The organism is Catellatospora sp. NPDC049133 (assembly GCF_040648455.1).
GTDB classification, from domain to species: Bacteria; Actinomycetota; Actinomycetes; order Mycobacteriales; family Micromonosporaceae; genus Catellatospora; species Catellatospora aurea.
Genome location: NZ_JBEZDT010000012.1, coordinates 171,105 through 222,690, shown reverse-complemented (window position 1 = coordinate 222,690; position 51,586 = coordinate 171,105). Strand labels below are relative to the sequence as shown.

Annotated in this window: 45 protein-coding genes and 1 pseudogene (1 of these 46 running past the window's edge); 21 read left to right on the top strand and 25 right to left on the bottom strand. The window is 72.4% G+C overall.

Annotation, left to right across the window (positions count from 1 at the left end; translation table 11 throughout):
- From AB0B35_RS16530 to AB0B35_RS16500, 7 genes and pseudogenes are all read left to right on the top strand, one after another.
- Positions 1-199 (top strand): hypothetical protein (locus AB0B35_RS16530; protein WP_361045845.1); only part of this gene is annotated, 199 nt, incomplete at its 5' end.
- 62 nt (positions 200-261) lie between these two features.
- A pseudogene (locus tag AB0B35_RS16525) lies at positions 262-825 on the top strand (sigma-70 family RNA polymerase sigma factor); the annotation flags it as partial.
- Positions 822-1,283: a hypothetical protein gene (locus AB0B35_RS16520; RefSeq protein ID WP_361045843.1), complete on the top strand. Its 462-nt coding sequence runs from the start codon at positions 822-824 to the stop codon at positions 1,281-1,283. The pseudogene AB0B35_RS16525 and the gene AB0B35_RS16520, both read left to right, overlap by 4 nt.
- Positions 1,283-1,594 (top strand): hypothetical protein, encoded by a 312-nt coding sequence (locus AB0B35_RS16515; protein ID WP_361045840.1) that lies wholly within the window; start codon positions 1,283-1,285, stop codon positions 1,592-1,594. The genes AB0B35_RS16520 and AB0B35_RS16515 overlap by 1 nt, the downstream gene beginning before the upstream one ends.
- Positions 1,587-1,925, top strand: coding sequence for a helix-turn-helix domain-containing protein (locus tag AB0B35_RS16510; protein ID WP_361045838.1), 339 nt, complete (start codon positions 1,587-1,589; stop codon positions 1,923-1,925). The genes AB0B35_RS16515 and AB0B35_RS16510 overlap by 8 nt, the downstream gene beginning before the upstream one ends.
- Before the next feature lie 12 nt (positions 1,926-1,937).
- Complete coding sequence (locus tag AB0B35_RS16505; protein ID WP_361045836.1) at positions 1,938-2,081, top strand: hypothetical protein; 144 nt, start codon at positions 1,938-1,940, stop codon at positions 2,079-2,081.
- A gap of 394 nt (positions 2,082-2,475) precedes the next feature.
- Positions 2,476-3,018 carry a DUF6239 family natural product biosynthesis protein gene (locus AB0B35_RS16500; RefSeq protein ID WP_361045834.1) on the top strand — a complete coding sequence of 181 codons (543 nt, stop codon included), beginning with the start codon at positions 2,476-2,478 and terminating at the stop codon, positions 3,016-3,018.
- A 78-nt stretch (positions 3,019-3,096) separates the two neighbouring features.
- Here AB0B35_RS16500 and AB0B35_RS16495 read toward each other — a convergent pair whose 3' ends face one another.
- Together AB0B35_RS16495 and gltB are read right to left on the bottom strand one after the other, a co-directional pair.
- Entirely contained in the window at positions 3,097-4,590 is a 1,494-nt protein-coding gene (locus AB0B35_RS16495; RefSeq protein ID WP_361045833.1) for a glutamate synthase subunit beta, read from the bottom strand.
- Positions 4,583-9,160 (bottom strand): glutamate synthase large subunit, encoded by a 4,578-nt coding sequence (gltB, locus tag AB0B35_RS16490; RefSeq protein ID WP_361045880.1) that lies wholly within the window; start codon positions 9,158-9,160, stop codon positions 4,583-4,585. The genes AB0B35_RS16495 and gltB overlap by 8 nt, the downstream gene beginning before the upstream one ends.
- Before the next feature lie 750 nt (positions 9,161-9,910).
- Between gltB and AB0B35_RS16485 the strand changes: the two genes are divergently transcribed.
- The gene (locus AB0B35_RS16485) at positions 9,911-10,762 is read left to right on the top strand and encodes a hypothetical protein (RefSeq protein ID WP_361045830.1); all 852 of its coding nucleotides are present in this window, start codon (positions 9,911-9,913) and stop codon (positions 10,760-10,762) included.
- 244 nt (positions 10,763-11,006) lie between these two features.
- Here AB0B35_RS16485 and AB0B35_RS16480 read toward each other — a convergent pair whose 3' ends face one another.
- From AB0B35_RS16480 to hisI, 10 genes are all read right to left on the bottom strand, one after another.
- A complete protein-coding gene (locus AB0B35_RS16480; protein WP_361045827.1) occupies positions 11,007-12,203 on the bottom strand; it encodes an NAD(P)/FAD-dependent oxidoreductase in 1,197 nt (398 codons plus the stop codon).
- Between the two features lie 3 nt (positions 12,204-12,206).
- Complete coding sequence (lgt, locus tag AB0B35_RS16475) at positions 12,207-13,322, bottom strand: prolipoprotein diacylglyceryl transferase (RefSeq protein WP_361045825.1); 1,116 nt, start codon at positions 13,320-13,322, stop codon at positions 12,207-12,209.
- 79 nt (positions 13,323-13,401) lie between these two features.
- Positions 13,402-13,731 carry a hypothetical protein gene (locus AB0B35_RS16470; protein WP_361045823.1) on the bottom strand — a complete coding sequence of 110 codons (330 nt, stop codon included), beginning with the start codon at positions 13,729-13,731 and terminating at the stop codon, positions 13,402-13,404.
- 279 nt (positions 13,732-14,010) lie between these two features.
- The gene (trpA, locus tag AB0B35_RS16465) at positions 14,011-14,790 is read right to left on the bottom strand and encodes a tryptophan synthase subunit alpha (protein ID WP_361045821.1); all 780 of its coding nucleotides are present in this window, start codon (positions 14,788-14,790) and stop codon (positions 14,011-14,013) included.
- Positions 14,791-14,869: 79 nt separating this feature from the next.
- A complete protein-coding gene (trpB, locus tag AB0B35_RS16460; RefSeq protein ID WP_361045819.1) occupies positions 14,870-16,087 on the bottom strand; it encodes a tryptophan synthase subunit beta in 1,218 nt (405 codons plus the stop codon).
- A gap of 55 nt (positions 16,088-16,142) precedes the next feature.
- Positions 16,143-17,000: an indole-3-glycerol phosphate synthase TrpC gene (gene trpC / locus AB0B35_RS16455; RefSeq protein WP_360529629.1), complete on the bottom strand. Its 858-nt coding sequence runs from the start codon at positions 16,998-17,000 to the stop codon at positions 16,143-16,145.
- Positions 17,001-17,232: 232 nt separating this feature from the next.
- Positions 17,233-18,030, bottom strand: coding sequence for a fused MFS/spermidine synthase (locus tag AB0B35_RS16450; protein ID WP_361045817.1), 798 nt, complete (start codon positions 18,028-18,030; stop codon positions 17,233-17,235).
- The gene (locus AB0B35_RS16445) at positions 18,014-18,301 is read right to left on the bottom strand and encodes a hypothetical protein (RefSeq protein WP_360529427.1); all 288 of its coding nucleotides are present in this window, start codon (positions 18,299-18,301) and stop codon (positions 18,014-18,016) included. Before AB0B35_RS16445 ends, AB0B35_RS16450 begins: the two co-directional genes overlap by 17 nt.
- A 50-nt stretch (positions 18,302-18,351) precedes the next feature.
- A complete protein-coding gene (locus tag AB0B35_RS16440; RefSeq protein WP_361045814.1) occupies positions 18,352-19,902 on the bottom strand; it encodes an anthranilate synthase component I in 1,551 nt (516 codons plus the stop codon).
- Positions 19,899-20,279, bottom strand: a complete 381-nt coding sequence (gene hisI / locus AB0B35_RS16435; protein WP_361045812.1) for a phosphoribosyl-AMP cyclohydrolase — start codon at positions 20,277-20,279, stop codon at positions 19,899-19,901. Before hisI ends, AB0B35_RS16440 begins: the two co-directional genes overlap by 4 nt.
- 279 nt (positions 20,280-20,558) lie before the next feature.
- On the opposite strand from hisI, the gene AB0B35_RS16430 reads away from it, so the two are divergent.
- The 4 genes from AB0B35_RS16430 (at position 20,559) to AB0B35_RS16415 (ending at position 24,509) form a co-directional block, all read left to right on the top strand.
- Positions 20,559-22,175: a hypothetical protein gene (locus AB0B35_RS16430; protein ID WP_361045809.1), complete on the top strand. Its 1,617-nt coding sequence runs from the start codon at positions 20,559-20,561 to the stop codon at positions 22,173-22,175.
- A gap of 124 nt (positions 22,176-22,299) precedes the next feature.
- Positions 22,300-23,058, top strand: coding sequence for an ABC transporter ATP-binding protein (locus AB0B35_RS16425; RefSeq protein WP_361045807.1), 759 nt, complete (start codon positions 22,300-22,302; stop codon positions 23,056-23,058).
- Positions 23,055-23,783 carry an ABC transporter permease gene (locus AB0B35_RS16420; RefSeq protein ID WP_361045805.1) on the top strand — a complete coding sequence of 243 codons (729 nt, stop codon included), beginning with the start codon at positions 23,055-23,057 and terminating at the stop codon, positions 23,781-23,783. The genes AB0B35_RS16425 and AB0B35_RS16420 overlap by 4 nt, the downstream gene beginning before the upstream one ends.
- 108 nt (positions 23,784-23,891) lie before the next feature.
- Positions 23,892-24,509, top strand: coding sequence for a TetR family transcriptional regulator (locus AB0B35_RS16415; protein ID WP_360529445.1), 618 nt, complete (start codon positions 23,892-23,894; stop codon positions 24,507-24,509).
- A gap of 70 nt (positions 24,510-24,579) precedes the next feature.
- Here the strand turns inward: AB0B35_RS16415 and AB0B35_RS16410 are convergent, their stop codons facing one another.
- Positions 24,580-25,041: a hypothetical protein gene (locus tag AB0B35_RS16410; protein WP_361045803.1), complete on the bottom strand. Its 462-nt coding sequence runs from the start codon at positions 25,039-25,041 to the stop codon at positions 24,580-24,582.
- 79 nt (positions 25,042-25,120) lie between these two features.
- On the opposite strand from AB0B35_RS16410, the gene rpsD reads away from it, so the two are divergent.
- Positions 25,121-25,729 carry a 30S ribosomal protein S4 gene (gene rpsD / locus AB0B35_RS16405; protein WP_361045801.1) on the top strand — a complete coding sequence of 203 codons (609 nt, stop codon included), beginning with the start codon at positions 25,121-25,123 and terminating at the stop codon, positions 25,727-25,729.
- A gap of 100 nt (positions 25,730-25,829) precedes the next feature.
- Here the strand turns inward: rpsD and AB0B35_RS16400 are convergent, their stop codons facing one another.
- Both AB0B35_RS16400 and AB0B35_RS16395 read right to left on the bottom strand, forming a co-directional pair.
- Positions 25,830-27,632 carry an ABC transporter ATP-binding protein gene (locus AB0B35_RS16400; RefSeq protein WP_361045798.1) on the bottom strand — a complete coding sequence of 601 codons (1,803 nt, stop codon included), beginning with the start codon at positions 27,630-27,632 and terminating at the stop codon, positions 25,830-25,832.
- Positions 27,633-27,770: 138 nt separating this feature from the next.
- Positions 27,771-29,564: an ABC transporter ATP-binding protein gene (locus AB0B35_RS16395; RefSeq protein WP_361045878.1), complete on the bottom strand. Its 1,794-nt coding sequence runs from the start codon at positions 29,562-29,564 to the stop codon at positions 27,771-27,773.
- 213 nt (positions 29,565-29,777) lie between these two features.
- Here AB0B35_RS16395 and AB0B35_RS16390 point away from each other — a divergent pair, with 213 nt between their 5' ends.
- Entirely contained in the window at positions 29,778-30,410 is a 633-nt protein-coding gene (locus AB0B35_RS16390) for a TIGR03085 family metal-binding protein (RefSeq protein WP_361045796.1), read from the top strand.
- A 128-nt stretch (positions 30,411-30,538) separates the two neighbouring features.
- A complete protein-coding gene (locus tag AB0B35_RS16385; RefSeq protein WP_361045794.1) occupies positions 30,539-32,362 on the top strand; it encodes a long-chain fatty acid--CoA ligase in 1,824 nt (607 codons plus the stop codon).
- Between the two features lie 199 nt (positions 32,363-32,561).
- Here AB0B35_RS16385 and AB0B35_RS16380 read toward each other — a convergent pair whose 3' ends face one another.
- Positions 32,562-34,013: a PLP-dependent aminotransferase family protein gene (locus tag AB0B35_RS16380; RefSeq protein WP_361045791.1), complete on the bottom strand. Its 1,452-nt coding sequence runs from the start codon at positions 34,011-34,013 to the stop codon at positions 32,562-32,564.
- Positions 34,014-34,185: 172 nt separating this feature from the next.
- On the opposite strand from AB0B35_RS16380, the gene AB0B35_RS16375 reads away from it, so the two are divergent.
- Entirely contained in the window at positions 34,186-34,848 is a 663-nt protein-coding gene (locus tag AB0B35_RS16375; protein ID WP_361045876.1) for a hypothetical protein, read from the top strand.
- Positions 34,849-35,083: 235 nt separating this feature from the next.
- Positions 35,084-36,235: a ScyD/ScyE family protein gene (locus AB0B35_RS16370; RefSeq protein ID WP_361045789.1), complete on the top strand. Its 1,152-nt coding sequence runs from the start codon at positions 35,084-35,086 to the stop codon at positions 36,233-36,235.
- A 161-nt stretch (positions 36,236-36,396) separates the two neighbouring features.
- Here AB0B35_RS16370 and AB0B35_RS16365 read toward each other — a convergent pair whose 3' ends face one another.
- The 9 genes from AB0B35_RS16365 to AB0B35_RS16325 all read right to left on the bottom strand — a co-directional run bounded on the left by AB0B35_RS16365 (position 36,397) and on the right by AB0B35_RS16325 (position 45,986).
- Entirely contained in the window at positions 36,397-36,858 is a 462-nt protein-coding gene (locus AB0B35_RS16365; RefSeq protein WP_361045787.1) for a nuclear transport factor 2 family protein, read from the bottom strand.
- 25 nt (positions 36,859-36,883) lie between these two features.
- Positions 36,884-37,651 (bottom strand): cyclase family protein, encoded by a 768-nt coding sequence (locus tag AB0B35_RS16360; RefSeq protein WP_203688024.1) that lies wholly within the window; start codon positions 37,649-37,651, stop codon positions 36,884-36,886.
- Between the two features lie 129 nt (positions 37,652-37,780).
- Positions 37,781-39,049 carry an FAD-dependent oxidoreductase gene (locus tag AB0B35_RS16355; RefSeq protein ID WP_361045784.1) on the bottom strand — a complete coding sequence of 423 codons (1,269 nt, stop codon included), beginning with the start codon at positions 39,047-39,049 and terminating at the stop codon, positions 37,781-37,783.
- Positions 39,042-40,427: a biotin carboxylase N-terminal domain-containing protein gene (locus AB0B35_RS16350; RefSeq protein ID WP_361045782.1), complete on the bottom strand. Its 1,386-nt coding sequence runs from the start codon at positions 40,425-40,427 to the stop codon at positions 39,042-39,044. Before AB0B35_RS16350 ends, AB0B35_RS16355 begins: the two co-directional genes overlap by 8 nt.
- Positions 40,428-40,436: 9 nt before the next feature.
- On the bottom strand, positions 40,437-41,033 hold the full coding sequence (locus AB0B35_RS16345) for an acetyl-CoA carboxylase biotin carboxyl carrier protein subunit (protein ID WP_361045780.1): 597 nt from the start codon (positions 41,031-41,033) through the stop codon (positions 40,437-40,439).
- On the bottom strand, positions 41,030-42,739 hold the full coding sequence (locus tag AB0B35_RS16340; RefSeq protein ID WP_361045874.1) for an acetyl-CoA carboxylase carboxyltransferase subunit alpha: 1,710 nt from the start codon (positions 42,737-42,739) through the stop codon (positions 41,030-41,032). The genes AB0B35_RS16345 and AB0B35_RS16340 overlap by 4 nt, the downstream gene beginning before the upstream one ends.
- Positions 42,740-42,836: 97 nt before the next feature.
- Positions 42,837-43,097: an acyl carrier protein gene (locus AB0B35_RS16335; protein ID WP_203688021.1), complete on the bottom strand. Its 261-nt coding sequence runs from the start codon at positions 43,095-43,097 to the stop codon at positions 42,837-42,839.
- Between the two features lie 35 nt (positions 43,098-43,132).
- The gene (locus AB0B35_RS16330; protein ID WP_361045778.1) at positions 43,133-45,064 is read right to left on the bottom strand and encodes an AMP-binding protein; all 1,932 of its coding nucleotides are present in this window, start codon (positions 45,062-45,064) and stop codon (positions 43,133-43,135) included.
- Positions 45,054-45,986, bottom strand: coding sequence for an SRPBCC family protein (locus AB0B35_RS16325; RefSeq protein ID WP_361045775.1), 933 nt, complete (start codon positions 45,984-45,986; stop codon positions 45,054-45,056). The genes AB0B35_RS16330 and AB0B35_RS16325 overlap by 11 nt, the downstream gene beginning before the upstream one ends.
- Positions 45,987-46,280: 294 nt before the next feature.
- Between AB0B35_RS16325 and AB0B35_RS16320 the strand changes: the two genes are divergently transcribed.
- The 4 genes from AB0B35_RS16320 to AB0B35_RS16305 form a co-directional block, all read left to right on the top strand.
- Complete coding sequence (locus AB0B35_RS16320) at positions 46,281-47,138, top strand: AfsR/SARP family transcriptional regulator (RefSeq protein WP_361045773.1); 858 nt, start codon at positions 46,281-46,283, stop codon at positions 47,136-47,138.
- 79 nt (positions 47,139-47,217) lie between these two features.
- Positions 47,218-48,486 (top strand): beta-ketoacyl-[acyl-carrier-protein] synthase family protein, encoded by a 1,269-nt coding sequence (locus AB0B35_RS16315; protein ID WP_361045771.1) that lies wholly within the window; start codon positions 47,218-47,220, stop codon positions 48,484-48,486.
- A complete protein-coding gene (locus AB0B35_RS16310) occupies positions 48,483-49,706 on the top strand; it encodes a ketosynthase chain-length factor (protein ID WP_361045769.1) in 1,224 nt (407 codons plus the stop codon). Before AB0B35_RS16315 ends, AB0B35_RS16310 begins: the two co-directional genes overlap by 4 nt.
- Before the next feature lie 380 nt (positions 49,707-50,086).
- Positions 50,087-51,586, top strand: partial view of a multicopper oxidase domain-containing protein gene (locus AB0B35_RS16305; RefSeq protein WP_361045767.1) — the 5' portion only. The gene runs 444 nt beyond the window's last position; 1,500 of the gene's 1,944 nt are visible here — the first part of the coding sequence; it begins with the start codon at positions 50,087-50,089; its stop codon lies off the right edge, out of view.

Sequence of the window (51,586 nt, the reverse complement as noted above, 5' to 3'; positions counted from 1 at the left end):
CGCGACCGTGGCGCTCAGCGCGCCCTGCACACCGCTCGCGGTGAACGTCAGCGTCGGCTTCGCCGGCTCCCGCCAGTTGTTCACCTGGGTCGGGGCCGTGAACCCCGGTCCGGCGGGCCTCTCGATCGAAGATCCCCCCGCCAGAAGAGGAGCAACCTACGTGCTCATGACATGCAAGGGCCGGGTGTCGCGCGGATGAGCCCGACCGCTGTCACGACGGAAGCCCGCACCACCCTCGCCGGATCGGTGCCCGAGGAGCAGTCGTACGTATGGAACCTGGTCGAACGAGCGCAGCAGGGCGACACCGAGGCGTTCGGGAAGATCTACGCGCAGTACGCCCCCGCGGTCTTCCGCTTCATCTACTTCCGGGTCCGGCACAGCCCCACCGCCGAGGACCTGACGTCCGACACCTTCCTGCGCGCCCTCAAGCGCATCGGCAGCGTGCGCTGGCAGGGCCGTGACTTCGCGGCCTGGCTGATCACCATCGCGCGCCACATCGTGGCCGACTACTACAAGTCCGGCCGCTACCGCTTCGAGGTCAGCGGCGAGGTCCTCGACTTCGACCAGGAGGAGTTCAGCCTCGACGGCGCTCCGGACCGGGTCGCCATGGACCACGTGAACAACCTCGCGCTGCTCGCGGCGGTCAAGAAGCTCAACCCCTCCCAGCAGCGCTGCATCGCGCTGCGTTTCCTGGTGGGACTGTCCACCGCGGAGACCGCGCAGTCGATGGGCAAGAGCGAGGGCGCGGTCAAGGCGCTGCAGTGCCGCGCGGTGCGCATGCTCGGCCGGCTGCTGCCCGACGGCTTCGAGGAGGGCAGGTCATGACCCTGTCCACCACCTTCCTCTCGCTGTACACGGCGGCGGTGGCAGCGGTGAGCTTCTCCGCGACGCTGTTCCTGATGCGCGACCGGCTTTCCCTGGTCGAGGAGGCGAAGCTGATCCTGGACCGGGTGGACGACGCCGAGGAGCAGTGGTGGGGTCCCGAGGACGGTCCGCAGCCCGCGCGGCGGCGCGCGATCGTGGCGTTCTGGGGCCGCGCACTGAACCGGCGCCGGCCGGATGGATCCCGGTGGCGACCCACCGGACCGGCCGGCGACCCCGCCCCGGCGAGCCGGGCGACCGCGGTCGGGCAGGCCGCGCCGGTGCGCCGGCCGGAGGCCGACCCCGAGGTGACCGCCTACCTCGACGCGGTGCCGCCGTACCCGGCCGTGGACTACCGGGGCAGGCACACCGCGACCGGGGCGTACCCGCAGGTCCCGTCGACCCGGCAGGCATTCCCGTGATGCGTAGGGCGTGGCGGCGGTGGCTGGCCCGGCTGTGTGACCGGGAGGCCATGCGGGCCGGGGTGGAGGTGAGCGCGCTGCGCTCGGCACTGGTGGCCGAGGCCGTGCTGGCCCGGCGCGCCGAGGAACTGGCGCGGCGGGCCTGCCGGGAGCGCGACCGCTACCGCGGTGAGGCGGTCGCGCTGCACGCCGAACTGGCCGCGGTGCGCGACCTCATCGACGGCGACGAGTCATGGTGGCCCGTCTGGACGGCCGACTCCCGTGGACTCGCCGGCGAGCAGCCGGGCACGAGGGAGCACGCCGGTGTCTGACTCCCCCACGCCCGTCCCGCGGCTGCCCGCACACGTGCGCGAGGTGGCGGTGCGCGCCTGCGGCGGCGACGAGCTGACCCCGCGGCTGGTGACGGCGCTCGCCGCCGTCTACGCCGCGGGGCTGCGCGACGGGGCCGGTGTGCGCGCCGGTCGCCGCGACATGATGACCCCGGCCGAGGTGCTGGCACTGCTGCCGGTGGACCGCAAGACCGTCAAGCGCTGGGCCGACCGCGGCCTGCTGCGCGTCACCCGCACCGCCGGCGGTCACCGCCGGTACCTGCGCGAGGACGTCGCCGCTCTGCTGGTCAAGCACGGCTGGGTGCCACGCTGAAGGAGTGGTTCGATGGCTTCGGAGCTCTATCGCCGCAGGCACGGCGGCACCAGGCTGCCGTCTCTGCTGCTGCTGTTCGCCGAGGGCGTGATCTTCGGGCTGGGGGTGTTCGTCTCCTTCGGAGTGTTCACGACCATGCTCGCCCTGGTTCATTGATCAGCACAGAGTGATCGAGTACTACTCTGTGTAGCTTATCTTTGAAGGCAACTGCCCCATTCGATGTAACAGCTCGTTAATGTACATCGATGTCCACTCATGCCATCACTCATGGTGACGCACGGGTGATCCACTCAAGAGTCGCTATATCAGCATTTTTAGACGTACCGTGCACGTGCGAATTGCAACATGCGTCTTCTTTGAATCGGTGATGTCCCCAGCGCCCGGAGTCAGTACGTCCGGATGATGGCGCATTGACCTGCAGTCCACAATTCGGCGTCGTCCGTGAATTCGCTCTGTGTTACTAGCGCAGCGACGTCACTGGAGGCACGCTGAGTATTCGTTCATTCGGCGCGTACGCCCGGACGCCCAGTGGTCCCGGAAGGGAAGACAGGTGATTGTCAAAGTCAAGAGCGGGGCGTTCTGGCTCTCCATTGTCGGCCTCGCTCTGGTCCTGGTACTGGCCGCATACCTCGTCGTATGGCCGGCCGGCCAGGGAGTAAGTCAAGAGACGAGCGTGCTGGCCAGGGTGATAGCCGCGACGGCGATCGGCGTGGTGCTCATGCTCGCCGGCGCGGTGGCGCTGTCCAATCAGCACCTCGTCAACCGCCTGCACGAGGCGGAGACCCGACAGCTGGCCCGCGACCACCAGCGCGGCGAGCACATGCGCATCGTGATCACGGCGTTGAGCGACATAGTCCAGCAGCTCGCCCAGTTCAGCAAGACCCTGGAGGAGACGGCCGGGCGGGCAAGCCCCGGGGAGCCTCCGCAACTGCACGTGCGCGAGGACCTCGGCAAGCTCAGCGCCATGGTGGAGCTGCTGCGCGAGGACCAGGAGGAGCTGTTCGAGGTGGTGACCCGGATGCAGGCCGACAACGTGACCGTCCTGCCGGTGCGCCGCGGCGACCCGAAGACCCGAGGCCCGGCGAGCCGCTGAGGTCACTGTCCCGAAGCGGCAGGAAGGGCACCTTCTGCAACGCCCCGCGTTGTAGAAGGTGCCCTTCCTGCCGCTTGGTCAGGCGGGGATGAGGGGGCGGGACGAGGGCGCGACGGGAGCCGGGAGGCTGCCTTCGCCGCCGAGGTAGCGGTGGATGGCGGCGGCGGCGCTGCGGCCCTCGGCGATCGCCCAGACGATCAGGGACGCGCCCTTGTGGGCGTCGCCGGCGACGAAGACGCCGTCGGCGGGGGTCTGCCAGTCCGGGCCGCACTCGACGGTGCCCCGCGGGCTGCGGGCCAGGCCGAGCTGTTCCAGGGCTCCGGTGGCGTCCGTGCCCTCGAAGCCGATGGCCAGCAGCACCAGGTCGGCCGGGATCTCCCGCTCGGTGCCGGCGACCTCGGTGACCACACCGCGGCCGTTCACCCGCTCGACGATCACGTCGACGAGTACGATCGCGCGGACGCGGCCCTGCTCGTCGCCGACGAAGCGCTGCACGGCCACGGAGAACACCCGGTCGCCGCCCTCCTCGTGCGCGGCGTAGTTGCGCAGGATCCACGGCCAGGTCGGCCACGGGTCGCGCTGCTCGTCGCGGGCATCCGGGGGCTGCGGGTACCGGTCGAGCTGGGTCACCGACGCCGCGCCCTGCCGGTGGGCCACGCCCAGGCAGTCCGCGCCGGTGTCGCCGCCGCCGATGATGATCACGTGCTTGCCCGCGGCGGTGACCGCCGGCTGCGGACCGCCCGCCACGGCCACATTGGCCTGGCTCAGGTGGACCATCGCCTGGTGGATCCCGGCCAGCTCCCGGCCCGGGGTGTCGGTCTCCCGCCCGGCGAGGGCGCCGGTGGCCAGCAGCACCGCGTCGTGCTCGGCGCGCAACTGCGCCGCGGACACGTCCACGCCCACGTTCACGCCGGTGCGGAAGGCGACGCCCTCGGCCAGCAGCTGCTCGACGCGGGCGTCGATGTGCTGCTTCTCCAGCTTGAAGTCCGGGATGCCGTAGCGCAGCAGGCCGCCGATCGCGTCGTCGCGCTCGTACACCGTCACCGCGTGACCGGCGCGGGCCAGCTGCTGGGCGGCGGCCAGACCGGCCGGGCCGGAGCCGACCACGGCCACCGTCTTGCCCGACGGGGCGACCGCCGGCTGCGGGCGGACCCGGCCGTTCTCGTACGCCCGGTTGATGATCTCGACCTCGACCTGCTTGATCGTCACAGCGCCGCCGGAGGCGGCCGACGTCGCGGTGTCGCCGATGGCCAGCACGCACGACGCCTCGCAGGGCGCCGGGCACAGCCGCCCGGTGAACTCCGGGAAGTTGTTCGTGCTGTGCAGCGACTGGATCGCCGCGTTCCAGTTGCCGGTCCGGACCAGGTCGTTCCAGTCCGGGATGCGGTTCCCGAGCGGGCAGCCCTCGTGGCAGAACGGGATGCCGCAGTCCATGCAGCGGCCCGCCTGCTCGCGGATCAGCTCGTCGTCGGCGGAGGGGTACACCTCGCGCCAGTCCATGATGCGCACCGGCACCGGCCGGCGGGCCGGCAGCCGCCGGCCGTAGCGCAGGAATCCGTTCGGGTCAGGCACGTGCCACCTCCATGACCGCGGCGTCGATGTCGCGGCCGGCAGCCTCGGCGGCCCGCATGGCTTCGATCACGCGCTTGTAGTCGCGCGGGATCACGGCGGTGAAGCGTTCCACGCTGCCCGCCCAGTCGGCCAGCAGCTTCTCCGCCACCGCCGACCCCGTCTCCTGGAAGTGCCGCTCGACGATCTCCAGCAGGCCCTCGGCCTCCACGTCGCCGACCGGACCGAGGTCCACCAGCTCCCGGTTGACCAGCAGCGGGTCCAGGTCCAGCACGAACGCGGCACCGCCGGACATGCCCGCGGCGAAGTTGCGCCCGGTCGGGCCGAGCACCACCACGGTGCCGCCGGTCATGTACTCGCAGCCGTGGTCGCCCACGCCCTCGACCACCGCGGTCGCACCCGAGTTGCGCACCGCGAAGCGCTGGCCGACCCGGCCGCGCAGGTACACCTCACCCGACGTCGCCCCGTACAGCAGGGTGTTGCCGGCGATGATGTGGTCCTCGGCGGCGAACTGGCTGCGCGCGTCCGGGCGCACGATCAGCCGCCCCCCGGACAGGCCCTTGCCCGCGTAGTCGTTGGCGTCGCCGAGCAGCCGCAGCGTGACGCCGCGTGGCACGAACGCGCCGAACGACTGCCCGGCCGTGCCGTGCAGGGTCACGTCGATGGTGCCGTCGGGCAGGCCCGCCCCTCCCGCGCGCCGCACGACCTCACCGCCCAGCATCGCGCCGACGCTGCGGTGCTCGTTGCGCACCGCCACGTCGAACCGCACCGGCGCGCCGGTCAGCAGCGCCGGCTCGGCGTGCCGCAGCAGCGTGTTGTCCAGCGACTTGTCCAGCCCGTGGTCCTGCTCGCGCACCTTGCGGGGCGCGTCGCCGTACGGCGAGCTCGGCAGGGCCAGCACCGGCGACAGGTCCAGCCCGTGCGCCTTCCAGTGCTCCGTGGCCGGGGCCAGGTCGAGCAGGTCGGCGCGGCCCACGGCCTCGTCGATGCTGCGCAGGCCCAGCGCCGCCAGCTGCTCGCGCACCTGCTCGGCGAGGAACCAGAAGAAGTTCTCCACGAACTCCGGCTTGCCGGTGAACCGCTCGCGCAGCACCGGGTTCTGCGTGGCGATGCCGACCGGACAGGTGTCCAGGTGGCAGACCCGCATCATGATGCAGCCCTCGACGATCAGCGGGGCGGTGGCGAAGCCGAACTCCTCCGCGCCCAGCAGCGCCGCCACGATCACGTCGCGGCCGGTCTTGAGCTGGCCGTCGACCTGCACGGTGACCCGGTCGCGCAGCCCGTTGAGCAGCAGCGTCTGCTGCGTCTCGGCCAGGCCCAGCTCCCACGGGGTGCCCGCGTGCTTGAGCGAGTTCAGCGGGGACGCGCCGGTGCCGCCGTCGTGGCCGGAGATCAGGATGACGTCGGCCTTCAGCTTGGCCACACCCGCCGCGACCGTGCCGACGCCGACCTCGCTGACCAGCTTGACGTGGACCCGCGCGCCGGGGTTGACGCACTTGACGTCGAACACCAGCTGCGCCAGGTCCTCGATCGAGTAGATGTCGTGGTGCGGCGGCGGCGAGATCAGGCCGACGCCCGGGGTGGCGTGCCGGGTCTTGGCGATCCACGGCCACACCTTGTTGCCGGGCAGCTGGCCGCCCTCGCCGGGCTTCGCGCCCTGCGCCATCTTGATCTGGATGTCGTCGGCGTGGACCAGGTATTCCGTGGTCACGCCGAAGCGGCCGGAGGCCACCTGCTTGACCGCCGAGCGGCGGGCCGGGTCGTACAGGCGCTCGACGTCCTCGCCGCCCTCACCGGTGTTGGACTTGCCGCCGATGCGGTTCATCGCGATCGCGAGGGTCTCGTGCGCCTCGGCCGAGATGGAGCCGTACGACATCGCGCCGGTGGCGAACCGCTTGACGATCTCCGTCGCGGGTTCGACCTCCTCGATCGGGATCGGCGTCGCGTCCCTGAACCGGAACAGCCCGCGCAGCGAGCCCGCCGCGGCCGCCAGGCCGTCGACCTTCTCGGTGTAGCGCTGGAACACGTCGTACTGGCCGGAGCGCGTGGCGTGCTGGAGCAGGAAGACCGTCTCCGGGTTGAACAGGTGCACCTCGCCCTCGCGCCGCCACTGGTACTCGCCGCCGACCTCCAGCCGCCGGTGCGACTGCTCCGCCGGGTTCGTCGGGTACGCCACCGCGTGCCGCGCCGCGACCTCGGCGTGGATCTCGGCCAGGCCGATGCCCTGGATGCGGCTGGGCGTGCCGGTGAAGTAGCGCTCCACCAGCTCCGAGGACAGGCCGACCGCCTCGAACACCTGCGCGCCGCAGTACGACGACACGGTCGAGATGCCCATCTTCGACATGATCTTCTGGATGCCCTTGCCCAGCGCCTTGACGACGTTGCGCACGGCCTTGTCGGGCGTGATGTTCGGCAGGATGCCGGTGGTGATCAGGTCCTCGACGCTCTCGAAGGCCAGGTACGGGTTGACCGCGGCCGCCCCGAAACCGACCAGCACCGCCGCGTGGTGCACCTCGCGGCAGTCGCCGGACTCGACGACCAGCGCCACCTGGGTGCGCGTCTGCTCCCGCACCAGGTGCTGGTGCACCGCCGCGGTGAGCAGCAGCGACGGGATCGGGGCCAGGTCGGCGGTGGAGTCGCGGTCCGACAGCACCAGGATGCGCACGCCGTCCTCGATCGCCTCGGACACGTGCCGGCGGATCTCGGTCAGCCGGGCCCGCAGCCCGTTCGCGCCGTCGCGCAGCGGGTACAGGCCGGAGACCCGCACCGCCTTGAAGCCGGGCAGGTCGCCGTCCTCGTCGATCGACAGGATCTTGGCCAGCTCGTCGTTGTCGATGACCGGGTACGGCAGCACGATCTGCCGGCAGCTGGTCGGGCCAGGGTCGAGCAGGTTGCCCTCCGGGCCGATGGTCGACGCGAGGCTGGTGACCATCTCCTCCCGGATCGCGTCCAGCGGCGGGTTCGTGACCTGCGCGAAGATCTGGTGGAAGTAGTCGTAGAGCAGCCGCGGCCGGCTCGACAGCGGCGAGATCGGCGTGTCGGTGCCCATCGAGCCCAGCGGCTCCGCCCCGGCCCGCGCCATCGGCCCGAGCAGGATCTTCAGCTCCTCCTCGGAGTAGCCGAAGGTCTGCTGGCGGCGCTGCACCGAGTCGTGGGTGTAGACGATGTGCTCGCGCTCGGGCAGGCCCTCCAGGTGCATCAGCCCGCTGTGCAGCCAGTCGGCGTACGGCTGCTCCGCCGCGAGCTCGCCCTTGATCTCCTCGTCGGAGATGACCCGTCCCTGCGCGGTGTCGACCAGGAACATCCGGCCCGGCTCCAGCCGGCCCTTGGCCACCACGGTCGCCGGGTCGAGGTCGAGCATGCCCGCCTCGCTGCCCAGCACGACCAGGCCGTCCTCGGTGCGCCACCAGCGCCCCGGGCGCAGGCCGTTGCGGTCGAGCACCGCGCCGACGACCGTGCCGTCGGTGAACGCGACGCTGGCCGGGCCGTCCCACGGCTCCATCAGGCTGGCGTGGAACTGGTAGAACGCCCGCTTCGCGGGGTCCATCACCGGGTCGTTCTCCCACGCCTCGGGGATCATCATCAGCACCGCGTGCGGCAGGCTGCGCCCGGTCAGGTGCAGCAGCTCCAGCACCTCGTCGAAGTTCGCCGAGTCGGACGCCTCCGGCGTGCAGATCGGGAACAGCCGGCGCAGGTTGCCCGGCAGCAGCGGGCTGGCCAGCAGGGCCTCGCGGGCCTGCATCCAGTTCTTGTTGCCCCGGATCGTGTTGATCTCACCGTTGTGCGCGATGAACCGGTACGGGTGGGCCAGCGGCCAGCTCGGGAAGGTGTTCGTGGAGAACCGCGAGTGCACCAGCGCGATCGCGCTGACCACACGCTCGTCGGACAGGTCCGGGAAGAACGACGCCAGCTGGTCGGGCGTGAGCATGCCCTTGTAGGTGATCGTGCGGCCGGACAGCGACGGGAAGTACAGCGGCACGCCGCGCTCGCGGCTCTCCCGCTCGGTCTGCTTGCGCACGCAGTAAGCCACGCGCTCCAGCTCCAGGCCGCTCAGCGGCTCGCCGTAGCGGGGTCCGGAGATGCTGTGCGCGGACAGGAACACCTGCCGGATCCGCGGGCGTGCGGCGTCGGCGGTCGCGCCCAGCCCTTCGGCCTCCACCGGCACGTCGCGCCAGCCGAGGATCTGCGCGCCCTCCACCAGGGCGTACTTCTCCAGCACGGTCAGCGCGCGGGCCTCGTCGGCGCCGTTGACGGGCAGGAAGACCAGGCCCGTCACGTACTGGCCGGCGGGCGGCAGCGGGAAGTCGACCACCTCGCGCAGGAAGGCGTCGGGGACCTGGATGAGGATGCCCGCGCCGTCGCCCGTGGTGGTCTCGGCGCCGCGCGCGCCGCGATGGTCCAGGCGGCACAGCGCGGACAGGCCGCGGGCCACCACGTCATGGCTGCGGCGGCCGTGCACGTCGGCCACGAAGGCCACGCCGCAGGAGTCGTGCTCGAAGGCCGGGTCGTAGAGACCGACGGCGGCGGGCGCGGTGGTCATACCAGGCTGCGTCGCGGCCGGAGCGGCCGTCATGCCAGGCTGCAGGGGGTGCGGGTACGGCGATGCCACCGGGCCTCCTGTCGTCACGGGGAATGAACATCGGTATCGGCCACGAACGGGGTGGGATGCCTGGATGCCGCGACAGCGATGGCGCGGGGGCTATGCCGGGTTCGTTTAGCGGTGCCTATCCGAGCGGGACGACGTCGGCCCTTGAATGAACCCGCAGGTTCAGCGGTACACGGACTCTCTCGCGCTGTCGCACGAGCATGGGGACGAGTCTGTGAGTGTTGAGTCTACGTTAAACGCCCTGGGTGTCCACCAGACACAGATTGATCACACGTCCAGATACTGGGAAGCTACTTCCCAGTTAGCAGGCACACGCGAGTGCGCCAGGCCGCTGCCCGTCGCGCGTCCGAGCCCGTGGCGGGCACATTTCCCGCGCGTGTCGGGCGCGTCGCGGAGGTTAACGGCCCGCCTCGGGATCGCCCCCGCCCCGCGCTCCCCACCCCACGAAGCATCGACGGCCGCCCACATCTCCATCGACGATCGCTGCTGGGGCCGCGATCCGGGGACCCGGGCGCGCGGCGCAGGTCCGCGGCGGCGGCCATCCGGTGTCAGCCGCCGGTGGCAGTTTCGACATTCGGCCGATATTCGGTGTTACCGGCCTTAGTCTGCGGCTGAAGGTCCGCTGCAGCGGGCCGCTCACGCGGGGCACGGCCCTCGCCGGTCGACGGGCGCGCCGACGGGCGTCACCGGCTCCGCTATGGCGGAAGGTGGACGACCGTGAATCCCACTGTGCAGGTCCTGCTCAGCGCGCTGGCGTACATCGCCCTCAAGGTGCTCGCCTGCGCCGCCATCCTGATCGTCGGCTGGATCATCGCCAAGGCGATCGGCAGCCTGGTCGACAAGGGCCTGGCCCGGGCCAGGTTCAACCACCTCGCGCAGCGCACGGGCATGAACCGATGGACCGGCCGCTACACGCCCAGCGGCCTGGTGGGCAAGCTCGTCTACTACGCGCTGCTGCTGTTCACGTTCCAGCTGGCGTTCAGCGTGTTCGGGCCCAACCCGATCAGCAACCTCATCGACACCGTGATCAGCTGGCTGCCGCGGCTCATCGTGGCCTGCGTGATCCTGGTGGTCGCGGTCGCCATCGCCAACGCCGTGTTCGACGTGATCACCAACGCGCTGTCGCACTTCTCGTACGGCCGCGCCGTCGGGCGCATCGCCCAGGTCGCGATCATCGCGTTCGGCGCGATCGCGGCGCTCAACCAGATCGGCGTCGCCACCACCATCACCATGCCGGTGCTGGTCGCCGTCCTGGCCACCATCGCCGGCATCCTCATCGTCGGTGTCGGCGGCGGCCTCATCGCCCCCATGCGGGAACGCTGGGAACGCGCCCTGAACAAGGTCGAGGAAGAGGGCTCCCGCGTCTCCGAGCACCTCAAGACCCGCGCCGCCGAGCAGCGCGCCGCCGACACCGCCGCCCTGTCCAAGGACCGCGGCGACACCATGGTCCAGCCCAAGTACCCCGGCGAGAAGCCCTCCGACGTCAAGCCGTCGGCCAAGGAGGCCGCCGACAAACTCACCGAGAAGGCCACCGCCCTCCGCAAGGACATGCAGGGCCCCGAACTCTGACCGACCGACCTTTCACGTGTTGATCATGAACTTATGGCACGGCTCGACGGCGTGTCCCCGGCCTAACCTCATGATCGATTCCGGCCTACCGTCGCACCGTCGGGTGATCATGAAGTTGTGGGCACGACACACCGGTGAGCCGTGCCATAAGTTCATGATCAACCCGGCGCAGGGCGGTGCAACCCGGCGCGGGGCGGCGGAGGGCGGGCGCGGGGCGGCGGGCCTGAGGGCAGGCGGCAGGGGGTCAGGCGGCGGGGGGTTGCCAGTCGGCGGCGACGGTGGCGGCGCGGTCCAGGACACGGGGGGCCAGCGCGCCGAAGGCGCGGTCGCGGGCGCGGGTGACCAGGTTGCCGCGCGGGGCGAGCACCGCGCCGACACGCTGGGTCTGGCGGACCACCTGGGCGGCGCGGGACCGGCGGGAGGCCGAGTACGCGGCGAGCGCGGCGTTGCAGCCCGGCCCGGGGATCGCCGGGTGCAGCAGGGAGCGCAGCGTGGCCGCGTCCTCCAGGGCCAGCCCGGCCCCCTGGGCGAGGTGGTGCGGCATGGCGTGGGCGGCGTCGCCGACCAGCGCGAAGCCGCCGGTGCCGACCGGGAAGGCCAGCTCGTTGGGCAGTGGGCGCAGCTGGCGGCCGTCCTGCTGCACCAGGTCGTCGGGCTCGGTCGCGGCCAGCAGGTCCGCGATCGGGGCGTGCCAGCCGGCGAACCAGCGCTTGAGCAGCTTCAGCTGGGTGGCCTTCGACTCCGGGCGGGCCGCCCCGGCGACGGTGGCGGTCCAGTAGATGCCGCCCCGGCTGGACGCGCCGGAGCTGCCCCGGTCGCCGAGCGAGGCGGCCAGGAAGCGGTAGCCGCCACCCAGCGTCTCCCCGGCCAGCACCAGGTCGTCGGGCAGTTTCGGGGCGCGATACCAGGGGATGACCGCGCGCCAGGCGGCGTAGCCGGAGCTGACCGCGATCGACTGCGGCGCGAGCCGGGCCCGCAGCGTGCTGTCGGCCCCGTCGGCGGCGACGATGACGTCGGCCTCCCAGGTGTGCCGGCCGTCGCCGACCGCGGGCCGGTCACCGGGACGGGCGTGCATGCTGCGCACGGTGATGCCGGTGCGGATCTCGATCTGGTCGCCGAGCCCCGCGATGAACGTGTCGTGCAGGTCCTCGGCGTGCACGACCACGGCCTGCGCGGTGCCGGGCGTCGGCTGGGCGAGGTACTGCCCGTCGGCCCGGCGCAGCCCGCCGGACGGGACCGGGGTCGCGATGGCGGCCAGGCCGCCGCCGAGGCCGAGGGAGCGCAGCGCGGCGACGGCGTTGGGCCACAGCAGCAGCGCGGCGGGGTCGGCCCGCAGCCGGTCCGCCCGCTCCAGCAGGGTGACCCGCCAGCCGGTGCGCGCGAGCGCCCCCGCCGTGGCGAGGCCGCCGACGCCCGCACCGACCACCACCGCGCTGCGCATCGCTCAGTCCTTCGTCGAGGAGGTCTTCTGCGCCGACAGGTCCGAACCCTCATCGGAGGGGTCGTCGAACTCGTCCGACACGGCCTTCGGTGTGCCGTCGCCGTCCGCGTCGGCGTCGCCGGTAGCGGCGGCGGGGCGGGTGCCGTCGGCCAGGAAGGCCTGATACTGCGCCTCGGTGACGATCGTGAAGCCCTTGGCGGGCTCACCGTCGGCGTCGACGTTCGGGATCAGGAACTCCTGCGGGCCCTTGCGGAGGAAGAAGAACGCCGCCGCGCCGAGGAAGACGATGATCGAGGTCCAGACGTTGAGGCGCATGCCGCCGATGATGGTGGCGGTGTCGGTGCGCATCGCCTCGATCCAGCCGCGGCCCAGCGTGTACAGCATCACGTACAGCGCGAAGGCGCGGCCGCGGCCGAACTTGAAGCGCTTGTCGAGGGCGTACACGACACCGGCGACGCCGAGGTTCCACAGCAGCTCGTAGAGGAAAGTCGGGTGGTAGAGGCCCTCGCGCAGCTCGGGCTCGCCGTCGGGGCCGAGCATGGCCTGGCCGGGCTGGGTGTCGGACATGACGTGCACCTGCAGGCCCCACGGCAGGTCGGTCTTGCCGCCGTACAGCTCGTTGTTGAACCAGTTGCCGAGCCGGCCCACGGCCTGCGCCAGCGGCAGCCCGACCGCGATGGTGTCGGCCACGAAGCTGAACGACATGCCGAGCTGGCGGCAGGCCAGCCAGGCGCCGACCGCGCCACCCGCGACGCCGCCCCAGATGCCGAGGCCGCCCTCCCAGATGTAGAGCGCCTTGACCAGGTCGCCGCCGGCGCCGAAGTACGCGTCGGGCGAGCTGAGCACGTGGTAGATGCGCGCGCCGACGATGCCGAACGGCACCGCCCACACGGCGATGTCGAGCACGGCCCACGGCGGGGCACCCCGGCTGCGCATCCGCCGGTCGGTGACGATGCAGGCGAGCACGATGCCCGCGATGATGCACAGCGCGTACGCCCGCAGCGGCACGGGTCCGAGTTGCCAGACCGCCGTGGACGGGGACGGGATGGAGGCGAGGTTCACGAGCCAGAACCCTACCGCCCACACCCCCCAACTCCACACCCCCGCCCGTCCCCTCATTTCGGCTGATCATGAACTTATGGGCGGGTTCGACGGCGTGTCGCCGCCCTAACTTCATGATCGATCTGACGGATTCCGGTCAGACGAGCCACTGGGCACCGTGGCGGTGGTGGAACGGAAGGATGTCGAGGTCGGGGTCGTACGGGTGGCGTACGGCCGCGCGGAGGGCTCCGCGCAGGCGCTGGCGGGCCTTGCGCTCCTCCTCGCGGGCGAAGCGGCCCGCGTCGGCGGAGCCGGGGCTCCGGCGGGCCGAGCGGTGGACCTCCACCCGGTGGCGAAGGCGCTGCGGCCGCGGACGGCGTCCCTCCCGGCGGGCATCACGCAGGCAGGCACGGCTGTATCGCAGGTCGCAAAGCTCCGCCACCCGCAGCGCGGGCAGCGTGGCGGGGGTCATCCGCTGGTGGTTCATGGAGAGATGTTGGACAGAACGGGACAAAGCGGCTCCTTCCGGTAGCCGCCAGGTCATTCCTGGCAGCTACTGGAAGCCGCCGGGCCCGTCACCGCGTTTGGTCACGGCCCGATCGCACACCCGCGCCATCGCCGCGCCGCCGTCTCGTCGACCACCCGAGTCGACGCCGCGGCCCACCCACCGTCGCGCCCGCCGTCCACTCGGTTGATCATGAAGTTATGGCTGCGACACGCCGTCGAACCTTGCCATAAGTTCATGATCAACCGGAGGGGGAAGGGGTCAGGGGGTGAGGCCGGAGCGGAGGTCTTGGGTGAGGGTTCGCAGGGCGGGTAGGCCGCCGTCGGCTAGGGCCGAGACGAGGGCGCTGCCGACGATGACGCCGTCGGCGTACGCGCCGACCTCGGCGGCCTGGGCGCCGCTGCGCACGCCGAGGCCGACGCCGACGGGCAGGTTGCCCGCGGCGGCCTTGACCCGGGAGACCAGGGTCGGGGCGGCGCTGGAGGTGCTGTCGCGGGCGCCGGTGACACCCATGACCGCGGTGGCGTACACGAAGCCGCGGCAGTGCGCCACGGTCATCGCGATGCGCTCGTCCGTCGACGACGGGGAGACCAGGAAGATCCGGTCGAGCTTGTGCGCGTCGGAGGCGGCCAGCCACTCCTGCGCCTCGTCCGGGATCAGGTCCGGGGTGATCAGGCCGGAGCCGCCGGCGGCGGCCAGGTCCCGGGCGAACGCGTCGACGCCGTACTTCTCGATCGGGTTCCAGTAGCTCATGATCAGCACGGGCACGCCCGCGCCGGAGACGGCCTCGACGGTGTGCAGCACGTCGCGGGTGCGCACACCCCCGGCCAGCGCCTGCTCGGTGGCCCGCTGGATGACCGGGCCGTCCATGACCGGGTCGGAGTACGGCAGGCCGATCTCCACCAGGTCGACCCCGGACTCGATCATCGCCTTGACCGCGGCGATGCCCTCGGCCACCGACGGGAACCCGGCAGGCAGGTAACCGACCAGCGCGGCCCGCCCCTCGGCCCGCGCCTTCTCGAACGCGACGCTGACGCTCACTGTGCCACCTTCCGTTCGCGACTGCGGGGCTCGCTGCGCTCACCTCGGCCGGAGGCCGAGCCGGAAAAGCTGTTCGCGCTCACCCGATCACTTCCCCGCTGTCGAACAGGCCGAAGTACTCGCCCGCGGTGTGCATGTCCTTGTCGCCGCGGCCGGACAGGTTCACGATGACCGTCGGCTCGTGGCCCAGCTCCTGGCGCAGCGCCGGGATCTCGCGCAGCATGCCGGCCAGCGCGTGCGCGCTCTCGATCGCCGGGATGATGCCCTCGGTGCGGCACAGCAGCGCGAACGCGTCCATCGCCTCGGCGTCGGTGACCGGCTGGTAGCGGGCCCGGCCCTGGTCGTGCAGCCAGGCGTGCTCGGGGCCGACCGACGGGTAGTCCAGCCCCGCCGAGATCGAGTGCGACTCGATGGTCTGGCCGTCCTCGTCCTGCAGCAGGTACGACCGGGAACCGTGCAGCACGCCGTGGCTGCCGCCGGTGATGCTCGCCGCGTGCCGGCCGGTCTCGACGCCGTCGCCGCCGGCCTCGAAGCCGTACAGCCGCACGGACTCGTCGGGCACGAACGCGTGGAACATGCCGATCGCGTTGGAGCCGCCGCCCACGCACGCCGCGACCGCGTCCGGCAGCGCGCCGGTCAGCGCGAGGCACTGCGCCCGCGCCTCGACGCCGATGCCGCGCACGAAGTCGCGCACCATCGCCGGGAACGGGTGCGGGCCCGCCGCGGTGCCCAGCAGGTAGTGGGTGTCGTCGACGTTGGTGACCCAGTCGCGCAGCGCCTCGTTGATGGCGTCCTTCAGGGTGCGCGAGCCGGTCGTCACCGGGATGACCGTCGCCCCGAGCATCTTCATCCGGGCCACGTTCAGGGCCTGCCGCTTGGTGTCGACCTCGCCCATGTAGACCACGCACTCGAGGTCCAGGTACGCCGCGGCGGTCGCGCTGGCCACGCCGTGCTGGCCCGCGCCGGTCTCGGCGATGACCCGGCCCTTGCCCATGCGCTTGGTCAGCAGGGCCTGGCCGAGCACGTTGCGCACCTTGTGCGCACCCGTGTGGTTGAGGTCCTCCCGCTTGAGCAGGATGCGTACGTCGCCGACGTGAGCCGACAGGTGCGTGGCGTCGTACAGCAGGGACGGGGTGCCCGCGTACTCGCGCAGCATCCGCTCGAATTCGCCGGTGAACTCGGGGTCCGCCATCGCCTTGCGGTAGTGCGCGTCCAGCTCGTCCAGCGCCGCGATCAGCGCCTCCGGGACGAACCGGCCGCCGTACGGGCCGAAGTGGCCCCTGTCGTCGGGCAGCATGTGCCCCTCCTTCGGCGTACGCCGCCCCGATGGCTCGGGGCGGTCCAGCGAAGCGTCAGCGGGTCGGCCGCGGCGTTGCGGGGTGGTTGCCGGCGTTGACGAGTTCGGCGACCGCGTCGCGCGGGCTCTTCTGCGTCACCAGGCCCTCCCCGACGAGCACGGCGTCCGCGCCCGCCGAGGCGTACTTGATCAGGTCCAGCGGACCCCGCACCCCCGACTCGGCGATCTTGAGGACGCTGTTCGGCAGGCCGGGCGCGATGCGCTCGAACACCGTGCGATCCACCTCAAGTGTGCGCAGGTTGCGGGCGTTCACACCGATGACGCGGGCGCCGGCCTCCAGGGCCCGGTCCGCCTCCTCCTCGGTGTGCACCTCGACCAGCGGGGTCATGCCCAGCGACTCGATGCGGTCCAGCAGGCCCGTCAGCACCTTCTGCTCCAGCGCCGCCACGATCAGCAGCACCAGGTCCGCGCCGTACGCCCGCGCCTCGTGCACCTGGTACGCCGAGCAGATGAAATCCTTGCGCAGCACCGGAATCTGCAGGCGCGCCCGCACCGCGGCCAGGTCGTCCAGCGAACCGCCGAACCAGCGTCCCTCGGTCAGCACGCTCACCGCGCGAGCGCCGCCCGCCTCGTACTCCGCGGCCAGCTCCGCCGGGTCCGGGATCTCCGCCAGCGCGCCCTTCGACGGCGACGAGCGCTTCACCTCGGCGATCACACCGACGCCGGAGCGGCGCAGCGCCGCGTACGCGTCCAGGGGTGGCGCGGCAGCCGCCGCGCGCTTCTTGATCTCGTCCATGGAGACCTGATTCTGGCGCGCCTCGACGTCCTCACGGACCCCCGCGATGATCTCGTCGAGCACGCTGCCGCCGCTGTCTCGCATCGATGCGCTCGGGGCCGGCTCGCCAGGCTCCATGCTGCTCAGCTCGTCGGATGCCATGGCCAGACTCTAGGCACTGCCCCACCGCGCAAGGTGAACGGGGTATGGCGTGCCTCACCAATTGGGCTAGTGCATAATGCTCTGCTTCTGGCGTCCGCCTCCGGCGGACGCGGCGATCGGCCTCTCAGCCGATCGCACCCGCGCGTCGCTACATCGCTGCGCGATGTCACGCTCCTTCACGGGTGCGACCGGCGGCCGATCGCGGGGGTTACCCGTCACGTCTGGGCTGGGCGGTGCGGATGAAGTCGGCGAGGCGAGGGCCGTGTTCGACGCGGGCCCGGGTGGGGTCGGCGGCTATGCGGCGGGTGAGTTTGCGGATGCCTTCGGGGTCGTCGCCGGCGACCACGAGCAGGTTGCCGGTGCCTCTGCCGCGCAGCAGGGCGGCGTCGGCGACGACGGCCACCTGGGTGAAGACCTCGCGGAGGGTGGCGGCCTGGCGGCGGGCGGTGGTCAGGGGGGCCACGTCCATGATGTTGGCGAGGTACCAGCCGCCGGGGCGGAGCACACGTCGTGCGGCCTGGGCGAACTCCACGGTGCTGACGTGCGGGGGGACCTTGTTGCCGGTGAAGATGTCGGCGACGATCACGTCCGCCGAAGCGGGTTCGGCCTGCTCCAGTGCGGCGCGGGCATCGGCGATGATCAGCTCGATGTCAGGGTCGTCCAGGGGGAGCCGCGTAGTGACCAGCTCGGCGAGGGCCCGGTCGAGTTCCACGACGCGCTGGCGGCTGCCGGAACGCAGCACGGACAGGCAGCGGGGCAGGGTCAGCGCGCCGCCGCCGAGGTGCAGCACGTCGAGGGCGCCGGACGGGGACACCGCGTCGATGACGTCGGCGAAGCGGCGGATGTAGTCGAACGCGATCAGCGTCGGGTCGTTGAGGTCGACGTGCGACTGCGCGGTGCCGTTGAGCTTCAGCAGCCAGGCGTCGGGCAGGTCCGGGTCGGGGATCAGCTCGGCGGTGCCGGTGTCCACCCGGACGATCAGCGCCCGGTCAGACCCGCGGATCATCGGTGAGGTCCTCGCCCCGGTCGAGCGCGTCCCACAGGTCGCGGGTGTCCTCGGCGCGCGGCGCGGCCGGGGCCGTCCGCCGGGCATGGCTGCCGGAGCGCCGCCAGTACCAGACCGCGACCACGCCCGCGGCGAGCGCGAGCAGCGCGGGACGCACCCACGACACCGTGCCGCCGGGCACGAACCACAGCACCGCCAGGGCCGCGAGCACCCCGATCACGATCCATCGGGTACGCCGGGAGCGGGCGCGCCGCCCCTCGTCCGCCGCCACCGGTTCCGCCCCGCGGTCACTCACGACAGCCGCGGCGTGCGGGTCGGCGGTCATCGGGCGGCCCGCAGGGTCTGCGCGGTGGCGATCGCGGCCAGTACCGCCATCGCCTTGTTCTGCGTCTCCAGCTCCTCGGCAGCCGGATCGGAGTCGGCCACCACCCCGGCCCCGGCCTGCACGTACGCGACGCCGTCGCGCAGCAGCGCGGTGCGGATCGCGATCGCCATGTCCAGGTCGCCGCCGAAGCCGAAGTAGCCGACCGTGCCGCCGTACAGGCCGCGCCGGGTCGGCTCCAGCTCCTCGATGATCTCCATGGCGCGCACCTTCGGCGCGCCGGACAGCGTGCCCGCCGGGAACGTGGCGGCCAGCGCGTCCAGCGGCGAGACGCCCTCGCGCAGCTCGCCGACCACGGTCGAGACGATGTGCATGACGTGGCTGTAGCGCTCGACGGTGGCGAACTCCGGCACCTCGACGGTGCCCGCGCGCGACACCCGGCCCAGGTCGTTGCGGCCCAGGTCGACGAGCATGACGTGCTCGGAGCGCTCCTTCGGGTCCGCGATCAGCTCCGCGGCCAGCGCCGCGTCGGCCTCCGGGGTATCGCCCCGCGGCCGGGTGCCCGCGATCGGGTGCAGCAGCGCGCGGCGTACGCCGTCGTCGCCCTTGGCGATCTTCACGTGCGCCTCGGGGGACGATCCGACGATGTCGAAGTCGTCGAAGCGCAGCAGGTACATGTACGGGCTGGGGTTGGTGGCCCGCAGCACCCGGTAGACGTCGAGCGGGTCGGCCTCGGTGCGCGTCTCGAAGCGCTGCGAGACCACGATCTGGAAGCAGTCGCCGGCCCGGATCGCCTCCTTGGCCACCTCCACCGCCTTGCCGAACTCGCCGGACGGGGTGCGCGACACCAGCTCCGCGGGCCGCACCGCGGTCACCGTGGAGATCATCGGCGGGGTGGGCCGGGACAGCGCCGTCGTCATCGCGTCGAGCCGGCCGATCGCGTGGTGGTACGCCGCCGTGACCTGCTCGTCGTCGGCGTGCTCGGGCAGCACCGCGTTGGCGACCACGATCGCCTGGCCCAGGAAGTGGTCCAGCACCACCAGGTCGGTGGCCAGGAACAGGCCCAGCTCCGGCACGTGCAGGTCGTCGTCGGCCAGCCGCGGCAGCCGCTCGAACCGGCGCACCAGGTCGTACGACAGGAAGCCGACCAGTCCCCCGGTCAGCGGCGGCAGCCCCTCGTCGTCGGTCTCGGAACCGGTCAGCGCGGCGACGGTGGCCCGGAGCACGCTCACCGGGTCGCCCTTGACCGGCACGCCGTCCGGCGGGCTGCCCAGCCAGTGCGCCTGCCCGCCGCGCTCGGTCAGCGTCGCCAGGCTGCGCACCCCGATGAAGGAGTAGCGCGACCACGCCGTGCCCGCCGCGCCCGCGCCCTGCTCGGCGGACTCCAGCAGGAAGGTCCCCGGCCCGCCGGCCACCTTGCGGTACACGCCGACCGGCGTCTCCGCGTCGGCCAGCAGCCGGCGCGTCACCGGCACCACCCGGCGACGGGCCGCCCGTGCCCGGAACCCGGCCAGGTCGGGGCTGACCGTCCCACTGCTCGCCGCGCTCATGCTCGTGCCCCGCTCCGCTCGGCTTCGGCCTCGACCGGAAGCTCGTCGGTGAAGCAGGTTCGGGTGCCGGTGTGGCACGCCGGGCCCACCTGATCCACGCTGACCAGCAGCGCGTCACCGTCGCAGTCCAGCGCCACGGACTTCACGAACTGGTGGTGGCCGGAGGTCGCGCCCTTCACCCAGTACTCCCCGCGGCTGCGCGACCAGTAGGTGGCCCGGCCGGTGGACAGCGTGCGCCGCAGCGCCTCGTCGTCCATCCAGGCCAGCATCAGCACCTCCCCGGTGTCGTGCTGGCGCACGACGGCCGCGACGAGCCCGTCGCGATCACGCTTCAGACGGTTGGCGATCCGCGGATCCAACTGCTCGGTCCCTGACACAAGCGAATTCTCCCTCACCGCCTGCCGCGCCGCCGCGCCGGTGCGGCCGACGTCTCACCACCGCCCGCTTCCGCCATGATCGTCCGACTTGCCAGGCATTCGTGCGTATCTTGATCCGGCTTACCCACGACTGCCAGGCACGTCGAGTGATCGAGTGGTCCCGGTCACAGTTTTGGACGCTGGGATGAAGCGAGAACGGGCAGCCCGGCGGTACCTTGTCGGGCATCTGCGCGCAGCGCCCGCGGGCGCTCTCCCCCACCGCGAGAGCCGAGGAATCGCATGACCAACCCCCACTTCGCGCCGCTCCCGGCGCACATCCCCACCTTCATCCCACCGGCGCAGCAGCCTGCGCCCGCGGCCGATGCCGCCGACGAACTCGAGCCCACCCTGCAGCTGAGCCCGCACCAGCGGGCCGCGCTGCTGGCCCAGACCAGCGAGCTGCCCACCCTCGCCCCGAAGGCCGACGAGACGGCGGACGGCCCCGAGGACCCGGAAGCGGAAGCCGACGACGAGAGCCCGCAGGCGGCAGCCGACGCGAGCGACGAGCAGTCCGACGAGGACGACGCTCCGCAGGCGGCAGCCGACGAGCACGACACCCCTGACGGGACGGCCGACGCCGACGAGTCTCCCGAAGCCGAGGCGGACACCGCCGAAGCGGAGCCCACCGACGCCGAGGCGGAGACGGACGGCGACGACCAGCCCGAGGCCCAGGCCGAGGGCGACGAGCCCGAGGCGCAGGCCGACGACGAGAGCGACGATGGGCTCGAAGCACACGCGGACGACGAGGAGGCCGCCGAAACGGCGACCGACGTCGACGCCGAAGCAGAGGACACCGCCGAGGTGACCGCCGCCGACGAGACGGCTGACGCGCGGGCCGACGCCGACGAGTCCCCGGAGGGCGAGGACGAGGCCGCGATCGACGCGCGGGCCGACGGCGAGGAGTCCGCCGAGACTGACCTGGCCGAGTCCGCCGGGGCTGACGCCGAGGACGACGAGGACGCGGTCGAGGCGGTCGACGCGCAAGCCGACGAGACGGCCGAGGCCGGGGACAACGCGGACGACGACGAGGAGCCGGAAGCGGAAGCCGACGCGCAGGTGGACGCGGAGGCCGACGCGGACGCGGAGGCTGAGGACGTCGCGGAGGTGGACGCGGAGGCCGAAGCGGACGACGAAGCCGAAGCCGACCTGGTGGCCGAGGCAACCGAAGCCGACGAGGACGCGACCCCGGAGGCGGAGACCGACGTGGAGGCGGACGCCGAAGCCGTGGTCGAGGAGTCCGACGACGTGGCGGAGGTCGTCGAGGCGCAGGCCGAGGACGACGGACCGGACGCCGAGGGCGACCAGGACGCCGAGGTCGAGGTGGCGGTCGGCGACGAGTCCGCCGAGGACGACGACATCGTCGACGCCGTGATGGAGCCGGTCGAAGTTCCGGCCGAGGAGGTGGCGGAGCCGACCGTCGAGGAGGCGTCCGCCGAGGTCGCCGACGAGGCGGAGGTGGCGCCGGTCGGGGGGATCGACGCCGCGGCCGAGGACGCCGACGACGAGGACGAGGACGAGGACGACGAGGAGTCGGACGTGGCCCAGGTGGCGCCGACCGCGACCGCGTTGCGGCCGGGGGACGTGACGGAGACGCCGATCGCGGTGTGGGAGGCGGAGCAGGCGCAGCGCTTCCGCGACGCGTGGCGCGAGGTGCAGACCCGGTTCGTGGACGAGCCCGAGTCGGCGCTGAACGACGCGCAGGCGCTGGTCAGCGAGGCGGTGTCGGCGCTGGCCGCGCAACTGCTGGCCGAGCAGGGCGACCTGGACCCGCGCCAGGGCGCGGCCGCGGACACCGAGGCGATGCGCATCGCCATGCGCGGTTACAAGAACTTCCTCGACCGCGTGCTCGCACTCTGAGCCGGAACCCGGAGGGCCGTCTCGGCGGCCCTCCGGGATCGCGGTCCATATAGGCGCATTGCCAGGCGCACAGAATTCACCTACCGTTGAGTTCAACAAGCGTTGAATTCCTACGGAGGACCCCATGACATCCGCGATCGAGGTCGCCGACCTCGTCGTACACCGGGGAGCCAGGCCCGTGCTGCACGGCCTGAGCTGCACGATCCCGGAAGGCAGCGTGACCGGCCTGCTCGGGCCGTCCGGCAGCGGCAAGACCACGCTGATGCGCGCGATCGTGGGCGTCCAGGTGGTCCGCTCGGGCACGGTCACCGTGCTGGGCCGGCCGGCGGGCGACGCGAGACTGCGCAAGGAGATCGGCTACCTGACGCAGGCCCCCAGCGTGTACGCCGACCTGACGGTGCGCGAGAACGCCCGCTACTTCGCCGCGCTCTACGGGCTCGGCCAGGCCGAGGCCGACGCCGCGGTGCGGGACGTGGGCCTGGCCGAGGCCGCGTCGCAACTGGTCGGGAACCTGTCCGGCGGGCAGCGCAGCCGGGCCTCGCTGGCCTGCGCCATCGTCAGCAAGCCGAAGGTGCTGATCCTCGACGAGCCGACCGTCGGGCAGGACCCGGTGCTGCGCGACGAGCTGTGGGCGCAGTTCCGCGAGCTCGCCGAGCGCGGCTCGACCCTGGTGGTGTCCAGCCACGTGATGGACGAGGCCAACCGCTGCGACCGGCTGCTGCTCATCCGCGAGGGTCTGCTGATCGCCGACGACACCCCCGCCGCGGTCAAGGCGTCCGCCGGCACGGACGACCTGGACCAGGCCTTCCTCACCCTGATCCGGCGTCAGGGCGGCGTGCCCGCCCCGCGCGCCACCGGCGAAGCGAGCGAGGTCCCGTCATGATCCTGCTGCACACCACCGGGCGCATCCTGCGCCAGCTGCGCCACGACCGCCGTACCGTGGCGATGCTGGTGGCCGTGCCCACGCTGCTGCTGACGCTGCTCTACTTCATGTACGACAGCCAGGCGGGCGTGTTCGACCACATCGCACTGATCATGCTGGGCGTCTTCCCGTTCATCATCATGTTCCTGATCACCAGCATCGCCATGCTGCGCGAGCGCACCACCGGCACGCTGGAGCGGATGCTGACCACCCCGCTGCGCAAGACCGACCTGCTCTTCGGCTACGGCCTCGCCTTCGGGGTGGCCGCGGCGGTGCAGGCGGGCTTCGCCACGGCGCTGGCCTACCTGCTGCTCGACCTGGACACCCAGGGCGCGGCCGGGTACGTCGTCATGATCGCGGTGGCGAACGCGGTGCTGGGCATGGCGCTCGGACTGCTGGCCAGCGCGTTCGCCAAGACGGAGTTCCAGGCGGTGCAGTTCATGCCGGTGCTGGCGGTGCCGCAGCTGCTGCTGTGCGGGCTGTTCGTGCCGCGCGAGCTGATGGCGGGCTGGCTGCAGGCGATCAGCGACGTGCTGCCGCTGACGTACGCCGTCGAGGCGCTGCAGGAGGTCGGCGCGCACGCCGAGCCGACCGGCACGATGTGGCGCGACTTCGGCATCGTCGCCGGCGCGGTGGTGGTGGCGCTGGTCGCCGCGGCGGGCACGCTGCGCCGCCGCACCCCCTGACACCACACGCCCGGCCCGTCCGGGAGAATCGTCACCGACGAGCACGGACGTCCCCGGCAGGCCGCCTTCGGCAAGCCGGGGACGCGCCGCGTACCGAGGAAGGGCGAGATGAAGCGCAGCCGCACCGGGCGCCGGCCGGGCAACCCCGACACCCGCGAGGCCATCCTGGCCGCGGCGCGCGAGCTTTTCGCGGAGAAGGGCTTCGACGCCGCGACGATGCGCGCCATCGCCGCCGCGGCCGAGGTCGACCCGGCCCTGGTGCACCACTACTTCGGCACCAAGGAGCAGCTCTTCGTCGCCACGATGCAGTTCCCGATGGACCCGCGGGAGCTGATCGAGCAGGTCGTGGCGGGGGGCAAGGACGAGGCGGGGGTACGCCTTGCGCGCGTCTTCGTGACGATCTGGGACTCGCCGGTCGGGGCGATCGGGGCGTCGCTGGTCCGCTCCGCGATGAGCAACGAGTGGACCATGCGCCTGCTGCGCGAGTTCCTGATCACGCAGATCCTGCGCCGGGTGCAGACCGAGTTGAAGCTCGACGCGGCGGACGCCCCGCTGCGCGCCTCACTGGTCGCCAGCCAGATCAGCGGGCTGGCCCTGATGCGGTACATCATGAAGCTCGAACCGCTGGCCTCGCTGTCGGCCGACCAGGTGGTCGCCGCCGTCGCGCCGAACCTGCAGCGCTACATCACCGGCGACCTCGGCCAGGGCGAAGCGATCCTGCCGTAGTGCCGGTCGGGGCACCCTGGCCGGGTCACTGGCCGGCCGGGGTCACCGGCCGGGGGTGCGCCCAGACTGGTCAGGCCACCGACGCCGCGGGCTCGGCCGCCGCGTAGTCCTCGACGTCGATCTCGGTCAGGTGCCCGGTCGGGCATTCCAGCCGCACCTCGGCGACGTCCATCCGGTACAGCCGGAAGCCGCGGTCCACGTCGAGCAGGTCGCTGACCGGGTTCACCGCGGCGAACTCCAGGGCCGCGGCACGGGCCTCGACGCCCTCCAGTGCGGTGGCCCAGCCCGACACCCAGACCCGCGCCCCGCGGGACTCCCCCACCGCGAGCACGACGGCGGTGTCGTCGCCCTCCCCGTCGCGGGGCCGAAGCGCGCTGTCGAGCCGGCCGCCCTCGCGGCACAGCAGCATCGGGCGTCCTTCGTGGTCGGTGGCGTGGCGCACCCGGTACGGGCTGGCGTGGAACGGCACCTGGGCCACGCCGGGCAGGCGGCCGGCGGTCAGGGTGCGGGCGATCTCGGCGGGGTGCGGCACGGCGGTCCTCCAACATCGGTTAGGCTTACCTTCGTTAGGCGAGCCTAACCTATGACATCCGGACGTTGGAGGCACCCTCGTGAACCAAGCGCGGCCCAAGGCGAAGCTGTCCCGGGCACTCGGCATTCCGCTGACCCGCAAGTGCGTGAAGTACTTCGAGCGCCGGCCGTTCCCGCCGGGCGTGCACGGGCGGGCCCGCAAGAAGCCCTCCGACTACCAGGTCCGGCTGCTGGAGAAGCAGCGCCTGCGCCACCAGTACTTCATCAGCGAGACCCAGCTGCGCAACCAGTTCGACAAGGCCGCCCGCAGCTCCGGCAAGACCGGCGAGACCCTGCTCGTCGCCCTGGAGTGCCGCCTCGACGCCCTGGTCCTGCGTGCCGGCTTCGCCCGCACCATCTACCAGGCACGCCAGGCAGTCGGCCACGGCCACATCGCCGTAGACGGCCACAAGGTCGACCGCCCCTCGTACCGCGTCAAGCCCTGGCAGACCATCACCGTCCGCGAGCGCAGCCGCACCAAGCCCCCGTTCCAGATCGCCGCCGCCGGCGCCCACCTCGACGGTCCCACGGCCCCCTACCTAGAGGTGAGCCTGAGCGACCTGCACGCCACCCTCACCCGCGAACCGCTGCGCACCGAGATCCCCGTCATCTGCGACGAGCAACTGGTCGTCGAGTTCTACTCCCGCTGACCCCCGCCCCAGACCGCGACGATCTTGCTTGAACTGTGGGTATGACACGCCCGTAAGGGGCATATCCCAACAGTTCACGCAAGATCGTCGCGGTCTGGGGTCAGCGGGTCTGTTCGAGCCAGGAGGCGTAGAGCTTGGCGTAGACGGAGTCCTCGGCGGTGACGAGGGTGTCGTGGTGGCCGCGCTGGATCACTACGCCCTTGTCGACGACGATGACCTCGTCGGCGGACTGGGCGGTCGACAGGCGGTGGGCGATGGCGACCGTGGTGCGGCCTCGGGTGACCGCGTCGAGGGTGCGTTGGAGGCGGACCTCGGTGGCGGGGTCGACGGCGCTGGTGGCCTCGTCGAGGACGAGCAGATCGGGGTCGGCCACGTAGGCGCGGGCCAGGGCGACGAGCTGGCGCTCGCCGACGCTGAGGGCCTCGCCGCGTTCGCCGACGGGGGTGTCCAGGCCGTGGGCCAGGCCCTGGACCCAGTCGAGCAGGCCCAGGTCGGTGAAGGCCTGCTCCAGCTGAGCCTGGGTGAGGTCGGGGCGGGCGAAGCGCACGTTCTCGGCGACCGTCGCGTCGAACAGGAAGCCGTCCTGGGGGACCATCACCACGCGGCTGCGCAGCGAGCCGAACCGCACGTCGGTCAGCGGGGTGCCGGACAGCAGCACCCGGCCTTCGCTCGGGTCCATCAGGCGGGTGAGCAGCTTCGCGAACGTGGTCTTGCCGCTGCCGGTCTCGCCGACCACGGCGACCCGGGTCTTCGCGACGATGTCGAGGTGCACCTCGTGCAGCACCCGCGGGCCGGGCTCGCCGTCGATCGGGTAGCTGAAGCTGACCCGCTCGAAGCTGACGTCCAGCGGGCCGTCCGGCAGGTCCACGCCCTGCTCGGCGGGGTCGGCGACGTCCGGCTTGAGGTCCATGACGTCGAGCAGCCGCCGCCAGCCCGCGACCGCGTTCTGCGCCTCGTTGAGCACCTCGGTGGCGATCTGGACCGGCTGGATGAACAGCGTCACCAGGAACAGGAACGCGGTCATCTCGCCGAGCGTGATCTGGCCCGCGACGCCGAGCCGGACGCCGACCAGCACCACCGACGCCAGCGCCAGCGCGGCCGCGATCTCGCCGGTGGAGAAGCTGGTGACGCTGATGCGCAGGGCTCGGCGCTGCGCGTGCTGGTAGTCGTCGATGGTCTCGGACAGCTTCGCGCCGCTGCGCGCCGAGACGCCGTACGCCCGGATCACCGACGCGCCGACGACGGACTCGGAGATGGCCCCGAGCATCACGCCGATCCGCTTGCGGTTCTCGGCGTACGCGCCGGACAGCCGCTTCTGGAACGCCCGGATGACGATCACCGCGGGCAGGAACGCGGCCAGCACCACCAGGGTGAGCTGCCACGAGTAGAACGCCATCACGATCGTGGTGACCACCAGCTGGCCGCCGTTGACCATGAGGATCACGCCGCCCCACTGGATGAACTGCGTGATCGAGTCGACGTCGCTGGTCACCCGGGACACCATGGTGCCGCGGCGCTCGGACTGCTGGTGCAGCATGGACAGGTCGTGGATGTGCCGGAACGTGCGCACCCGGATGTTGGCCAGCGCGGTCTCGCTGACCGTGAACAGCCGCCGCATCATGAAGTAACCGCAGGCCGTGGTGATCACCAGGATCAGCGCGGTGACGGCTACGACGGCCGCGATCACACCCATGTCGAGGTGGCCGGTCTCGACGCCCAGCCCGCGGTCGATGCCCTGCTGCACCGCGACCGGCACCGCCGCCCGGCCGATCATCGCCACCAGCGCCAGCCCCAGCGTGCCGGCCAGCCCCGCCTTGAGCTCTGGCGACAGCGACACGCCACGCCGGAAGGTCGCCCAGGCCGACTCGGACCTGCCGTTCTCGGTGACAGCTGACGCGCTCACGCCTTCTCCTCGCTTCGCTCGTCGGCAGCGTGAGGACCCTGCGACATGGTTCGCTCGCTCCGCTCGCTCACGCCTTCTCCTCGCTTCGCTCGTCGGCAGCGTGGAAAGCCTGCGACATGGTTCGCTCGCTGCGCTCGCTCACGCGGCGACCCCCTCTTGCTCCGCGGCCGCGGACACGTCGGCGTCGTCGTAGACGCGCTCGCGCTCGCGCTCCTCCTCGGCCTTCTCGTACGCGGTGACCAGGTCGGTGTATCCGCTCACCGTGGCCAGCAGCTGTTCGTGCGTGCCGGTCGCGACCACGCGGCCGGACTCGATGTAGACGACCTCGTCGGCGAGCGCGATGGTCGCCCGGCGGTACGCGACGACCAGGATCGTGGCGGTGTGCGCGGACTCGCGCAGCGAGGCGAGGATGCGCGCCTCCACTCGCGGGTCGACGGCGCTGGTCGCGTCGTCGAGCACGAGCAGCCGCGGCTGCCCGGCCAGCGCCCGGGCCAGCGTGAGCCGCTGGCGCTGCCCGCCTGACAACGACGTGCCGCGCTCACCGAGCTGGGTGTCCAGGTGCTCGGGCAACCGCGCGACGAACGTGTCGGCCTGCGCCGTGGCCAGTGCCTGCGCCACCCGGTCGTCGTCGACGCCGGGCCGGTCCAGCGCGACGTTGCCGCGCACCGTGTCGTCGAAGACGAACGCGATCTGCGGCACCAGCGCGACGGTCCCGGCCAGCGACGCCGAGGTCAGTCCGCGCACGTCGGCCCCGTCGAGGGCGATCTGCCCCTGGTCGGGGTCGAGCAGGCGGGCGGCCAGCGTCGCGATCGTCGACTTGCCGGAGCCGGTCGGGCCGACCAGCGCGACGGTGCGCCCGGCGGGCAGGGTGAAGGTCACGTCGTGCAGCACCGGCTGCGCCGGCTCGTACGCGAAGTCCACGTTGCGGAAGCTCAGTTCGGCCGCGCCGGTCCCGGGCAGGCTCTGCGTGCCGTACGGCATCTGCCCGGTCGACTGCAGCACGTGCTCGACCCGGTCCCAGCCCGCGACCGAGCGGGGCAGGTCGCCGAGCACCCAGCCGATGGCCCGCACCGGGAACGCCAGCACGGTGAACAGGAAGGTCACCTGCACCAGCTGCTCCAGCTCGATCGCGCCCTGGTCCAGCCGCCACGCGCCGACCAGCAGCGCCAGCAGCGTGCCGAGGAACGGCAGCGACTCCATCAGCGGATCGAACAGACCGCGCAGCCGGCCGACGCTGATCAGCGCGTCGCGCAGCTCCCCGGCCCGCTGGGCGAAGCGGCGGGTCTCCAGGTCTTCGCGGCCCATGGTCTTGACCACGAGCGCGCCGTCGAAGCTCTCGTGCGCGATCGCGGCGACCTCGGCCCGCATGTGCTGCGCGTGGGCCTGGCGCGGAGCCATCCGGCGGGAGAAGACGACGTTCATCACGAACAGCACCGGGAAGACGACCAGCCCGACCAGGGCCAGCGCCCAGTCCACGGCGAACAGCACGACAACTGCGGTGACCAGCATGAACACGGTGCCGACCGCGAACGGCAGCGGGGCGACCGGGAACCAGGCGGCCTCGACGTCGGAGTTGGCGTTGGACAGCAGCGTGCCGGTGGCGTGGCGCTGGTGCCAGGAGACCGGCAGCCGCAGGTAGCGGCCGGTCACCGCGTGGCGGTACCTGGCCTGCAGGGCGAACTGCATGAAGCCCGCGCCGAGCCGGCGGCCGAAGATGGCCACCACCCGGCCCAGGCCCATCGCGATCAGCACCGACGGGCCGAGCACCAGCACGTCGGCGGCGACCTCGCCGCCGGTGGTGGCGGGCACCACGAGGTCCTCGACCAGCCAGCCGATCACCTTGGCCTGCCCGATGACCAGCGCGCCGAACAGGCAGCTGCCCACGACGGCGATGAGGAACAGGCGAGGCTCGTCCCGAATCCCGCGCCACATCACCCGTGCACCGCGGGCGAGCACGTCGCGCCCCGTGATCCCCGGTTTGGCCGGCTCGTCGCCGGCGGTCTGCCCTGCCACTCGTTTGTCCCCGTCGTCAGGTCGGTAAGTAATAGCTTGGCTTCCTATCCTTACCGAAGCCGCTCGCGCAGGCGAACGGGTATGGCCTGTGCCGGGCGTCACACCGCCTCCAGGGTACGTAGGATCGCCGACATGACCCGGTACGCCTTCGCTGAAAGGCTAGCTCTGGCCGACCTGATGGCGGAGGTCGGACCAGACGCCCCCACCCTCTGCGGGGACTGGACCGTGCGCGCTCTGCTCGCGCACCTGCTGCTGCGGGAACGGCGTTTCGACGCGGCCCCCGGCATCCTGATCAAGCGGTTGGCCGACCGCACCGCGGCGGTGCAGCAGCGGATCGCCGCGCGCAACTTCGACACCCTGCTGGCCGAGCTGCGGCGCCCGCCGCGGTGGAGCCCCGCCGGGTTCGGGCCGCTCGACGAGCTGATCAACCTGACCGAGATGTTCGTGCACCACGAGGACGTGCGGCGGGCGGCCGCCGACTGGACACCCCGCAAGTTGGAGCCGGGACTGTCCGAGGCGCTGTGGGGGCAGGTGCGGCGGCGCGCGCCGCTGCTGCTGCGCCGCTACCCGGTGCAGGTGCGGGTGATCTCCCCCGGCCATGGCACGGTGACCACCGGGCGGGCCGGCACCCAGCCGCTCAACCTCACCGGCACGCCGAGCGAGCTGCTGATGTTCCTGACCGGCCGGCAGGGCCACGCGCGGGCCAGCCTGGACGGCCCGCCCGAGTTGACGAGCCGGTTACGCGGGGCGCGGCTGGGTATCTGACCCGGCCCCGTGACCCGCAGAAAGATCTTCCCGAGGGGTTCCCCAAGCCCCTGCGCAGCATTACCCTTCGGTAACACCAAGTTAACGTGTCCCCCGTCACTACTGCCTACCAGAGGCGGCCCCGACTCATGACCATTGACGTGCCCTACCGGTCTATTCCGGACATGTTCCTGCAGCGAGTGGCGGCGTCCCCCGACGCCCGCGCCTTCGGCGGCCCGGACGCGGACAACGCGCCGGTCTGGTACACCTGGGCCCAGATCGCGGAGCGCGCCAAGGCGATCGCCGCGGGTCTGACCACGCTCGGCGTCGGCAAGGAGGACCGCGTCGCGATCCTCGCCAACACCCGGCTCGACTGGATCGTCGCCGACCTGGGCGTGATGTGCTCCAGCGCCGCGACGACGACGGTCTACCCGACCACCGAGCCGGAGGAGGCCTGCTTCATCGTCGCCGACTCCGGGTCCAAGGTGCTGATCGCGGAGAACCCGGCCCAGGCGGCCAAGATGAGCCGGGACGCGGTGCCCTCGCTCACCCACATCGTGCTGATCGACGGCGCGGCCGACCCGGCCGCCGCCTTCCCCCAGCTGACCCTCGCCGACCTGGAGCGCCGCGGCGCCGAGGCGCTTGCCGCCAACCCGTCGCTGGTCGACGACCTGGTCGCCGGCATCGGCCCGGACGACCTGGCCACCCTCATCTACACCTCGGGCACCACCGGCCGCCCCAAGGGCGTCGAGCTGCTGCACCGCGGCTGGACCTGGGAGGGCGTGGCGCAGTCCGACGTCGGTGTGCTGCTGCCCACCGACGTGCAGTTCCTGTGGCTGCCGCTGTCGCACTCGTTCGGCAAGACGCTGATCTGCGGCATCATCCACGTCGGTGTGCCGACGTACGTGGACGGCCGGGTCGACAAGATCGTCGACAACCTGGGCCTGGTCAAGCCGACGCTGATGTGCGGCGCGCCGCGCATCTTCGAGAAGGTCTACAACCGGGTCGTCAGCCAGGCCACCGAGGCCGGCGGGCTCAAGGCGAAGATCTTCGGCTGGGCGGTGCGGGTCGGCCGCGAGCGGGTCGCCCTGGAGCAGGCCGGCAAGCCGGTCCCCAGCGGCCTGCTGCGCAAGTACGGCATCGCGCACAAGCTGGTCTTCAGCAAGCTGCACGCCCGGCTCGGCGGCAACATCCGCTACATGGTGTCCGGCTCGGCCGCGCTGTCGGTGCCGATCGCGGAGTTCTTCGCCGCCGCGGGCCTGCCCATCAGCGAGGGCTACGGCCTCACCGAGAACTGCGCGGGCGCGTTCGTCAACCGGCCCGGCGCGCTGAAGATCGGCACGGTCGGCCAGCCGCTCGGCGACCTGGAGTGCCGGATCGACGAGGACGGGGAGATCCTGCTGCGCGGCGCGCCGATCATGCGCGGGTACCACAACCTGCCCGCGGAGACCGCGGCCGTGTTCACCGAGGACGGCTTCTTCCGCACCGGCGACATCGGCGAGCTGGACGCCGACGGCTTCCTGAAGATCACGGACCGCAAGAAGGACCTGGTCAAGACCTCAGGCGGCAAGTACATCGCGCCGAGCCACATCGAGGGCCTGTTCAAGGCGCTGTGCCCGTACACCTCGCAGGTGCTCGTGATCGGCAACTCGCGCAACTACTGCTCGATGCTGGTCAGTCTCGACCCCGAGGCGATCACCGGCTGGGCGGCGGGCACGCCGCTCGAAGGAAAGTCCTACGCGGAGATCGTGGGCTCGGACGAGGCGAAGGCCATGGTCGCGGGCCACATCGACGAGCTGAACGCGAAGCTCAACCGCTGGGAGACCATCAAGAAGTTCACCATTCTGCCGCGCGACCTGACCATCGAGCACGGGGAGATCACCCCCTCGATGAAGCTGAAGCGACGCACGGTGGAGACCAATTTCGCGTCGGATATCGAGAAGATGTACGAGGGTTCCCTCGTCGAAATCTGACCCGGCGAGGACATTCTTTCCCACGCAGTGAGGTACGTAGGGGCGGCCACAAGCCGCCCCTACGTTTTTGCGCGCTTCCGGGCCTGATGCCGACCCATGACCGCTCGACTTGCCGGGCAGGCGTGCGTATCTTGAGCGCGCTTTCGCCCAGGTGCCAGGCAAGTCGAACGATCAACGCGGCGTGGCGCGGCGCGGCGGCTCACGCGATGAGCGCAGGTTCGCTCCACTGCGGACGGCTGGTGCGGTCGAGGTCGTAGCGGGCCGCGGCGATGCGGCGTACGCCGTCGACCAGTTCCGGGACGGGTTGGGTGAAGGGCAGCCGGACGAAGCGCTCCAGGGTGCCGTCCACGCCGAACCGGGGGCCGGGCGCGAGGCGTACGCCCAGGGGCTCCACCGCGCGCGCCAGCGCGCTGGAAACCGGACCGTCCAGCTCGGCCCACAGGGTGACCCCGCCCGACGGCACGGTCACCCGCCAGCTGGGCAGATGCTCGCGCACCGCGGCGACCAGCGCGTCACGCTGCGCGGCCAGCTGCGCCCGGCGCTGCGGGATGACCTCGCCCGCGCGGGCCAGCAGGCGCACCGCCACGAGCTGGTCGAGCACCGGCCCGGCGGTGTCCACACCGACCCGCACCGCGGCCAGCCGCTGCACGATCGGCGCGGAGGCCCGGATCCAGCCGACACGCAGGCCGCCCCAGAACGGCTTGCTCATGCCGCCGATGGTGAGCACCCGGCCGTGCCGGTCGAACGAGGCCACCGCGGGCGGCATCGGCTGGCCGTCCAGCGGCAGGTCCACGAAGGACTCGTCGATGACCAGGTCGGTCCCGGTGCGCTGGGCGGTGGCGACGAGCTGCTCGCGCAGCGCGGCCGGCATGACGTGGCCGGTCGGGTTGTGGAATTCCGGGATCAGGTACGCCAGGCTGGGCCGGGTCTGGCGCAGCGCGCCGAGCAGCAGCTCGGCGTCCCAGCCGCCCTCGTCCAGGCCGTGCGTGCTGATCCGCGCCCGGCGGCCGGCGAACGCTGCCAGCGCGTTGGGGTAGGTCGGCGACTCGACCAGCACGGACGCGCCCACCGGCACCTGCAGCCGCAGGATCAGGTCGAGCGCGTGCAGCACCCCGTTCGTGATCATGATCTGCTCGGGACTGGTCGGCAGGCCGCGCTCGCTGTACTGCTCGGCCACGGCCTCCCGCAGCTCGGTGATGCCGCTCGGGTGGTAGCCGGCCCCGCCCAGGTAGCGCGGCAGCTCCTCGACCGCCTCCCGGGCCGCCGCCATGAGCGGCTCCGGCGCGCCCAGCGCGGCGCAGCTCAGGTCGATCAGGTCCAGCTCGTCGTCGGCCATCCACAGGCCGCTGCTCGCGACTCGGTGCCCGCTGGGCAGGGTGGTCCAGCTGCCCGCGCCGCGCCGGCTCGTCAGGTGGCCCGAGTCGCGCAGCTCGCGGTATGCCGCGCTGACGGTGGTGCGGGAGATCTCCAGGGCCTCGGCGAGCTCGCGCTCGGCGGGCAGGCGCACGCCCAGCGCGAGCCGGCCGTCGGCGAGCAGGCCGCGCACGGCCGAGGCCAGGGCCGCGTAGTCGGGGCTGCGCCGCCGGGCGGGCAGCGCGTGCCAGCGCCCGAGCAGCCGGGCCAGCTGCACTCCGCGCACAGAGACGGTCATCGCTACTCCCCCGCCGGTAAGGCCAGTCCCCCCGGATTGGCCCTTTCTGGCTTATCGATTGGCCTCCAGACTGGCAGACATGACAGGCGCACGCAAGCCACTGCACATGCCACTTCGAACGACCCAGCGCCGGGTCTCCACCGCCGCCCCGGCCACCCGCCGCCCCGCCCCCATGCCCCTGCGCGAGCGCCTCCCCCGCCGCCTGTTCCAGCTGCTCATCGGCCTGGTCGGGTACGGCGCGAGCATCAGCCTGATGCTGCGCGCGCACCTGGGCAACCAACCCTGGGACGTGCTCCACCAGGGCATCGCCCTGCGCACCGGGCTCAGCGTCGGCACCGTGCTGATCATCGTCGGCGCGGCCGTGCTGCTGTGCTGGATCCCACTGCGCCAGCGCCCTGGCATCGGCACCATCGCCAACATCGTCGTCATCGGCCTGGTCGTGGACGTGGCCAACCAGGTGCTGCCCGAGCCGTCGCACGTGCTCGCCCGCTGGGCCTTCATGATCGGCGGCATCGTGCTGTGCGGCTTCGCCAGTGGCCTCTACATCGGAGCCAATCTGGGTCCCGGGCCGCGCGACGGGCTGATGACCGGCCTGGCCGCCCGCACCTGGTCGCTGCGCGGCTGGCGCACCATGCTGGAGATCGGCGTGGTCGCCGCGGGCTTCGCGCTCGGCGGCAAGGCGGGACTCGGCACCGTCCTGTACGCGCTGGCCATCGGCCCGCTGGCGCAGTTCTTCCTGCCGATGCTCACCGTGCGCCCGCGCCCCGCGCCGCCCGCCGTCGCCGCGCCCACCCCGGCGAACGCCACCCCCGCCGCCGAACCGGCCGCCTGCTGACCCGCGTCCCGCACTCGCCTTGATCATCGGACTTGCCTGGCACCTGTGCGTATCTTGGGCCCGCTTTCGCACAGCTGCCAGGCAAGTCGAGCGGTCTTGGATGGGGCGCGCGGCGGGGCCAGCCAGGCGGTCGGACCGACTTGGCACGGCGTGACGGGCGCGTCACACAGCGTAAATGGGGCAAAGTACGTTTTATTGGTACGGACACCTGACCCTGCCTGCCGGAGGCAATTTCGTGTTCGTATCCATGAAGCGGCTGGCCATCGCGTCAGCCGTCATCCTGTCCGCCGTCGTCCAGGCCGGCCCCGCCGTCGCCGCCGCGCCGGACGTGACCGTCCTCTACACGGGGCTGAGCAACCCGCGGGGCCTCGCCTTCGACCGCGACGGCACCCTCTACATCACCGAGGCCGGACGGGGCGCCGACGGCGCCGCCAACCCGACCTGCCTACCTCGGCCGCAGGGCATCGGCTGCCTGGGCGCCACCGGCGCGCTGGCCCGCCTCGACCGCAACGGCACGCTGACCCGCGTGCTGACCGGCCTGCCCTCGCTGGCCGGCCCGGACGGCACCGAGGCCATCGGGCCCGACGACATCGCGTTCAACCGCCACGACCGCGCCCTGCTCACCGTGGGCCTGAGCGAGGCCCCCGCGAACCGCGACGGGCTGCCCGACCCGGGCCGCGAGATGGGCCGACTGCTGTCGGTGCGCCGGGACTGGTCCGGGGACTGGTACACCCAGCGCCTGACCACGCAGCGCATCGCCGACATCGCCGGCCACGAGGCCGCGAACAACCCCGACGGCGGCGAGCTGGACTCCAACGCCCAGTCGGTGGCGTTCGGGCCGGGCGGGGCCGCGGTCGTCGACGCCGGCGCCAACTCGCTGCTGTTCGTCACGCCGGCGGGCCAGGTGAGCACCCTCGCGGTGTTCCCCGAGCGCCAGATGCCCGCGCCGCCCAACTTCAACATGCCCGCGGGCACCATGCTGCCGATGCAGTCGGTGCCGATGGCCGTGGTCTACCGCGACGGCGCCTACTACGTCGCCGAACTGACCGGCCGCCCCTTCACCCAGGGCTCGGCCCGCATCTTCAAGGTCGTCCCCGGCAAGCAGCCCACCGTGTACGCCGAGGGCCTCACCACGGTCGTCGACATCGCCTTCGGCCCCGACGGCGCCCTGTATGCCCTGGAGTTCACTCACACGTCGATGTTCGGCCCGAGCCGCGGCGTCGGCGCGCTGATGCGCATCCCGGGCGAGGGCAAGGCCCCCGAAATGGTCCTCGACAAGGTGGACCACCCCGGCGGCATCGCCATCCGCGGCCGCAATGCCTTCATCACCACCTGCTCCGTCTGCGCCACCACCGGCAGCGTCATGAAACTTCGCCTGCCCGCCTGACCGGCGTGTCGGACCGGGGCCACGCCGCACACGGCGTGGCCCCGGTCCCTTTTTCATGGACGTTGGCCTATTACATCGACCAGGACGCGATCGAAGTCGACGTGATAGGCCAGCGCCTATGCGCGCTGGGGCGGGCGAGCCGGGTGCGCGGGCGTCGCGCGTCAGTGGCCGGCCGGGGCGGCGTCCGGGGTGACGTGGCGGGATTGGACCAGCCAGCCCTCAGGCTCGGCGGGGGCCGGGACGAGGACGTCCTCGCACAGGCAGTGACGGTGCAGCCGGGGCGTGCCGTCGGCGGTGACCGCGATGACCATGCCGTAGCACTTCACGTGGGCGGTGCCGTCGGCGGCGGGGGTCACCCAGACCATGCCGTGCCAGTGGCGATGGGTCTCCCCGGAGGCGGCCAGGCGCGCGTGGGTCTGCTCGACGGCGGCCGCGAGGGCGTCCCGGCCGCGGACCGGGGCGTCGAGCCCGGGGGCGGTGAAGGTGCCGTCGGGGGCGAAGGTGTCGGCCCACTCGCGGGCCCGGCCGGAATCGAGCAGGTGCATGTGGCGGGCGTAGAACTGCTGGACGGAGAGGTACAGCGCCGAGGTGTCGGTGATCTCGGGGAGGGCGGTCATGGCCATGGTGTGCTCCTTCGGGTGAGAGTGGTCAGAGGATGGCTACGGCGCGGGTCCAGCCGGCGCCGGCACCCTTGATCTTGATGGGCAGGCAGGACACGGTGAAGCCGTACGGCTGGGGCAGGGCGTCGAGGTTGGCCAGGCGCTCGATCTGGCAGAACTCGCGGTCGCGGCCCGTGAAGTGGGCGGGCCACAGCACGCTGCGGTCGCCGGTCTCGTTGAAGCGCTTGAGCATCGCGCCGAAGGGGGCGTCGAGGCTGAAGGCGTCGGTGCCGATGACGCGGATGCCCTTGTCCAGCAGGAAGTTCGTGGCACTGCCGTCCAGGCCGGTGAACTCGGTGAAGTAGCGCGGGGTGCCGGCCCAGGCCGACGCGCCCGTGTGCAGCAGGACGATGTCCAGCGGCTGGGGCTGGTAGCCGATGCGGGCCAGTTCCTTGTCCAGGAAGTCCGCGTCGACGGTCGGGCCGGTCGCCGAACGCAGGTCCAGGCAGACCGCGGGCCGGTGGAACCAGTCCAGCGGCATCTCGTCGATGTGCCGCGGCACGCCGTAGCTGGCCTTGCTGCCGTAGTGCGACGGCGCGTCGATGTGGGTGCCGGTGTGCGTGGTGAGCTTGAGCGTGTCGACCGACAGCAGCTCGCCGTCGGGCAGCACGGACGGATCGAAGTCGACGCCGAAGTGCAGCGCCATCTCCTCGGCCATGTGCACCGCGCCCTGCGCGGGCGTCATGACGTCGTGGATGACCGGCTCGGGTTCCCAGGCCGCGGCGTCCACGGCCGTGGACAGGTCGATGATGGGCATGATCAACTCCTCCTTGGAACAGACAGTTCGGGTGCGGCCAAGATCGTCGGACTTGCCTGGCAGGTGCGCGTATCTTGCAGCCGGTTTCGCCCAGGTGCCTGGCAAGTCCGGCGATCTTGGCCGGGGCGGTCAGGCCGATGGGACCGGGCCTGCGCCGGTGGCGGTGGCGTAGAGGTCGGTGCGGACCCGGCAGCGCGGGTTGCCGAAGGCGACCATCCGGGTGAGCTTGTGGCCGATCGGGGTGCGGTGGACGATCGAGGCGACCGCCTGCCGGCCCACCTCCAGCGCCCGGCTGCGGCTGCCGAGCATCCCCTTGGCCTGCAGGTGCTGGAACTTGAGCACCTTCTTGATGTCGGCGCCGCGCGCGGTGGTGTAGCCCGCCAGCGCCGCCGCCGCCACGGGCCCCGGCTTGCGCAGGGCCGCGACCAGGGCCGGGTGGGCCAGCACCGCGTCCTGCAGGGCCAGGTTGAGGCCCTGCGCGCCGAGCGGGCTGTGCGTGTGCGCCGCGTCGCCGATGAGCAGCAGCCCGTCGCGCGCCCACTCCCGGGCGGTGCCCGCGAACACGTCGAGCAGGCTGAGGTCGGTCAGGCCGCGCACCTTCTCGTACACCCGCCCGGCGTACTCCGGCACGGCCTGGCACAGCTCGTCGCGGAACTCGGTGAACGGCCGCGCGGCGAACTGCCGGTAGCCGCCGTGCGGCAGCGCCCAGCCGAGCTGGATGCCCTCGGGGTAGCTGCTGTAGCTGAGCAGCATGCGGCCGCCGCCGCCGCGGATGGTCACGTCGCGCACCGCCTCGCCCGCCGCGGGCAGTTTGAACCACAGCAGGTCGAAGGTGAACACGTCGCGGCGGTCGTACGGGATTCCGGACAGCTGCCGCGTCTTGGAGTAACGCCCGTCCGCGCCGACGACGCAGCGGGACCGGATGGTGCGGTGCCCGCGCGGGCCGGAGACGACCGCGCCGCGAACCGCGCCGTCGTCGCGGACCAGGTCGGTGATCCGGGTCCCGGCCAGGTAGCGGAACGTCGGCTCCCGCCGGCACGCCGCCAGCAGTTCCTCCAGGATGTACTGCTGGGGCACGCTGAGCATGTAGTTGTACGGCCCCGGCAGGTCCCGGTAGTCCACCCCGAGCACCGCCTTGCCCTTGTTGACCAGCTGGAAGCGGTCGTGCACGTGGCTGCCCCGGTTGCGGGCCGCGGCCAGCACCCCGAGTTCGGCCAGCACCGCGAGCCCGCCGGGCTGCAGGATCTCCCCGCGGTAGGCCCGGTCGAAACTGGACGACTTCTCCACCACCGTGACGTCGACGCCGGACCGCGCCAGCAGCAGCGCGAGCGCCAGCCCGGCCGGCCCGCCGCCGATCACGCAGACATCGGTGAGGACGTCGCTGTCCCTGTCAGCCAATGGATGCCTCCTCGGTCAGGCCTCGCGCACCGGTCGGATTGATGCCGGCGACCAGCGAGGTGTCGTGCGTTCCCTCGATGAACTGCGGATGGTCGAGCACCGCGAGCAGGAAGTCGCGGTTGGTGGCCAGGCCCGGCCCGGCGGCGTGGAACTCGCCCAGCGCCCGCCGCATACGCAGCAGCGCCTGCGGCCGGTCCGGGGCCCACACCACGAGCTTGGCCAGCAGCGGGTCGTACGCCGGGGACACCCGGCCGCCCTGGTAGGCGTCGGTGTCGACGCGCACGAACGGGCCCCCGGGCAGCGTCAGCTCGACCAGCCGCCCGGGTGCGGGCACGAAGTCGCGGGCCGGGTCCTCGGCGTTGATCCGGCACTCCATCGCCGCACCGCGCGGGACCAGGTCGTCCTGGCGCAGGGTCAGCCGCTCCCCCGCCGCGATCAGCAGCTGCTCGCGGACCAGGTCGACGCCATGGGTCAGCTCGGTGACCGGGTGCTCGACCTGGATCCGGCAGTTGACCTCCATGAAGTGGAAGCCGCCGTCGTGGTCGACGAGGAACTCGAAGGTGCCCGCGCCGACGTAGCCGGTGGCCAGTGCCCCGCGCAGGGCCGCCTCGCCCATCTGCCGCGCCAGGTCGGCGGGCAGGCCCGGGGCCGGCGTCTCCTCGATGATCTTCTGCCGCCGCCGCTGCGCCGAGCAGTCGCGCAGGCCCAGGTAGACGCCGTCGCCGTACTGGTCGCAGAGGATCTGCACCTCGACGTGGCGCGCGGTGGGCAGGTAGCGCTCCAGGTAGAGCCGGTCGTCGCCGAACAGCGACTGCGCCGCCGACTTCACCTCCCGGAACTGCCGGACCAGGTCGCCCGGCTCGTGCACGACCTGCATGCCGCGCCCGCCGCCCCCGGCCACCGCCTTGACGATGACCGGGTAGCCGATCCCGGCGGCGACCTGCACCGCGAGATCCGGGCACTGCACCGGCCCGTCGCTGCCGGGCAGCATCGGCAGGTTGGCGGCGGCCATCGTGGCGCGGGCGGCGGCCTTGTCGCCCAGCCGCTCGATCACCGCCGCGGGCGGGCCGACGAAGGTGATGCCGTACGCCTCGCAGGCCTCCGCGAAGTCAGGCACCTCGGACAGGAAGCCGTATCCGGGGTGGACCGCGTCCGCGCCGGTGCGCCGGGCCGCCTCCAGGATCGCGGCCATGTTCAGGTAGCTGGAGCGCGCCGGGCCGGGTCCGATGCAGACGGCCTCGTCCGCGAGGTCAACCACCGCGGCGTCGCGGTCCTCGGTGGAGTAGACGGCGACCACGCGCAGCCCCAGCTCGCGGCACGTGCGGGCGACGCGCAGGGCGATCTCGCCCCGGTTCGCGATGAGCACGGTGGTGAACACGGCGGCCCCCTAGTGCCCGGTCGCCGGGGCGATGGTGAGCAGCCGGTCGCCGTACTCCACCGAGGTGCCGTCCGCGACGTGCACCGCGATGATCTTCCCGTCGCGTTCGGCCTCGACCGGGATCATCAGCTTCATCACCTCGATGATCGCCACCTGCTGGCCGCGCCGGACCTGGTCGCCCTCGGTGACGAACGGGGCCGTGCCCGGCTCCGCGGCCCGGTAGAAGGTGCCGACGGTGCCGGCGCAGACGTCGACGAACCCGTCGCCCGTGGGCGCGGCCGGTGCGGGCACGTGACCCACCGCCGCGGCCGCGCCGGCCGTCACGGTGACGGCCTGGACGGCGGCGGTGACCTGCGAGGCCTCCGCGGCGGGCGCGGGCTCGCCGCCCCATTCCAGCTCGACGAGCACGTCACCGGCCCGGATGCGCAGCGCGCTGGGCTGCCGGTCCACTCCGGACAGCAGTTGCTGGGCGCTGCGGCGCACGTCGTCGAGGTCGTCGGCGACAGTGCGGCCGGTGTCAGGCAGCGAGCCGTGCATGGGGCATGCTTCGGCGGTGTCCACCGGAACGGGTGGCACGCGCAGGTGTGGATCCAGCAGACCGGTCACCACGAACCTCCTTCGGTCGGGATCAGTACGGCCTCGTCGGGCCGGCGCGAGCTGCCGAACCGCCGGAAGCGGGCCCGCCGCTGCGCGACGAGGCGGCTCTGGTCGAGCCCGGCGAGATCGGCCAGCTCGGCATGGACGGCGGCGCGCAGTGCGGCGGCCGCGGCGTGGTGGTCGGCTTCGGCGCCGCCCGGCGGTTCCGGGATCACCGCTTCCACCACACCGAGTTCGAGCAGGGAGCGGGCGTCCACGCGCAGCGCCTGGGCGGCGGTCGGCGCCGCGGCGGCGTCACGCCACAGGATCGCCGCGCAGCCCTCAGGACTGATGACGGTGTAGACCGCGTTCTCCATGATCAGTACGCGGTCCGCGACGGCGATGCCGAGCGCGCCGCCGCTGCACCCCTCGCCGGTGATCACGGTGACCACCGGAACGGGCAGCGAACCCATCAGGCGCAGGTTCTCCGCGATGGCGGTGGCCTGGCCCTGCTCCTCGGCGTCCACCCCCGGGTACGCCCCGGGCGTGTCCACCAGCGTGACCACGGGCAGGCCCCACTTGGCGGCCAACCGCAGCAGCCGGGCGGCCTTGCGGTAACCCGCCGGGCCGGGCATGCCGTAGTTGCGGCGGTCCAGCTCGCGGGTCGTGTGGCCCTTCTCGTGGCCGATCACGACCAGCGGCGTGCCGCCGAGCCGGCCGACCCCGCCGATGATCGCCGGGCAGTCGCCACCCACCCGGTCGCCGTGCAGCTCCTCGAAGTCGTCGAGGATCATGCTGAGGTAGTCCGAGGTGGTGGGCCGGGCCACGTTGCGTGCCCGGCGGACCGCCTCCCAGGCCCGCCGCTCCGGCAGCAGCGCCGGATCGCGGACCACGGTGAACGCGCCGCCCTCGACGGGGGCGGGCGGCACCGCGTCGCGGCGGGTGCCGATGGCCAGCAGCCGGCCGATGCGGTGGCGCAGCGCCGGGCGCGGGCAGATCAGGTCCAGGAAGCCGCGGTCCAGCAGGAACTCCGCGGTCTGGAAGCCGGCCGGCAGCTCCTGTTTGATGGTCTGGGCGATGACCCGGGGCCCGGCGAAGCCGAGCCGCGCGCCCGGTTCGGCGACCACGACGTCGCCGAGCATCGCGAACGAGGCGGCCACGCCGCCGTAGGTCGGGTCGGTGACCAGGCAGACCGTGGGCAGTCCCGCCTCGTCGAGCTGGTGCAGCGCCTGCGCGGTCTTCGCCATCTGCATCAGGCCGATGACGCCCTCCTGCATGCGCACCCCGCCGGACGCGGTGACCAGCAGCAGCGGCAGCCGCTGGGCCAGCGCCGTCTCGGCGGCACAGGTGATCAGCTCGCCGACCGCGCCGGACAGGCTGCCGCCCATGAAGCGGAAGTCCATCACCGCCGCGATCGCCGGGGTGCCGGTCATCCGCAGCCGGCAGCACACCACCGCCTCGGCCAGCCCGGTCGTGCGCCGCGCCTCGGCGATGCGCTGCGGATATGGCTTGTCGTCGACGAAACGCAGCGGGTCCGCGGCGTCGGCGGCCAGGTCCAGCGGCTCGACCGAACCGGGGTCGGCCAGCAGGGCCAGCCGGTCCCAGGCGCCCAGCGGGCGGCAGTGCCCGCACTGGGGGCAGATGCCGTTGCCGCGCGCCAGCCGCTTGCCGTACACGACAGCCTGGCAACGGCCGCAGGACACCCACGACGCGTCCGGTCCGGCCGGACCGGGCAGCTCGCCCGGTCCAGCCGAATCTCCGGTCACGACGCACACTCGCTTCGCGAGCGAGCGTCGTGGTGCGCCGCCCACATGATTCGCTCGCTGCGCTCGCTCATGACAAGGCCCCGGTCCGGGTAGAGCTGACCAGGTCGATCAGCTGTCCGGGCGTGCTCACCGCCAGCACCGCGTCGTCGGGCAGGCGGATGTTGAGGTCACGCTGCAGGCAGGCGGTGGTCTCCAGCAGCGCCAGGGAGTCATACCCCAGGTCGGCGAAGCTGGTGTCGGCGATGTCCCCGTCCAGGTCCACTCTCTCGTCCGCCCCTGCGACATCGCGCAGGATGCGCCGCACGTCCTCGATGGTGAAGTCGTTCATGACGCGCTCCCTTCCGTTCAGGCATCGGCGTGGGCTCAGCGAGCGGCGAGCGGGGCGTGCTCGTCGACCGCGTCGTACAGGTCGTGCTCCGGGACGGCGAGCCCGGCGAGCTTCATGACCTGCTCGCGGAAGCCGGGGGTCTGCACGGCCTTGGCGTGCGCCGCGGCGTCGGCCCACTGCACGGTCTCGATGAAGACCTCCGGCTGACGGCGCGAGCGGTAGAACTGGCGGCCGATGAAGCCCGGCTGGGCGCTCATGTACGCCGAGATCTCGTCGAGCGCCTGCTCGAACCGCGCGACGTCGCCGTTGACAGTGATCTTGTTGATGAACGTGACCATGTGGTCGCTCCTTCGGGTCTGGGCGGCGCCGTGCCGCTCGTGTACTCGGGTGCGCACGTCCCGGCGGCGGGCCTTGCCGTTGGGCGAGCGCGGGATCTCCCGCACCAGCTCGATGCCGTGCAGGTGCTGGTATTCGGGCAGGCCACCGTTGACGAACGCGACGATCTCGTCCGCGCCGACCTGCTCGTCATCGGTGACGACCAGGGCGTACGCGACCGCGCCGCGGTACTCGTGCGGCATGTCGACGACCATGCAGTCGGTCACCGCCGGATGGCGCATGATCACCCGCTCCAGCTCCACGGGTGAGACCAGCCAGTTGTCACACTTGAAGACGTCCTTGAGCCGGTCGACGAGGAACAACGTGCCGTCCTCGTCCAGCCGTCCCACGTCGCCGGTGTCGAACCAGCCCTCGGCGTCGTACGGGCGCTGCACCCCGTCCGGGGTCAGGTAACCCGCCATCAGCTGCGGCCCGCGCAGCTGCACCTCGCCCGGGGTGCCGGTGGGCAGCGGCTGCCGGGTGTCCAGGTCGACGACCCGGCACTCGGTGCCGAGCACCGGCCGGCCCACCGAACCCGCCGACGGGCCGGCGATCCGGTCGCAGTGGGTCAGCGGTGACGTCTCGGCCAGGCCGTACCCCTGGATGACCGGGATGCCCAGCCCGGCGCACAGCCGGGCCGCGGCGGCCGGGGCCAGCGCGGACCCTCCGGAGAGGATGGCCCGCACCCCCGGCATCCGCCAGGTGGGCAGCCGCGGGTCGGCGGCCATCCGGGCCAGCCGCACCGGCAGGCTGTAGAAGTGCGTCGCGCCGGTGCGGGCCGCCGTCGCGACGGCCTGCGTCGGGTCGGCGTCCGGGCACAGCACCTGGGTCGACGCCGCGCTCACCGCCGAGTTCAGGTGCATCGGGTGATACGTCGGCAGGTGGTTGAGCGTCACCGTGTCCGGCCCGAGCCCGTGCGCCGCCGCCACCTGGGCCGCGTTGTAGACCAGGTTGCGGTGGGTGAGCAGCACCGCCTTGGGCCGCCCGGTGGTGCCGCTGGTGAACTGCAGCACCGCCACCTGGTCCGGGTCGTCGACCGGCGACTCGAACCGGGCGGCCCGGCCCGCCGGCGCGCCCGCGGCCGGAACGCAGTGCTCACCCGGACGGTCCAGGTAGAACACGTGCGCCAGGCGCGGCAGGTCGAGCCGGACGCGCTGCAGCTTGTCGGCCATCTCGGCGACGCCGACGAGCACCTGCACCCCGGCCGACTCCAGGGCGTACGCCAGCTCCTCCTCGCCCTGCAGCGGGTTGATCACGGCGCACACGTGGCCTGCCCGGACGGTGCCGTAGTAGGCCACGGCGAACGCCGGGTGCAGCGCGCCGGCGACGCCGACGACAGCGCCGGGCAGGCCGGGCCGGGCCGGCCCAGCGTCCCGCGGCAGCAGCGCGGTGAGCTTGGCCGCGAAGCCGTCGGCGGCCGCGTCGAGCTCCGCGAACGTCATCGCCCGCGATCCGGTCTGCACGGCGATGCGGTGCGGTGCGCTGACCGCCGCCCGGCGCAGCAGCCCGTCGAGGGTGCCGCCCGAGCGGGCGAGCGCGTCGGCCAGCGCCCGCTCGGCGGCGACGGTGTCGGCGTCGGTGCTACTTGGCACGGGCCGGCTCCTCGGCGAACGCCTGCGCGTGGCGCAGCGTCTGCAGCGAGTTGGTGCTGAGCACCCGGCGCAGGTAGCGGCGCGCGTCGGCGACCGTGGTGTCCTCGCCGAGCAGGTTCAGCGCCGACGGCTTGATGGTGGCGGTGTGCCGGGCGTGCACGGTGACACCCTCGGGCGTCTCCACGAAGTGCCAGTGCCCGGTGTGCGCGTCGAGCAGCTTCGGCAGGCCGATCTGCTTGTAGATGATTTTGTGCGGCAGGCAGACGCGCACCGAGCGGGTGGTGTGCGCGCGGCCCTCCGGGGTGACCGTGTCCATGTCGAAGAACTGCACGCCGGGCTGGTCCTCGGTCATCGACAGCGCGGTGACGTGCGGGACCCGCTCGGGCCACTTGTCGGCGGCGTACAGGAACTCGTAGACCTGCTGCGGCTGCCCGGCGATGAACAGCGGGTCCTCGAACGAGATGACCAGCTGCTCCAGTTCGTCCCAGCGCTCGGCCAGGCCCTTGACCCGGGACACGATCTCCTGCGCGCCTTCGAGCTGCGCGGCGGCGGCGTCCGCGCCCTCGGCGCCCGGCGCGGCGGTCACGGTGATCGTCAGGTCGGCCTCGCAGGCCTGCTCGCCCTGCGGCGCGAACGTCCACTCGGTGCGCACCGACACCAGCGGGGCGGCGCAGTCGCGCTGCTCGGTGACGACCCGCAGCCCGGCCTTGTCGACCGTGCGGGTGGTGGTCCACTGCCGTACGCCCTCGCCGTCCAGGGCCCACCAGCGCACGTTCGCCCCGTCGGCGTCCGGCTCGGCGTGCACGCCGTCCGGGAAGAACTGCGGCCAGTGCCGCAGGTCCTCGATCAGCTCGAAGGCGACCGCGGCCGGCGCGGCGACCTCCGCGCGCTGGGTCTCGGTGTACACCTTGTTCTTGGACATCGGCGCTCCTCTACGGGCCGTGGTGGGGATTTCGGCCGCACGCGGTCATCCGCGGCGAACCGTCTGCCAAGAACCGTCGCAGCCGGCCACTTGAGAACCGGTGGAAAGCGACTTGAATGCCCAGGTCAAGCCACCACGCCGCGATCAAGGCGGGCGCGTGCGCACCGGCGGCGCACCAACAGGAAAGATCACCCTCAGTTCCGGCGAATGGGACAGATCGCCCCTCTCTAGCACTAATAGTGGTGGAGGCGGCATTCGCACATCGCGAGCGCGACGAGCCATTCGGGGGTGGACATGCAATGTCGGGTACTCGGCCCGCTGGACCTGCGTTGCGGCGGGGTGTCGGGTGATCTGACCGCGCCCAAACCGCGCAAGGTGCTGGCACTGCTACTGATCCACGCCGACCGGGTGGTGCCGATCGACCTGCTCACCACCGAGCTGTGGGACGACGAGCCGCCCGCGAGCGCGCTGACCACGCTGCAGACCTACATCCTGCAGATCCGCCGGATGCTGGCCCGCACCTGCGCGATGGACCCGGCCCGGGTGGCCCGGGAGCTGCTGGTCACCCACGCCGACGGTTACCAGCTGCACCTCGAAGGCTCGTCGCTGGACCTGCACGAGTACGAGCGCCTGGCCGACCAGGGCCGGCTCGCCCAGCTCTGCGGCGACCACGCGCACGCGTCCCGGCTGCTCGGCGCGGCCCTGGCCGTGTGGCGCGGCTCGGCGCTGGTGGACGTGCGGCTCGGGCCCGTGCTGCGGGTCGAGGCGCAGCGCCTGGAGGAGGCCCGGCTGGCCACCTGGAAGCAGCGCATCGACGCCGACCTGGAACTCGGCCGCCACCGGGAGATCCTGGGCGAGCTGGGCTGCCTGGCCGCCCGCCATCCGCTGCACGAGGACCTGCAGGCCCAGTACATGATCGCGCTGTACCGGGCGGGCCGGCGCACCGACGCCCTGGACGCCTTCCGGCGGCTGCGCGAGGTGCTCATCGACGAGCTCGGCCTGGAGCCCTCCCGGCGCATCCAGCGCGTGCAGCACGCCATTCTCACCGCCGACCCGGTGCTGGACACGGCGTCCGCCCTGGACACCGCGTGGACCTGGGACAGCGCCGTGGGCGGGGCCGAACTGGTCGCCGCCGGGCGCGGCCCGGCCTGACCAGCCGATTTCTCAAGCCGGACTCAAGTCGGCGCGCGCGACGCTCGACGCAGGTCCACCGACCCCGCAGGAGGCGTCCATGCATCGACGTGTCGTGATCACCGGATTGGGCGTGGTGGCGCCGGGCGGCATCGGCGCCAAGGCGTTCTGGGAGCTGCTGACCTCAGGACGTACCGCGACCCGCACCATCAGCTTCTTCGACCCCTCGCCGTTCCGGTCCCAGGTCGCCGCCGAGTGCGACTTCGACCCGGCCGCGTACGGCCTCACCCCCGCGCAGACCCTGCGGATGGACCGCGCGGCCCAGTTCGCCGTGGTCGCCGCGGCCGAGGCCGTCGCGGACGCCGGCCTGGAACTGGCCGAGCTGGACCCGCACCGGGTCGGCACGGTGGTGGGCAGCGCGGTCGGCGCGACCATGAGCCTGGAGCGCGAGTACGTCATCGCCTCCGAGAAGGGCGCGCGCTGGCTGGTCGACAACACCCGCACCTCGCCGCACCTCTACGACTACTACGTGCCCGGCTCGTTCGCGGCCGAGGTGGCCTGGTCGATCGGCGCGGAGGGCCCGGCCGCGGTGGTCTCCACCGGCTGCACGTCCGGGTTGGACGCCGTGGCGTACGCCGCCGAGCTGATCCGCGAGGGCAGCGCCGACGTGGTGATCGGCGGGGCCAGCGACGCGCCCATCTCCCCGATCACCGTGGCCTGCTTCGACGCCATCAAGGCGACCACGCCGCGCAACGACGACCCCGCACACGCCTCCCGGCCGTTCGACAACAGCCGCAACGGGTTCGTGCTCGGCGAGGGCTCGGCGATGTTCGTGCTGGAGGACCTGGAGCGGGCCCGCCGCCGCGGCGCGCCGGTGTACGCCGAGATCGTCGGCTTCGCCTCGCGCTGCAACGCCTTCCACATGACCGGGCTGCGCCCCGACGGCCGGGAGATGGCCGAGGCGATCCGCAACGCCCTGGACACGGCCCGGATGGACCCGACGACGATCGGCTACGTCAACGCGCACGGCTCGGGCACCAAGCAGAACGACCGGCACGAGACGGCGGCGGTGAAGCTGGCACTGCGGGATCACGCGTACGCCACCCCGATGAGCTCGATCAAGTCGATGGTCGGGCACTCGCTCGGAGCGATCGGCGCGATCGAGGTGGCCGCGTGCGCGCTGGCCATCACCAACGACGTGGTGCCGCCCACGGCGAACCTGCACGAGCCCGACCCCGAATGCGACCTCGACTACGTGCCGCTGGAGGCCCGCGACCGCAGGCTCGACGCGGTGCTGTCGGTCGGCAGCGGCTTCGGCGGCTTCCAGAGCGCCATGCTGCTGGCCCGCCCGGAAGGAGACGCCCGATGAACAGCGACGCACCGGTGGTGACCGGACTCGGCGTGATCGCCGCGACCGGGTCGGACACCGAGACGTACTGGAAGGCCACCCTGGAGGGGCGCGGCGGCATCGGCCGCATCGCCCGCTTCGACCCGGCGCAGTACCCGTCCCGGCTGGCCGGGGAGATCCGCGACTACGACCCCGCCGACCATCTGCCGGACCGGCTGCTGGCGCAGACCGACCACGTCACCCGGTTCTCGCTGACCGCCGCCGCGACGGCGCTGGCCGACGCGGCCGTGGACCCGGCGGCGCTCGGCGAGTACGACATGAGCGTGGTGACCGCGAGCTCCGCGGGCGGCTTCGAGTTCGGTCAGAAGGAGCTGGAGAAGCTGTGGTCAAAGGGCGGTGACCACGTCAGCGCGTACCAGTCGTTCGCCTGGTTCTACGCGGTCAACACCGGGCAGATCTCCATCCGGCACGGCATGCGCGGGCCCAGCGGGGTGCTGGTCACCGACCAGGCCGGCGGGCTCGACGCGATCGGTCAGGCGCGCCGCCACCTGCGCGCGGGCACCGCGCTCGCGATCACCGGCGGCGTCGACGGCTCGCTGTGCCCCTGGGGCTGGATCGGGCAGCTCGCCACCGGGCAGATCAGCGAGTGCGACGACCCGGCGCGGGCGTACCTGCCGTTCGACGCCGCCGCGAACGGCTTCGTGCCGGGCGAGGGCGGGGCGATCCTCGTCGTCGAGCAGCGCGCGGCCGCGCAGCGCCGGGCCGCACCGCGGGTGTACGGCGAGATCAGCGGCTACGCCGCCACCTTCGACCCGGCCCCCGGTTCCGCCCGCCCGCCCGGCCTGCGGCGCGCGATCGAGCTGGCGCTGGCCGACGCCGGTTGCGCCGCGTCCGACGTGGACGTGGTCTTCGCCGACGCGGCCGGGGTGCCCGAACTGGACCTCGTCGAGGCGCAGGCGCTGACCGGGGTGTTCGGCGCGGGCCGGGTGCCGGTGACCGCACCGAAGACGATGACCGGGCGGCTCGCGGCCGGGGCGGGCGGGCTCGACGTCGCCACGGCCCTGCTGTCCCTGCGCGACCAGGTCATCCCGCCGACCGTCAACGTCGGCACCCTCGCCGACGGCTGCCGTGACCTGGACCTCGTCCGCGACGCCGCCCGGCCCGCCCCGCTACGGCGGGCGCTGGTCCTGGCCCGCGGCATCGGCGGCTTCAACGCCGCCGTGGTGGTCACCGCCGCATAACAGCCCTGGCCCGCCGCGGTCCGCGCTGCGGCTCCCGGATGAAGATCGCCGTTTCAGGTCAAAACCTCGGGTTCAACCCCAGCTTTCGACCTGAAACGGCGATCTTCGTCGTCAAGATCGCCCTACTTGCCAGGCAGGTGGGTGAAAGCGCAGTCAAGATACGCACAGGTGCCAGGCAAGTCGGGCGATCTTGGACGCGCCGGGTGGCCGGCACGGTGGCGGTGCGCGGGGCGGGTTCCGGGTGGCTGTGCGGTGCGCCTGTTTGGGCTGGTGGGCGTCGGTGGTTACGGTGGCGGAGTTCCTGGCTAATCGGACAAATTTGCCTTTTCGGTCCCGTGCCGGTTGCCAGGTCTTCCGACATCGCGACCGAAGGGCGACCGATGCCTTCCCGACGACAACTTCTCACCACCGGCCTGCTGTCCGGCGCGGCCATGCTGATCCCGGCCCCGGCGAGCGCCGCGCGCGCCGCGGCCGCGGCACTGGCCGCCGGAAAACTCGACGCTTCGAAGATCCACAAGTACAAGACGCGGCTGCCGGTCCCGGCTGCCATGCCGACGGTCTCCACCAAGGGCAAGGCCGACCGGTACGCCGTCGAGGTGCGTCAGTTCCGCCAGCAGATCCTGCCGCCGGGCATGCCGCAGACCACGGTGTGGGGCTACGGCTCCGCGGCCCACCCGAAGACGTTCGGCTACCCCGCGCGCACCATCGAGGCCCGCACCGACCGGCCGGTCGAGGTCACCTGGATCAACGGCCTGATCGACGCCAAGGGCCGGGCCCGGCCGCACCTGCTGCCCGTGGACCCCACGCTGCACTGGGCCAACCCGGCCGGCGGCATGGCGCACCGGGACATGCCCGCTGACTTCGGCACCACGCCGACGCGCTACACCGGTCCGGTGCCGATCGTGACGCACGTGCACGGCGCGCACGCCGCGGAGGAGGCCGACGGCTACCCGACGGCCTGGTACCTGCCCGACGCCCCGCTGCCGCGCGGCTACGCGACCACCGGCTCGGACTACGCCGACATGCGGGAGAAGGCGGAGGCCTACGGCCCGCGCTGGAAGCCCGGCCAGGCCGTGTTCCGCTACGACAACGACCAGGCCCCGGGCACGCTGTGGTACCACGACCACGCCCTGGGCATCACCCGGCTCAACGTGTACGCCGGCCCGGTCGGCTTCTACCTGATCCGCGGCGGCGAGCAGGACCTGCCCGAGGGCACCCTGCCCGGCCCCGCGCCCGGCCCCGACGACCCCGACGGCACCCGCCACTACGAGATCCCCCTGTGCATCCAGGACCGCTCGTTCCGCACCGACGGCTCGCTGTACTACCCGGACAGCCGCAGCCTGTTCCACGACGCGTTCGCCGGCCCGTACGTGCCGGCCAGCGACATCGCCCCGATCTGGAATCCGGCGTACCTCGCCGACGCGATCGTGGTCAACGGCCGCACCTGGCCGCAGCTGACCGTGGAGCCGCGCCGCTACCGGTTCCGGCTGCTCAACGGCAGCAACTCCCGCACCCTGATCCTGAAGATCGCGGCCAGCGCGACCGCGCCGCGTCCGGCTACCGCGGCGGTGCCGTTCTGGCAGATCGGCTCCGACGGCGGCTGGCTGCGCGAGCCGGTGCAACTGGAGCAGCTGATGCTCGGGCCGGGTGAGCGCGCCGACGTGATCGTCGACCTCTCCAAGCTGGCCGAGGGCACCGAGCTGTTCGTGATCAACGAGGCGCCGGACGTGCCGTACGCGGCCGGGGTGCTCGGCACCGACTACCAGCCCGCGAACATCGCCACCACCGGCCAGGTGATGAAGCTGCTGGTGATCCCGCTGCGGGGCACGGACACCAGCGTGCCGCCGGAGCACCTGAGCCTGCCCGCCGCGCCGAAGCTG

Bases quoted from the DNA above. Each gene is read 5' to 3' on its own strand.
- AB0B35_RS16520 (WP_361045843.1), top strand. From the start codon at position 822: ATGACCCTGTCCACCACCTTCCTCTCGCTGTACACGGCGGCGGTGGCA.
- AB0B35_RS16515 (WP_361045840.1), top strand. From the start codon at position 1,283: ATGCGTAGGGCGTGGCGGCGGTGGCTGGCCCGGCTGTGTGACCGGGAG.
- AB0B35_RS16505 (WP_361045836.1), top strand. From the start codon at position 1,938: ATGGCTTCGGAGCTCTATCGCCGCAGGCACGGCGGCACCAGGCTGCCG.
- gltB (WP_361045880.1), bottom strand. From the start codon at position 9,160: ATGACGGCCGCTCCGGCCGCGACGCAGCCTGGTATGACCACCGCGCCC.
- AB0B35_RS16480 (WP_361045827.1), bottom strand. From the start codon at position 12,203: ATGCGCAGCGCGGTGGTGGTCGGTGCGGGCGTCGGCGGCCTCGCCACG.
- lgt (WP_361045825.1), bottom strand. From the start codon at position 13,322: ATGAGGGGACGGGCGGGGGTGTGGAGTTGGGGGGTGTGGGCGGTAGGG.
- AB0B35_RS16470 (WP_361045823.1), bottom strand. From the start codon at position 13,731: ATGAACCACCAGCGGATGACCCCCGCCACGCTGCCCGCGCTGCGGGTG.
- trpB (WP_361045819.1), bottom strand. From the start codon at position 16,087: ATGCTGCCCGACGACAGGGGCCACTTCGGCCCGTACGGCGGCCGGTTC.
- trpC (WP_360529629.1), bottom strand. From the start codon at position 17,000: ATGGAGCCTGGCGAGCCGGCCCCGAGCGCATCGATGCGAGACAGCGGC.
- AB0B35_RS16450 (WP_361045817.1), bottom strand. From the start codon at position 18,030: ATGATCCGCGGGTCTGACCGGGCGCTGATCGTCCGGGTGGACACCGGC.
- AB0B35_RS16440 (WP_361045814.1), bottom strand. From the start codon at position 19,902: ATGAGCGCGGCGAGCAGTGGGACGGTCAGCCCCGACCTGGCCGGGTTC.
- AB0B35_RS16430 (WP_361045809.1), top strand. From the start codon at position 20,559: ATGACCAACCCCCACTTCGCGCCGCTCCCGGCGCACATCCCCACCTTC.
- AB0B35_RS16425 (WP_361045807.1), top strand. From the start codon at position 22,300: ATGACATCCGCGATCGAGGTCGCCGACCTCGTCGTACACCGGGGAGCC.
- AB0B35_RS16420 (WP_361045805.1), top strand. From the start codon at position 23,055: ATGATCCTGCTGCACACCACCGGGCGCATCCTGCGCCAGCTGCGCCAC.
- AB0B35_RS16415 (WP_360529445.1), top strand. From the start codon at position 23,892: ATGAAGCGCAGCCGCACCGGGCGCCGGCCGGGCAACCCCGACACCCGC.
- AB0B35_RS16395 (WP_361045878.1), bottom strand. From the start codon at position 29,564: ATGTGGCGCGGGATTCGGGACGAGCCTCGCCTGTTCCTCATCGCCGTC.
- AB0B35_RS16390 (WP_361045796.1), top strand. From the start codon at position 29,778: ATGACCCGGTACGCCTTCGCTGAAAGGCTAGCTCTGGCCGACCTGATG.
- AB0B35_RS16385 (WP_361045794.1), top strand. From the start codon at position 30,539: ATGACCATTGACGTGCCCTACCGGTCTATTCCGGACATGTTCCTGCAG.
- AB0B35_RS16380 (WP_361045791.1), bottom strand. From the start codon at position 34,013: ATGACCGTCTCTGTGCGCGGAGTGCAGCTGGCCCGGCTGCTCGGGCGC.
- AB0B35_RS16375 (WP_361045876.1), top strand. From the start codon at position 34,186: ATGCCCCTGCGCGAGCGCCTCCCCCGCCGCCTGTTCCAGCTGCTCATC.
- AB0B35_RS16365 (WP_361045787.1), bottom strand. From the start codon at position 36,858: ATGGCCATGACCGCCCTCCCCGAGATCACCGACACCTCGGCGCTGTAC.
- AB0B35_RS16360 (WP_203688024.1), bottom strand. From the start codon at position 37,651: ATGCCCATCATCGACCTGTCCACGGCCGTGGACGCCGCGGCCTGGGAA.
- AB0B35_RS16335 (WP_203688021.1), bottom strand. From the start codon at position 43,097: ATGAACGACTTCACCATCGAGGACGTGCGGCGCATCCTGCGCGATGTC.
- AB0B35_RS16325 (WP_361045775.1), bottom strand. From the start codon at position 45,986: ATGTCCAAGAACAAGGTGTACACCGAGACCCAGCGCGCGGAGGTCGCC.
- AB0B35_RS16320 (WP_361045773.1), top strand. From the start codon at position 46,281: ATGCAATGTCGGGTACTCGGCCCGCTGGACCTGCGTTGCGGCGGGGTG.
- AB0B35_RS16315 (WP_361045771.1), top strand. From the start codon at position 47,218: ATGCATCGACGTGTCGTGATCACCGGATTGGGCGTGGTGGCGCCGGGC.
- AB0B35_RS16310 (WP_361045769.1), top strand. From the start codon at position 48,483: ATGAACAGCGACGCACCGGTGGTGACCGGACTCGGCGTGATCGCCGCG.